General features: G+C 68.8%; 52 protein-coding genes, 1 tRNA gene and 1 other RNA gene (1 of these 54 cut by a window edge). 31 read left to right on the forward strand and 23 right to left on the reverse strand.

Annotation, left to right across the window (positions count from 1 at the left end; genetic code table 11):
* The 4 genes from CQ047_RS05275 to CQ047_RS05290 form a co-directional block, all read right to left on the reverse strand.
* Positions 1-419: prolipoprotein diacylglyceryl transferase family protein (locus tag CQ047_RS05275; protein ID WP_146114271.1), on the reverse strand; the 419-nt coding region annotated here is incomplete at its 3' end.
* Positions 420-422: 3 nt separating this feature from the next.
* The gene (locus CQ047_RS05280) at positions 423-731 is read right to left on the reverse strand and encodes a hypothetical protein (protein ID WP_105673246.1); all 309 of its coding nucleotides are present in this window, start codon (positions 729-731) and stop codon (positions 423-425) included.
* Entirely contained in the window at positions 728-2,329 is a 1,602-nt protein-coding gene (locus CQ047_RS05285; protein WP_258132493.1) for a radical SAM protein, read from the reverse strand. Before CQ047_RS05285 ends, CQ047_RS05280 begins: the two co-directional genes overlap by 4 nt.
* A 43-nt stretch (positions 2,330-2,372) precedes the next feature.
* Complete coding sequence (locus CQ047_RS05290) at positions 2,373-3,026, reverse strand: SIMPL domain-containing protein (protein WP_105673248.1); 654 nt, start codon at positions 3,024-3,026, stop codon at positions 2,373-2,375.
* A 131-nt stretch (positions 3,027-3,157) separates the two neighbouring features.
* Between CQ047_RS05290 and ssrA the strand changes: the two genes are divergently transcribed.
* The 5 genes from ssrA to CQ047_RS05315 all read left to right on the forward strand — a co-directional run bounded on the left by ssrA (position 3,158) and on the right by CQ047_RS05315 (position 8,738).
* Positions 3,158-3,527: a transfer-messenger RNA gene (ssrA, locus tag CQ047_RS05295) on the forward strand.
* Positions 3,528-3,825: 298 nt separating this feature from the next.
* Positions 3,826-4,578 carry an IclR family transcriptional regulator gene (locus tag CQ047_RS05300; RefSeq protein ID WP_105673249.1) on the forward strand — a complete coding sequence of 251 codons (753 nt, stop codon included), beginning with the start codon at positions 3,826-3,828 and terminating at the stop codon, positions 4,576-4,578.
* Between the two features lie 95 nt (positions 4,579-4,673).
* Entirely contained in the window at positions 4,674-6,161 is a 1,488-nt protein-coding gene (locus CQ047_RS05305) for a cytosine permease (protein ID WP_105673250.1), read from the forward strand.
* A 1-nt stretch (position 6,162) separates the two neighbouring features.
* Positions 6,163-7,278: a histidinol-phosphate transaminase gene (locus CQ047_RS05310; protein WP_105673251.1), complete on the forward strand. Its 1,116-nt coding sequence runs from the start codon at positions 6,163-6,165 to the stop codon at positions 7,276-7,278.
* A gap of 11 nt (positions 7,279-7,289) precedes the next feature.
* Positions 7,290-8,738 (forward strand): FAD-binding oxidoreductase, encoded by a 1,449-nt coding sequence (locus CQ047_RS05315; protein WP_105673252.1) that lies wholly within the window; start codon positions 7,290-7,292, stop codon positions 8,736-8,738.
* 6 nt (positions 8,739-8,744) lie between these two features.
* Here CQ047_RS05315 and CQ047_RS05320 read toward each other — a convergent pair whose 3' ends face one another.
* Positions 8,745-9,314 carry a hypothetical protein gene (locus CQ047_RS05320; protein WP_105673253.1) on the reverse strand — a complete coding sequence of 190 codons (570 nt, stop codon included), beginning with the start codon at positions 9,312-9,314 and terminating at the stop codon, positions 8,745-8,747.
* 19 nt (positions 9,315-9,333) lie between these two features.
* A complete protein-coding gene (locus CQ047_RS05325; protein ID WP_105673254.1) occupies positions 9,334-10,131 on the reverse strand; it encodes an inositol monophosphatase family protein in 798 nt (265 codons plus the stop codon).
* Between the two features lie 148 nt (positions 10,132-10,279).
* Between CQ047_RS05325 and CQ047_RS05330 the strand changes: the two genes are divergently transcribed.
* Positions 10,280-10,352 (forward strand) — tRNA-Lys (locus CQ047_RS05330).
* Positions 10,353-10,521: 169 nt separating this feature from the next.
* On the opposite strand, the gene CQ047_RS05335 is transcribed toward CQ047_RS05330, so the two are convergent.
* The 7 genes from CQ047_RS05335 to CQ047_RS05370 all read right to left on the reverse strand — a co-directional run bounded on the left by CQ047_RS05335 (position 10,522) and on the right by CQ047_RS05370 (position 17,735).
* Positions 10,522-11,397, reverse strand: a complete 876-nt coding sequence (locus CQ047_RS05335) for a DUF2510 domain-containing protein (RefSeq protein WP_258132495.1) — start codon at positions 11,395-11,397, stop codon at positions 10,522-10,524.
* A 280-nt stretch (positions 11,398-11,677) separates the two neighbouring features.
* On the reverse strand, positions 11,678-12,472 hold the full coding sequence (locus CQ047_RS05345; protein ID WP_105673255.1) for a tyrosine-protein phosphatase: 795 nt from the start codon (positions 12,470-12,472) through the stop codon (positions 11,678-11,680).
* Positions 12,469-13,869 carry a hypothetical protein gene (locus CQ047_RS05350; RefSeq protein WP_105673256.1) on the reverse strand — a complete coding sequence of 467 codons (1,401 nt, stop codon included), beginning with the start codon at positions 13,867-13,869 and terminating at the stop codon, positions 12,469-12,471. Before CQ047_RS05350 ends, CQ047_RS05345 begins: the two co-directional genes overlap by 4 nt.
* Before the next feature lie 75 nt (positions 13,870-13,944).
* Complete coding sequence (locus CQ047_RS05355; RefSeq protein ID WP_105673257.1) at positions 13,945-14,946, reverse strand: DUF1214 domain-containing protein; 1,002 nt, start codon at positions 14,944-14,946, stop codon at positions 13,945-13,947.
* Complete coding sequence (locus CQ047_RS05360) at positions 14,943-15,317, reverse strand: PLDc N-terminal domain-containing protein (protein WP_105673258.1); 375 nt, start codon at positions 15,315-15,317, stop codon at positions 14,943-14,945. Before CQ047_RS05360 ends, CQ047_RS05355 begins: the two co-directional genes overlap by 4 nt.
* Before the next feature lie 61 nt (positions 15,318-15,378).
* Complete coding sequence (locus CQ047_RS05365) at positions 15,379-16,056, reverse strand: GAP family protein (RefSeq protein WP_105673259.1); 678 nt, start codon at positions 16,054-16,056, stop codon at positions 15,379-15,381.
* Between the two features lie 2 nt (positions 16,057-16,058).
* Complete coding sequence (locus CQ047_RS05370) at positions 16,059-17,735, reverse strand: SulP family inorganic anion transporter (RefSeq protein WP_105673260.1); 1,677 nt, start codon at positions 17,733-17,735, stop codon at positions 16,059-16,061.
* Between the two features lie 104 nt (positions 17,736-17,839).
* Between CQ047_RS05370 and CQ047_RS05375 the strand changes: the two genes are divergently transcribed.
* Both CQ047_RS05375 and CQ047_RS05380 read left to right on the forward strand, forming a co-directional pair.
* A complete protein-coding gene (locus CQ047_RS05375; RefSeq protein ID WP_105673261.1) occupies positions 17,840-19,315 on the forward strand; it encodes a LuxR family transcriptional regulator in 1,476 nt (491 codons plus the stop codon).
* Between the two features lie 201 nt (positions 19,316-19,516).
* The gene (locus CQ047_RS05380; protein WP_105673262.1) at positions 19,517-21,013 is read left to right on the forward strand and encodes an Ig-like domain-containing protein; all 1,497 of its coding nucleotides are present in this window, start codon (positions 19,517-19,519) and stop codon (positions 21,011-21,013) included.
* A 106-nt stretch (positions 21,014-21,119) separates the two neighbouring features.
* Here the strand turns inward: CQ047_RS05380 and CQ047_RS05385 are convergent, their stop codons facing one another.
* From CQ047_RS05385 to CQ047_RS05400, 4 genes are read right to left on the reverse strand one after another with little or no spacing between them, the layout of a single operon-like run.
* Complete coding sequence (locus CQ047_RS05385) at positions 21,120-21,599, reverse strand: YbaK/EbsC family protein (RefSeq protein WP_105673263.1); 480 nt, start codon at positions 21,597-21,599, stop codon at positions 21,120-21,122.
* A gap of 49 nt (positions 21,600-21,648) precedes the next feature.
* On the reverse strand, positions 21,649-22,875 hold the full coding sequence (locus tag CQ047_RS05390) for an MFS transporter (protein WP_105673264.1): 1,227 nt from the start codon (positions 22,873-22,875) through the stop codon (positions 21,649-21,651).
* Positions 22,872-23,309, reverse strand: a complete 438-nt coding sequence (locus CQ047_RS05395) for a MarR family winged helix-turn-helix transcriptional regulator (protein WP_105673265.1) — start codon at positions 23,307-23,309, stop codon at positions 22,872-22,874. The genes CQ047_RS05390 and CQ047_RS05395 overlap by 4 nt, the downstream gene beginning before the upstream one ends.
* A 33-nt stretch (positions 23,310-23,342) precedes the next feature.
* Positions 23,343-24,128, reverse strand: a complete 786-nt coding sequence (locus tag CQ047_RS05400) for an IclR family transcriptional regulator (protein ID WP_105673266.1) — start codon at positions 24,126-24,128, stop codon at positions 23,343-23,345.
* Between the two features lie 104 nt (positions 24,129-24,232).
* Between CQ047_RS05400 and CQ047_RS05405 the strand changes: the two genes are divergently transcribed.
* Genes CQ047_RS05405 through CQ047_RS05415 form a run of 3 tightly spaced genes read left to right on the forward strand, consistent with a single transcriptional unit; the run spans position 24,233 to position 26,829 of the window.
* The gene (locus CQ047_RS05405) at positions 24,233-25,006 is read left to right on the forward strand and encodes a CoA transferase subunit A (RefSeq protein WP_105673267.1); all 774 of its coding nucleotides are present in this window, start codon (positions 24,233-24,235) and stop codon (positions 25,004-25,006) included.
* A 1-nt stretch (position 25,007) separates the two neighbouring features.
* Positions 25,008-25,646 carry a 3-oxoacid CoA-transferase subunit B gene (locus tag CQ047_RS05410; protein WP_181155839.1) on the forward strand — a complete coding sequence of 213 codons (639 nt, stop codon included), beginning with the start codon at positions 25,008-25,010 and terminating at the stop codon, positions 25,644-25,646.
* Positions 25,647-25,650: 4 nt separating this feature from the next.
* A complete protein-coding gene (locus CQ047_RS05415) occupies positions 25,651-26,829 on the forward strand; it encodes an acetyl-CoA C-acetyltransferase (RefSeq protein ID WP_105673268.1) in 1,179 nt (392 codons plus the stop codon).
* A 45-nt stretch (positions 26,830-26,874) separates the two neighbouring features.
* On the opposite strand, the gene CQ047_RS05420 is transcribed toward CQ047_RS05415, so the two are convergent.
* Together CQ047_RS05420 and CQ047_RS05425 are read right to left on the reverse strand one after the other, a co-directional pair.
* Positions 26,875-27,144, reverse strand: coding sequence for a hypothetical protein (locus tag CQ047_RS05420; RefSeq protein WP_105673269.1), 270 nt, complete (start codon positions 27,142-27,144; stop codon positions 26,875-26,877).
* 4 nt (positions 27,145-27,148) lie between these two features.
* A complete protein-coding gene (locus tag CQ047_RS05425) occupies positions 27,149-28,342 on the reverse strand; it encodes a PLP-dependent aminotransferase family protein (RefSeq protein WP_105673270.1) in 1,194 nt (397 codons plus the stop codon).
* Between the two features lie 185 nt (positions 28,343-28,527).
* Here CQ047_RS05425 and CQ047_RS05430 point away from each other — a divergent pair, with 185 nt between their 5' ends.
* The 8 genes from CQ047_RS05430 to CQ047_RS05465 all read left to right on the forward strand — a co-directional run bounded on the left by CQ047_RS05430 (position 28,528) and on the right by CQ047_RS05465 (position 38,645).
* Positions 28,528-29,772, forward strand: coding sequence for an MFS transporter (locus CQ047_RS05430; protein WP_105673271.1), 1,245 nt, complete (start codon positions 28,528-28,530; stop codon positions 29,770-29,772).
* Between the two features lie 51 nt (positions 29,773-29,823).
* A complete protein-coding gene (locus CQ047_RS05435; RefSeq protein ID WP_105673272.1) occupies positions 29,824-31,233 on the forward strand; it encodes a trehalose-6-phosphate synthase in 1,410 nt (469 codons plus the stop codon).
* 49 nt (positions 31,234-31,282) lie between these two features.
* The gene (otsB, locus tag CQ047_RS05440) at positions 31,283-32,083 is read left to right on the forward strand and encodes a trehalose-phosphatase (protein ID WP_181155840.1); all 801 of its coding nucleotides are present in this window, start codon (positions 31,283-31,285) and stop codon (positions 32,081-32,083) included.
* A 9-nt stretch (positions 32,084-32,092) separates the two neighbouring features.
* A complete protein-coding gene (ilvD, locus tag CQ047_RS05445; protein ID WP_105673274.1) occupies positions 32,093-33,811 on the forward strand; it encodes a dihydroxy-acid dehydratase in 1,719 nt (572 codons plus the stop codon).
* 58 nt (positions 33,812-33,869) lie between these two features.
* Complete coding sequence (locus CQ047_RS05450) at positions 33,870-35,672, forward strand: acetolactate synthase large subunit (protein ID WP_105673275.1); 1,803 nt, start codon at positions 33,870-33,872, stop codon at positions 35,670-35,672.
* A gap of 2 nt (positions 35,673-35,674) precedes the next feature.
* Positions 35,675-36,184, forward strand: coding sequence for an acetolactate synthase small subunit (gene ilvN, locus CQ047_RS05455; protein ID WP_105673276.1), 510 nt, complete (start codon positions 35,675-35,677; stop codon positions 36,182-36,184).
* 75 nt (positions 36,185-36,259) lie between these two features.
* On the forward strand, positions 36,260-37,288 hold the full coding sequence (ilvC, locus tag CQ047_RS05460; protein ID WP_105673277.1) for a ketol-acid reductoisomerase: 1,029 nt from the start codon (positions 36,260-36,262) through the stop codon (positions 37,286-37,288).
* A 91-nt stretch (positions 37,289-37,379) separates the two neighbouring features.
* Complete coding sequence (locus tag CQ047_RS05465; RefSeq protein ID WP_105673278.1) at positions 37,380-38,645, forward strand: alpha-L-fucosidase; 1,266 nt, start codon at positions 37,380-37,382, stop codon at positions 38,643-38,645.
* A gap of 6 nt (positions 38,646-38,651) precedes the next feature.
* On the opposite strand, the gene CQ047_RS05470 is transcribed toward CQ047_RS05465, so the two are convergent.
* Positions 38,652-39,800 (reverse strand): ROK family transcriptional regulator, encoded by a 1,149-nt coding sequence (locus CQ047_RS05470; RefSeq protein ID WP_105673279.1) that lies wholly within the window; start codon positions 39,798-39,800, stop codon positions 38,652-38,654.
* Positions 39,801-40,002: 202 nt separating this feature from the next.
* On the opposite strand from CQ047_RS05470, the gene CQ047_RS05475 reads away from it, so the two are divergent.
* The 7 genes from CQ047_RS05475 (at position 40,003) to CQ047_RS05505 (ending at position 47,738) form a co-directional block, all read left to right on the forward strand.
* Positions 40,003-41,262, forward strand: coding sequence for an ABC transporter substrate-binding protein (locus CQ047_RS05475; RefSeq protein ID WP_258132498.1), 1,260 nt, complete (start codon positions 40,003-40,005; stop codon positions 41,260-41,262).
* 20 nt (positions 41,263-41,282) lie between these two features.
* The gene (locus CQ047_RS05480) at positions 41,283-42,188 is read left to right on the forward strand and encodes a carbohydrate ABC transporter permease (protein ID WP_105673280.1); all 906 of its coding nucleotides are present in this window, start codon (positions 41,283-41,285) and stop codon (positions 42,186-42,188) included.
* Positions 42,178-43,095 carry a carbohydrate ABC transporter permease gene (locus CQ047_RS05485; protein ID WP_105673281.1) on the forward strand — a complete coding sequence of 306 codons (918 nt, stop codon included), beginning with the start codon at positions 42,178-42,180 and terminating at the stop codon, positions 43,093-43,095. Before CQ047_RS05480 ends, CQ047_RS05485 begins: the two co-directional genes overlap by 11 nt.
* 2 nt (positions 43,096-43,097) lie before the next feature.
* Positions 43,098-44,060, forward strand: coding sequence for an ROK family protein (locus tag CQ047_RS05490; RefSeq protein WP_258132499.1), 963 nt, complete (start codon positions 43,098-43,100; stop codon positions 44,058-44,060).
* A 62-nt stretch (positions 44,061-44,122) separates the two neighbouring features.
* Positions 44,123-45,658 (forward strand): M81 family metallopeptidase, encoded by a 1,536-nt coding sequence (locus CQ047_RS05495; protein ID WP_308737041.1) that lies wholly within the window; start codon positions 44,123-44,125, stop codon positions 45,656-45,658.
* On the forward strand, positions 45,658-47,007 hold the full coding sequence (locus CQ047_RS05500; protein ID WP_105673283.1) for an alpha-L-fucosidase: 1,350 nt from the start codon (positions 45,658-45,660) through the stop codon (positions 47,005-47,007). The genes CQ047_RS05495 and CQ047_RS05500 overlap by 1 nt, the downstream gene beginning before the upstream one ends.
* Positions 47,004-47,738: a copper homeostasis protein CutC gene (locus CQ047_RS05505; RefSeq protein WP_308737040.1), complete on the forward strand. Its 735-nt coding sequence runs from the start codon at positions 47,004-47,006 to the stop codon at positions 47,736-47,738. The genes CQ047_RS05500 and CQ047_RS05505 overlap by 4 nt, the downstream gene beginning before the upstream one ends.
* A 62-nt stretch (positions 47,739-47,800) precedes the next feature.
* On the opposite strand, the gene CQ047_RS05510 is transcribed toward CQ047_RS05505, so the two are convergent.
* Entirely contained in the window at positions 47,801-50,632 is a 2,832-nt protein-coding gene (locus CQ047_RS05510; protein ID WP_105673285.1) for an FAD-binding and (Fe-S)-binding domain-containing protein, read from the reverse strand.
* Between the two features lie 74 nt (positions 50,633-50,706).
* On the opposite strand from CQ047_RS05510, the gene CQ047_RS05515 reads away from it, so the two are divergent.
* Complete coding sequence (locus CQ047_RS05515) at positions 50,707-51,366, forward strand: GntR family transcriptional regulator (protein ID WP_105673286.1); 660 nt, start codon at positions 50,707-50,709, stop codon at positions 51,364-51,366.
* A gap of 4 nt (positions 51,367-51,370) precedes the next feature.
* Here CQ047_RS05515 and CQ047_RS05520 read toward each other — a convergent pair whose 3' ends face one another.
* Positions 51,371-52,282, reverse strand: a complete 912-nt coding sequence (locus tag CQ047_RS05520) for a hypothetical protein (protein WP_258132500.1) — start codon at positions 52,280-52,282, stop codon at positions 51,371-51,373.
* 88 nt (positions 52,283-52,370) lie between these two features.
* Here CQ047_RS05520 and CQ047_RS05525 point away from each other — a divergent pair, with 88 nt between their 5' ends.
* The 3 genes from CQ047_RS05525 to serA all read left to right on the forward strand — a co-directional run bounded on the left by CQ047_RS05525 (position 52,371) and on the right by serA (position 54,921).
* Positions 52,371-52,850 (forward strand): hypothetical protein, encoded by a 480-nt coding sequence (locus CQ047_RS05525; protein WP_105673287.1) that lies wholly within the window; start codon positions 52,371-52,373, stop codon positions 52,848-52,850.
* Positions 52,847-53,194, forward strand: coding sequence for a hypothetical protein (locus tag CQ047_RS05530; protein WP_105673288.1), 348 nt, complete (start codon positions 52,847-52,849; stop codon positions 53,192-53,194). Before CQ047_RS05525 ends, CQ047_RS05530 begins: the two co-directional genes overlap by 4 nt.
* A 122-nt stretch (positions 53,195-53,316) precedes the next feature.
* A complete protein-coding gene (serA, locus tag CQ047_RS05535) occupies positions 53,317-54,921 on the forward strand; it encodes a phosphoglycerate dehydrogenase (protein ID WP_105673289.1) in 1,605 nt (534 codons plus the stop codon).
* A 114-nt stretch (positions 54,922-55,035) separates the two neighbouring features.
* On the opposite strand, the gene CQ047_RS05540 is transcribed toward serA, so the two are convergent.
* Positions 55,036-55,581, reverse strand: a complete 546-nt coding sequence (locus CQ047_RS05540) for a TetR/AcrR family transcriptional regulator (RefSeq protein WP_105673290.1) — start codon at positions 55,579-55,581, stop codon at positions 55,036-55,038.
* Between the two features lie 64 nt (positions 55,582-55,645).
* Here CQ047_RS05540 and CQ047_RS05545 point away from each other — a divergent pair, with 64 nt between their 5' ends.
* Positions 55,646-56,770: the 5' portion of an MFS transporter gene (locus CQ047_RS05545; protein ID WP_105673291.1), read on the forward strand. 423 nt of this gene lie beyond the right edge of the window; the window shows 1,125 of its 1,548 coding nt (coding positions 1-1,125); the start codon lies at positions 55,646-55,648; the stop codon falls past the right edge of the window.

The raw sequence follows: 56,770 nt of genomic DNA on the forward strand, positions 1-56,770 counted from the left end.
CCGGGCTTCTCGGTGAACAGGCACCCGAAGCGGCCGATGGCGAGTGCGAGCGCGACGGCGGGGGCGAACAGATCACCGCTGCGTTCGCGGTAGCCGACGATCCGCTTCGTCACGTGCACTCCGGCCCACGCGCCGACCAGCGCTGACAGGATCGAGGCGTTGCCCGACAGGAACTGCTCACCCAGGCTGAGGTTCTTCGACGGGTCCAGATGCTGTGCCCAGGTGCCCAGCCGCGCGAAGATCGCGGCTCCGACCAGCGCGCCGAGCACGAGGTAGGGGATCCGCGGATCCTTCGCGCCCCGCCGGCGCGCTTCGATCCAGAAGACGCCGCCGCCGGCGAGCATCCCGATCCCCTCGAAGAAACCGTGGGTCTCGATGGGCGGGCCGAAGCCGAACAGGTCGTTCAGTGTCGGGAACACGCGCTAGCCCAGCATCCGCATCCACAGGAGCACCCAGAACGGGATGGCCACCGCCGCGAGAACCGCGAGCACGATCAGGTAGGCGAGCACGTTGCGTGTATCGCCGAGCTTGCAGCGCGAGCGCAGGAGGCCTGCACGCCGGGCTTGGGCGTAGGCGACGATGGCCATGCCCGCGAAGCCCAGCAGAGCGATCGGCCCGAGGACGCACGTGATCAGCGCGACCGTGGCGTTGACGCACAGCCGCAGCGGATCACGAGCGTTCGGAGGATCTCCGACGCTCGGGTCGCGCTGGTTCAGAGGCCAGTCGGTCATGACGCCGAGGCAGACGCGATCAGCGGCAGCGAGGTGCGGCCTGTGGCGGTCGAGAGCTTCTGATCGGACAGCGGCTTCCACGCCTGCACGGCGCAGAACGGTGCGCACTGGTGGGCGTCGGTCTCGGAGTTGACCGTCGCCACGTGCACGCAGCACTGCGTCAGACGCTCCTCGATCATGGTGTTGATGTCCATGAACGGCTTGACCGTGATGCGCTTCACCCGCTCGCCGAGGAACTGCCGCAGACGCTTGTGCTGCCCCGGCAGCGCTGCCGTGGCGAGCTTCGTGAGCGTGCCGATCCCGAGATCGCAGCCGGCGCAGATGTCCTTCCACAGCGACCCGATCGACGGATGGGAGAGCGACGACTGCTCGCTGAGGAGGTCGAGAAGCGACTGCTTCACGCTGTCCTTGAGCGCCTGGTTGATGTTGCTGTCGGCGATCCGGTTCGCGATCAGATCGGGGTTCAGATCGAGGAACTGCTTCAGCTGCTCGTGACCGACGAGCGAGGTGAGCGAGCGCCAGGAGTCGGAGTCGTCGCGCAGCAGATAGCCGACAGAGCAGCAGTGCGGGTGACTGCAGGGGAGGGCGGTGAGGTCCTGCCAGGTGACCTCGCCCTCGGTCTGCGGTCCGAGACGGGCGAGCACGCCCGTGTGGGTCAGACGCTCCATCACGTCGATCCCACTCGATCGTCCTGATCCGAAGACGGGCTGGATCGTCACGCCTCCGACGTAGGGAGTGACCATGGCTCGGCGGATGACGGTGCCGATCTCATGGTCGTTCACACCGAGGGCCGCGGTCATGGTCAGGGTCGTGAAGATCCCTGCGCCCGACAGTCGGGCGAGCGCCCGCTCCTTGAAGTGGCGGATGTCGGCGCCTCGGTGGAAACGCGACGTCTCCGGCTCCTCGCCGTCGTACTGCAGGTAGATCTCCACGCGCTCGCGGTGGCGCTTCAGCACGGCGAGGAACTCGTCGTCGTTCGCGATGCGCAACCCGTTCGAGTTGATGAGGATGCGGACGATCGGTCGGGCGATGAGCTGTTCGAGCAGCTGTTCGAGCCACGGGTACAGGGTCGGCTCACCACCGGAGAGCATCAGCACGTCGATGCGGTTGTTCTCCCGCGAGAGCTTCGCGTCGACGGACGCGAGCACCTCGTCGAGCGGAGCGACCGCCGTCGCCGCGGGGCTGGACTCCGCGAAGCAGGTCGGGCAGCGCAGGTTGCAGTGGTCGGTGATGTCGGCGAGCAGGATGCAGGTGTGCTGCGTCTGCATCTCGGGGAGCCCGTAGAGGTAGGCCTCGGGCACAGGGGCGAAGTTGCCGGTGAGGTCGGCCTCGTGCACCTTCGTCGGAGCCGTCCACTGTTCCAGATACCGCAGGATCTCCGCGGACTCGTCGTACAGCGTGCGCTGCAGTCCGTGCGTGCGACAACCGCGTTCCAGCCAGATCGTGCCGTCTCGATCGGCAAGCCAACCCGACAGGCGCTTCACTTCGGAGAGCGGGCGGTCAGGGTCTTCCGCATGGCACTCGGGGCAGAACGCGTTGACGTAGCGGTGGATGCGGTAATCGCGCAGCGGCATCCCGCTCGTAGCCGTCGTTGACATGGTCCGACGCTAGCAGCGCCGCCTTCGGGACGGTGTTGCGATCTCAGCGCGCCACGAAGCGCGCCTCCACCGTGGCCGCCACGACGATCTCTTCTGGCTCGTACTGTGCTGCGCCGCCGCTGTCGGCCGCGGCGGCCTTCATCATCATCGGAGCGGACGACACCGGTTGGCCCGCGGAGATCAGCCCGTTGTCGGCGATCGCGGTCGGGACGACATCGCTCAGCCCGAGTGCGCCCGCATACGCCTGAGCACGCGTGACGGCGACGCCGACCGCGGATGCGGCGACCTCCTGTTCGACGCGAGAGCGCGTGTCAGGCGTGAGGTGCCAGTCGACCCAGCCGACCTCGACACCGTCCCAGGGGGAGATGTCGCTCACCCAGATCGACAGCTCGGATGCCTCGGAGAACGTCGCGGCGAGGTCGACGCTCGCGTAGTAGACCGGCGCGAGACGCTTGCCCTCGTTGTTCCACGGGCGCTCGGCACGCACAGAGAGACGAGTGCTCGACCAATCGACGAGCGTGCCTGCGGCTTTTCGCTCCGCGAGCGTGGCGCGAACCGGGTCGGCGAGACGGGTGAGTCGGTCGACGACCTCCGTCCGCTCCGAACCCTCGGCACGGACGGCGACGTGGATGGTGGCGCGTTCGGGGGCGACACGAGCCTCGTGCTCGCCGCGGACGGTGATCGTGACTTCGCTCATGCGCCGACTCTACGCCAGGGGCCGGAATGGCGGACGAGGCGAAATGGTTGTAGTCTGTGATGCTCGGGTGCTGCGGCTCCCGAACTGAAAAGTCAACAGTGCGACAGCGGCTCCTTCGAAAGAAGGACCACGGGGCTGATCGGTTTCGACAGCGCCTGTGAATCCACGAGAAGCGGGCCGAGGATGCAGAGTTATCTCGTAAACGCTCTCTGCAAAAAAATAGTTGCCGAAACCAAGCGCAACGACTTCGCCCTCGCTGCATAAGCGAGCCCGATAGTCCGTCAGGCCGTATGTGATTCCGATACGGATCCTGGCGTCATCTAGGAATCTTGCTGCGTGACGGCGTCTGGACGTCACGTGGGACTCTTCCCAGGCTGGGCTTGTCGACTTAGGTGTCTGTGACAAAGGTCGGAGCCGAGTAGAACGTCTTCACAGACTGCGCCCGGAGAAGGCGTGGAGACTCAGCGTTGGACGGGGGTTCGATTCCCCCCAGCTCCACCAGGTCGCTGTCGCGAGAAGAAGCCCCCGTGGATCCCCGGATCCGCGGGGGCTTCTGTCGTCTCTGGGCGCTGATCCTGTGCCGACGTCCACGGCCCGGGCGATGGGGTGCGCGAGACGCGGTGCTCGTCGACCTTCGTGTCCGAAGAACGAATCGGCGAGGATTCCGTCACTAATGGGGATATGCGAGATGCAAAGAATGCCTTCCTGGATTATGCCTTCTGAAATGCACTCCGATGAATTCTCACTGAGCGCAAATCCCCTTTTTCTGGGAGCATGACGCCCTTGTAGCATCCGACGTATGTCTCAGGTCGCATTGCCCGCGGGGCCGCCCAGCGGCAGCTTCGATCGCGTCGCGCAGGTGCTTCTGGCCATGTCGCGAATGGACGCTCCGCGCGTCGCCCAGATCAGCGAGCACACCGGTCTGCCGTCGAGCGCGGTCTACCGCTGCATCACGTCTCTTCTCGAGGCCGGCCTCATCGAGGAGGGGCCGTCGCGAGGCAGATACCACGCGGGCATCGTCTCGATCTCTCTTGCTGAGCGCTACCGGCGCAGCGTGCTCAGTGGGGATGCGACGTCGCGCGTCCTGCACACGCTCGCCGGTCGGACGCTGGAGTTCGCGGCACTCCTCGTGCGTCGCGGAGATGACATGGTGTGCGTCGACACGGCGGACGGGTCCAGCGTGCTGCGATGCTCCTTCGTCGTCGGCGAGGTCGTGCCGCTCGTGGCGGGCGCCAGCGCGAAAGCGATCCTCGCGCACACGCCGCGGGGAGAGGTCGACGGCATCCTCGCCCGCAATGGAGTCGCGGGGTCGACCGCGTCCGGCGTCCTGTCGCTGCTGCCCGACGTGCGCGAGCGGGGATTCGCGATGAGCGCAGGCGAAGTCGACGAGGGAGTCTGGGGGGTCGCAGCACCGGTGTTCGCGGATGGGGGCGTGGTCGGCGCCGTGGCGACCATGGTACCGGTGCTGCGGGCGGCCCGCCTCATGCGCACCGCCGTCTCCGCGACCGTCTCGGCTGCCCAGGCTCTGTCGAGGCACCAGCTGAACATCTGACAGAGAGGACCCGCCGTGCGTCGGCGCGCGGATTCGCATCCGGATTCGCGCGAATGACGGACGCCCGTTCTCCCCACACGAAAGGAGTTGACCCGATGACGAGTCAACAGACGACCAACACCGGAACCCTCGCCGTCGAGCGCCGCACCATCGACATGGTGCCGAAGGACGAGAGGCACGGCACTCCGCTGAACCAGTTCACGCTCTGGTTCGGCGGGAACATGCAGATCACGGCGATCGTCACCGGCCTGATCGCCGTCGCGATCTTCCACGCCGAACCGCTCACGGCGATCCTGGCCGTCCTCGTGGGCAATGTCATCGGCGGCGTGACCATGGCACTGCATTCAGGCCAGGGGCCTCGTATGGGGCTGCCGCAGATGATCTCCAGCAGAGCGCAGTTCGGCGTCCTCGGCGCGACGCTCCCGCTCGTCCTCGTGATCTGCATGTACCTCGGTTTCGCCTCGACCGGTGCGGCTCTCTCCGGAAGCGCGATCAATCACCTGCTCGGCATCCCGACCGCCGCAGGATCTGCTCCGATCGTCGGCATCCTGATCTTCGGAGTGCTGACGGTCATCGTCTCGATCTTCGGATATCAGCTGATCCACGTGCTGGGCCGGATCGCCACGGCAGCGGGCATCCTCGGGTTCACGTACCTGTTCATCCAGCTCTTCGCGAACTACGACGTCGGCGCGACGCTCGGCACCGGGGCCACGGATCCTGCCACCTTCATGGTCTGCCTCACGCTCGGGGCGAGCTGGCAGATGACCTATGCGCCGTATGTCGCCGACTACTCCCGATACCTCCCGGCCGACACGTCGGTCGCGACGACGTTCTGGTCGACCTTCCTCGGCAGCGTGACCGGAACGCAGATCTCGATGACTCTGGGCATCCTGATCGGCGCCGTGTCGGGTGGCGCGCTGCTGGAGGGGCCGGTCGGCTTCGTCGGGCACCTCGCAGGGCCGGCGTACGCGGCCTTCGCGATCTACCTGGTCATCATCGTCGGCAAGCTCACCGCGAACACACTCAACGCCTACGGAGGCATCATGAGCACGGTGACGGTGATCACGAGCTTCAATGCCGAGACGAGGATCTCGCGTCGAGCCCGATCGATCTACATCATCGTCTTCGTCGCGTTGACGATGGTGATCGCGATCGCCGCCAGCGCCGACTTCCTCAACAACTTCAAGAACTTCGTGCTGCTGCTCCTCGCGGTCTTCATCCCGTGGAGCATCATCAACCTCGTCGACTACTACCTGATCTCGAAGGAGCGCATCGACATCCCCGCCCTCTACGATCGTCGCGGCCGCTACGGCGCCGTGAACCTCACGGCGATCGTCTCCTACGGCATCGGCATCCTCGTGCAGATCCCCTTCCTCACGAGCGACACGTACAGCATGCTCGGCGACTTCCACGGACCGCTCGCGGGAGTCCTCGGCGGAATCGACATCTCCTGGGCGGTCTCGATGGTCGTCACGTTCGCCGTCTACTATCCCTGGGCGAAGAAGACGATGAAACCTCCGGCAGACATGATCTATCCACCGGAGTACACGGCGGCGCAGACCGGCCAGATCGCGGTGAGCTGACGTGTCCGTCTCAGCCGCGAAGGGAGCGGTGCAGCCGCGTCCCGAGATCGAGGAGCTGCCCCGCTATCGCCCGGGAGTGCCGGCGCAGCAGAGAGCAGGGCTCACCGGATTCAAGCTCTCGTCCAATGAGAACCCGTTCGAGCCGCTGCCCGCGGTCGTCGACGCGATTCGTCGCGCCGACCGGCACAACGTCTATCCGGATCCCACGGCGCTTCCGCTCCGCGAGAAGCTCTCCGAGGTCCTCCAGGTGCCGGCGACCTGCATCGTCGCGGGGGCGGGAAGCCTCGCGGTCCTGAACGACATCCTGCGCGTGTTCGCCGGACGGCGACCGGACGGCAGCAGGGATGAGATCGTCTACGCCTGGCGGTCCTTCGAGTCGTACCCGATCTCGATCGGAGAGACGGGAGCGCGGGCCGTGCCCGTGCCGCTGAGGCCGGATCTGACGCACGACCTGGAAGGGATGCTCGCCGCGATCACGGAGCGGACGAAGATCGTGATCCTCTGCACGCCCAACAATCCGACGGGACCGGCGTTGGGCCACGCCGAGGTGCGCGAGTTCCTGTCTCGGGTGCCCGCGCACGTGCTCGTGGTGATCGATGAGGCCTATATCGAGTACGTTCGGACCGCGGACCGGCTCGATTCTCTCGCGCTGCAGCGGGAGTTCCCGAATGCGCTCATCCTGCGCACCTTCTCTAAGGCGCATGGACTCGCCGCGCTGAGGGTGGGGTACTGCGTGGCCCGGGAGGAGATCACCCGCCACCTCACGACGGTCGCCGTCCCCTTTGCCGTGTCTCAGGCAGGACAGATGGCGGCGATCGCCTCACTCGACGAACTGCCGGCGGTGCGGGATCGCGTCGAGTGGACGGTACGGGAGAGAACGCGAGTCAGGGACGAGCTTCTGACTCTCGGCCTGAGTGTCCCCGATGCGCAGGGGAACTTCGTCTGGTTGCCCCTGGGGGCAGGGTCAGAGCAGTTCACGGCTCTGTGCAGCGCTCAGGCGCTCGCCGTCCGGCCTTTTGCCGGAGAGGGGGTCCGCGTGTCCATCGGGCTTCCCGAGGCGCACGACCGCCTGCTCGCGCTCACACGCACGTACCTGCGTTCCCGGGGTGCGCGGTGACGGGGGCGGCGATGGACGCGCACGAACTCCGTGGCGGCGTGCTCGCTGACAAGGATCCCGATACGACGATCAGGGACCTGGAGCTCGCGCTGCCAGGACGCGTGCTGCGGGATCTCTCCGACGTTCGCCCCTACTCGCATGACCGGTCCCGTCACCGTTGGGCGCCCGCGCTGGCCGTCGTCCTGGCGGAGTCGACGGATGACGTCGCCACCGCCGTGCGGATCTGCGGAACGGCGGGCGTAGCGGTGATCGCCAGGGGAGCGGGCACCGGTCTGGAGGGCGGAGCGAACGCCCTCTCCGTGCGCGAGGATATGGGCGATCGCGACGACACGACGAGATCCGCGAGCGTCGTCGTCGACCTGATGCGGATGAATCGGGTCCTGCATGTCGATCCGGATTCGGCCGACGCGACCGTGGAGGCGGGGGTGAGGCGGAGCGAACTCAATCCGGCGCTCGCCGTCCACGGTCTGCAGTTCGTGGCGGGACCGGGGGTCGACGCATCCATCGGCGGCATGGCGGCGACGCGTGCGAGCGGGACGAATGCGGTGAAGCACGGCACGATGGCCGACAACGTGCGCGGTCTCACCGTCGTCATGTCGGACGGCTCGGTCGTCCGTACCGGCAGCCGGGCGCGGAAGTCCGCTGCCGGCTACGATCTGACCCATCTCTTCGTCGGATCGGAGGGGACGCTCGGCATCATCACCGAGCTGACTCTGCGCCTCACGCCCGTGCCGGCGGCGCATGAGCTCGCCGTGTACTCCTTCCCGTCGGTGAGAGCCGCCGCCCTCGTCGTGCAGCGGGCGCTGCATGCGGGGATCGACCTCGGACGCGCTGAACTGCTCGACACGGTGCAGATCGAGGCGCTGAACTCGTACTCGCACACGGACTTCCGGGCCGCGCCGACGCTCTTCGTCGAGCTGAGCGGCGATCCGCACATCATCGCGCATCACGCGGAGCGGCTCGAGGTCATCATGGCCGCGCAGGGCATGCTCGAGCGTCGACGGATCGAGGGCGACGATCCCGAGCGGTTCTGGAAGGTCCGGCATGATGCTCTTCCGGCCGCGCAGGCGCTGAGACCGGATTCATACACCTGGTCGACCGATGTCTGCGTGCCGATCTCTCACCTGGCCGACTGCATCACGGAGACGCAGGCGGACATCGATGCGAGCGGTCTCGTGGCGCCGATCGCTGGTCACGTGGGAGATGGGAACTTCCATCTCGCGTTCGTGCTCAGGAACGGCGATGACGACGAGAGGGAGCGCGCTGCGGCGCTCACCTCGAGGATGATCCGCAGAGCGCTTGCGGTCGGCGGCACCTGCACGGGCGAGCACGGAATCGGCGTGGGCAAGATGCAGGACCTGATCGAGGAGCATCCTTCGGGTATCGGCGTGATGAGGGCCATCAAGGATGCTCTGGATCCGAGGAGGATCCTCAATCCGGGCAAGATGCTGGATGGCTGAAAGCCGTCAGCCCGCCCAGTCGATGAGGATCAGACTCTGCTTCGTGTCGGCGAGCTTCACCCAGCCATCGCCGAAGAGATAGGTCATGCCGTATCCCTCTTCGTCGGTGCCCAGGGAGAACTCGGGGTCTTCCGTGAAGTAGCGGCCCTCGGGTCCGTCTTCGCGCGTCCACCCCTGCGCGAGCAGGGAGGACTGCGCCGTGTTGGCATCGTCGGAGGAGATCGGCGACCATCCGTACAGCTGGCCGTGATCGGTGCCGGTCGAGAAGTCGGCCCAGAAGCAGAGGATGCCGTCGGGGAGCGCCACGTCGCCGATGATGAAGTCCTTGCGCTCGGACGTCCATCCCGCGTCCGTGAGGCCTGCGACCGTTCCCTCTGTCACGATCGTCTCGCACGTGGGATCGGCAACGGGCGTCTCCGGAGCATGGGTCGCCGCGGGCTCGGCCGTCGACTCCGCAGCAGGCTTCGTGCCCTTCGGGGTGGGGGTGGCGTCCGAATCCGGGCCGCCGGAGCACGCGGTCAGCGTCGCCGCGAGAAGGAGCGCTACGGCGGCGGCGATGGGGATGCGTGGGGTCATCTCGTGGCCTCGTCGAGTGTCAGTCGTGCAGGAGTTCCAGGAAGGCGTCGTGAAGGATGCCGTTGGTTGCCAGTGTCGAGCGAGCCGAGATCGTCTCGGCTCCGTCGAAGGCCGTCATGCGTCCACCGGCTTCGCGCACGATCGGCACGGCGGCGGCGATGTCGTACTCCTTGACGTCGAACTCCGCGACCATGTCCAGGCGCCCCTCCGCGAGCAGCATGTACGCGAAGACGTCGCCGTAGGCGCGGTCGCGCCACACGCGATCGGCCAGGGTCAGCAGCGTGTCGAGGTGGCCCGCTTGTGACCACTGCGCGATGCTCTGGAAGCTGACGCTCGCATCGTCGAGGGAGGCCACGGCGGACGTGCGGAGGCGGCGCGGGCCGGCATCCGTCGCCGTCCAGGCTCCGGCTCCCGTCGAGGCCCACCAGCGACGCCCGAGCGCCGGCATGCTGACCACGCCGACCTGCGGCACGCCGTCGACGGCCAGCGCGATCATGGTGCCCCAGAGGGGCACTCCGCGGAGGAAGTTCGCGGTGCCGTCGATCGGGTCGACGATCCACTGGCGGTGCGTGTCGCCCTGGGCGCCGAACTCCTCGCCGAAGATGCCGTCCTCCGGGCGCTCGGTCTCGAGGATCGCGCGGATCGCGCGCTCCGTCGCGAGGTCGGCGTCGGTGACGTGCGAGTTGTCCGCCTTGGTGGAGATCTCGAGGTCGGCGCTGTCGAAGCGTGGCAGCGCCTGCGCATCGGCGGCGTCGGCGAGCCGGAGGGCGAGTTCGAGGTCGGCGGAGAGGCTGTCGGCGCTGGGGGAGGCGGTCACCAGTCCAGGATAGTCGGCGGAGCGAGCGGCCTCCGGCGCGCTGGACGCAGTGCGACACGCGCGGCGGGAGTGAAGGGACGCGCTCGATTTCACATGGAGCTCATCCGCTGGTAATGTAATTCCTCGGCCGGGGGATTCACCGGGCCACGCACCTCTAGCTCAATCGGCAGAGCAACTGACTCTTAATCAGTGGGTTCAGGGTTCAAGTCCCTGGGGGTGCACGGATAAGCCTCGGAGACTCTCGCCAGTCTCCGAGGCTTTTCTGCATTGCGCGACGATCATCGTGCCCTCCACGGAAGATCTGACGCTACGCCGAAGCGCAGGCATAGACGTCCCCGCCGACGGATGGACTGGAGCATCGGTCGGCGGGGTTGGTTAGGCGTCGTGTGGCTAGGGCTGTACGAAGACCTCATCAGCAATGATGCCGGGTCGGACGCGCAGCGTGTACGTCTCACCGTCCGGGATAGCGAACGCGGCCGAGCCTGTGAGGGTGCCTCCGGCGTAGAGCTCATCCAGCCCCATGTCATCGGTGAGAGAGACGAGGGAGTCGTATGAGTTGACTACATTCCCGGAGGAGGTCACTGCGGCGAGTGCGACTTCGGCGGAGTAGCCAGACTCGGCGCCCTTGTACGTGACCGTGTAGTTGATGATCTCGTAGTGAGTGCCGGCGGCAGCGGGTGAGTTGAACTGGTTGGCTTCTGAAACCACCGCGTTGCCGTCGCGATTCACGGAGTTGATGACGACGGTCCAGTCGTTCGTGCTGATCTCGGATCCGACGGGATAGGGGCTTTCTCGGGTGCCCTGTTCGGCGGTTGGAGGAACGCTGGACTGCTCGCCTTCATCGCCGGAAGGCTGATCAGAGGGCGCAGTGACCGTGGTATCGCTGCCACCGAATGCCTCATCGGCAGCGGTCGCGATGACTCCGATGAAGACCATGACGCCGACGATCGTTCCCACGATGGAGAGGATCAGGCCGACGATGCCGAACCACTTCTTGTCGCCCTTAAGGAAGAGGGAGACGATGCTGAGGACGAACGCGATCGGAAGCAGAATCCACCCGACGATCAATGCTCCTGGGATGCACGCGAAGATGAACCCGACCACGGCCACGATCATGCTCACGAGAGCCAAGATGTTGAGCTTCTTCTCGCCCAGCGCCGTGACCTGAGGGGCAGATTCGAGCCATTGCGCGCCGTCCCAATAGCGCTGCTCGTTGTTCGCGTGCGGCGCTGGGTACCATCCGGGGGCAGGGGTCGGATTGGTCATGGGCGTTCCTCTCGGTGCTGTGTCCGGTCGCCTCAGACCGGTGACCGAATGCTATCGGCATATCGGACATTCGATGGAGGAAAGAGCTTCCCGGCGCTCCGCAGGGGCTGCAGATGGGCCCAGCACGTCACGTGCTGGGTGAGATCTTCCTACGTCCAAGTGCCGCGCAGAGCCGAAGAAGTCCGAACATCGGTGCCCCGGGGGAAAGACATGGTCAGCTACATTCTCTGCACCCGCAGCCGCGCACTCTACGGCTTGGATTCGCGCGGGAGCGCGCGGCTCAGGTGAGCAGCACCGAGAGCGCGTGAATCTCCTCGTCGGTCAGCCCCAACCCCTCCGCCGCATAGGTGCGCATGCCGCCGAAGCGCTCATCGACCTCCGCGAAGGCCGCCGCGAGGTAGCTCTCGCGCACACCGAGCACGGGAAGGAGCACCTCGCGCTCCACACCGTGTGCCTCCGCCTGCTGCAGCAGCGGTTCCAGGGCGGGCAGGAGGTCGGTGTTGGTCTGGAGGTAGTCGTCGTACACGTCGTCGATGTCGGCGCCGAGAAGCGAGAGCACTGACGCCGCCGCCCACCCGGTACGGTCCTTGCCGGTGGTGCAGTGGAACAGGGCAGCACCCTGACGGTCGCCGTCGATCAGGCTCAGGAAGAACGAGCGGTAGGCGCTCAGGGCCGACGGCATCCGGACCAGGTCGCGATAGGTCTCCTCGAACAGCTCCTCACCGCGGCCGTTCGCGAGAGTCGACGCGAAGGCTCCCGGATCGGCGGCGAGCTCTGCGAGGCCCGCGGCCACGCTGGTCGGGCTGTCGGCGAGCACGTCCAGGTTGCGGCCCATCGTGCCGGCCGGGAGGTTATCCGGTGATGCGGCGGCCTCGTCCGCTGTGCGCAGGTCGTACACCGTGCGCACGTCGGCCGTGGCGAACCAGTGCTGGTCGATATCGGTCAGCGAGGAGAGCGTCGCCGACCGATACAGGAGACCGCGCTTCACGATCCCGTTCTCGGTGGGGATCCCACCGAGATCGCGCAGGTTCGGCGCGCTGGCGAGGGGGATCGTGCGGTCGTGGGTGTCATTCATGCTCTTATCTCCTTCGAGAGGTCTTCGCTGGTGGACGGTGCTGATCGCGTCGGGACGGGTGCCGGACGCGAGAGGAGCTCGAGGACCGCGAGTGCGCCGACGCCGATGATCGCGGTGCCCACGATCATCCCAGGCGTGAGCGGTCGCATGAGCAGGATGAACGCGGCGCAGGCGGCGCCGATGAGTATCCGAAGCGGCCTCTTGCCGCGCTCCACGCGCTCTCCGACGACTCCTGTGGTGTAGCCGTGCGCTTCCGCGCTGCTCCTGATCGCGGAGATCGCGCGGCGCGCGTGCTGTCGGAGACCGAGAGCCCAGCGCGACGGACCGGCGAGGAGCGCGATCACCAGCACGGCGGCGGAGAGGGTGCCCAGCGCGAGAGTCATGCTCGCGACGAACCCGAGGACCTCGCTGTAGACGGCCAGCGCCGCGTCGTGCGGGACGGCGGAGGCGACGGCCAGCGCGAACACGTTCCGCCCGGCGTCGACGCCGACCCCCAACAGCAGCATCATCACCAGGACGGCTCCGGAGGCCCAGGCCGCCGCGCGCGCCCGGCTGCGAGCCGATAGCACGCCAGCGACGAGGGTGATCAGCATGAGCCAGGGCACCCAGACGCCGATCGCGACGACGAGGTGGTACACGGCGAGGTAGAGGCCTACGGAATCGCCCTCGGCGATCACGATCGACCGGGAGATCGTCGGAATACGGTCGGCGAGCGGGAAGCCATCGGCGATGAGTTCGTCCTTCACCGCCCGGATGATCGGCTCGAGCTGCAGTTCGACCTGACCGGCGCCGATCGTGATCGCCGCGTCCTCCCTGCCCGTGGCCGTGTTCACCAGCTGGCGATGGGTGAACTCGAGCGCGTCGGCCCAGATCGCCGCGAAGGCATCCGACGTGATGAAGCCCGTCACCGTCGTCTCCATCAGGGATCGGATGCCGGACACGGCAGGAGCCTGCAGAAGCGCCAGCGCTTCCTGGGCCCTCGGCCCGACGTCGAGATCCTGGAGACCGGCGAAGAGGTCGTCCGCGATGCGATCGATGTCGATCTGGGATTCGATCGCAGCGATGACCTGGTCGGCGACGAAGCCCTGCACTGCCGGATCCTTCGCCAGCGGTGCGAACGTGTCGACGAAGTAGGCGGTGTCGGTGAGCTGTCTGTGCGCCCAGGTCGAGACCACGGCGACGGGGGACAACAGCACGCCGACTGCGATCAGCGTGGCCGCCAGGAGCGTCCGGCCCCAGCGACGCGGTGGTCTGGTGTGCGGAACAGCCTCGGCAGTCTTCTCCGAATCGGTGGTGCTCCGCTCGCGCTCCTGATCGAGCGCGCGGGTGAGTTCGGCGTTGGCCGCGGTGAGTCGCGCGAGCTCCTCTGCGAGCTCTTCGGCTGTCTTCTGGACCATTCTTCGAGTCCTTACGGGGGATGGGGGAGAAGAGGAGGGAAGACGGGTGGGGGCGCGACCGCCCCCACCCGTCTTCTAGAGAACCTCCGGACGGGGCGCGACCCAGGAGCCGTCGAGGACGGACGGTCGCGGACGATACAGGCGCAGCACGTAGTTCCAGCCGGGCATGATCGGCAGGGCGTTCGCGACGCCGTCCAGTCGCACGCCGAAGCGCACGGTCACGCCGCCGTCGGCATCCGGAATCGCCGTGAGGCTGTTGATGCTGTTGACTCCGAGGGCGTTCTCCTCGAAGAAGCCCGCCGCGTTGTAGAGGGACACCGACCAGAACGCGTCGACGGGGACATCGGCGAGGCGGAGCCGGTACTCGTCGACGGGGAGGTTCTCGTCGACGCTGATGTAGGTGGCCTCGTACTCGGGGAGCCCGCCCCAGCCGGATGCCGTGCCGAGCAGGTGCATGATCGGATCCACCTCTTCCACCGTGCCGAAGGAGTGGTCGTACTTGCTGACGCCGCGCGCGAGGTCGAGGATCGCGGCGCGCGTCGCGGTGTGCGATTCCTGATCGTAGACCGGCATCGGGAACGGTCCGGTGCCGCCTCCGACGATGCGGAGGGCGTCCTGCAGACGGTTCACCGTGGCGAGATCCTCGTCGTCCGCAGGGTCCACGAGGATGCGCACGATGATGCCCGCGTAGTCCGTGCCGACGAGTTCGCGGGTCAGCACGTGCTCACCGGGGTCGCGGAGGATGGCCTGGCCGTAGTGGTCCTGATTGATCACGAACACGGAGATGTACCGACCACGGGTGTTCGGGATCGTGATCGTCACGCCATCGCGGACGTCTACGATCGAACTGCTGTACAGGGTGTCGCGATTCTGGCGGATGATCGGCTGATCGTCGAGCGGCTTCAGCTGGTAGGTGTGGTTCCACACGCCGAGGCCCGAGCCTGCATCCAGCCGCGAGAACATGAGATCGGTCTCCGCCCTGGCGAAGTTCAGGACGTTGACCTCGATGGGGGACGTCTTGCCCGCGGCGGCCGAGGGGCCCGCCGTGCCGGGGCCGACACCGGAGGCCGCGCTCATGCCAGCGCCTTCGACTTCAGCAGAGCGAACTCGTCCTGGGTGATCGTGCCGGCCTGCAGGAGCGCTGAGGCGGCGGCGATCTCGTCGCTGGGGCTCTTTCCGGCGAGCTCTCGGAGTGAGGCCGGTGCCGAGTCCTCGGCGTCCGCTGCCGCCCGCTGTCCGCGCTCGGCCATGCCCCCTCCCCGGGCGATGAGGTAGACCAGGGCGGTGAGGAAGGGCAGGAAGATCAGGAAGACGATCCACACCGCCTTCCACCAGCCGTTGAGCGCGCGGTCCCGGAACAGGTCGGTGATGATCGCGAACAGGGCGAACAGGTAGCTGATGAAGACGACGGCCCAGAGCATCCAGCTGAGGATTTCCCAGAAGTACATGTGTGATTCCCTTTTTCGTTGAGGAGCGGGCGCGCAGGTCGCGGCCCGACGGATGGATGAGTCAGAGCGAGCCGAGGCCCTTGCCGATCATGAGCACGCCGATGACGACGAGCAGAACGGTCGTGATCACCGCGTTCTCCCGCGCGAGCCACTCGCGGAGCGCCTCCATGGGCGCGCGGAGGCGCTCCGCGGCCAGGAGGTAGGCGACGACCGGGATGAGCACCGTGGAGACCGCGCAGAGCACGAATACCGCGGTCGCGATCGCGGCGGATGCCGAGGAGAGGCCGGCGCCGCCGATGAGCATTCCCGCGCTGGCGGCGATCAGCAGGTTCTTCGGACGGGGGATCGAGAGCAGCAGGCCGAGCCCCAGGGCGCGCGCGAAGGTGAAGGAATCGATCGCCGACATCCACGTCGGCAGCGCGGGCTCTGCGCCGGGCTCCGGCCGCCTGCGCCACTGCACGACGGCGAGGAGGAGCAGGAGCGCCGCGAGCACGAACTGGATGATCGCCCGTATCGGGTCCGGTCCATCGGAACCGGTCTTCGGGGGCAGCGCGCCCGCCACCAGCACGAAGACGGTCACGGGCACCACGATGCCGATGCCCCACCCCAGGAGGAAGCCGATCCCCGCGCGTCGAGCATTCGGCGAGAGCAGCATGAGGATGACGGCGACGATCGTGAGCGGACTGATGGCGATGGCGAGAGTGAGGGGCAGTATCTCCCCGATGACGGTGGCGAGCATGGTCAGGACCTTTCCGTGGTGGTGGGGCCATGGTCGACGCCGGTCAGCGCGCTCACCGCCGCACGGTTCGTCGAGTAGACGGGGTCGTCGTCGCCGATGATCCCGAAGCGGCTGAGGCGAGGACGTGCGCCGACGCGGGTGCGACTGAACGCGAGAACGATCTCCCTGTCCCGCAACCACGTGCGGAGCCCGTCGAAGGCGTGCGCCGCCGTCACGTCGACATCGGTGATGCCCTCCATGTCCACGACGAGGCTGTGCACCTGCTCGGAGCCCGCGGCCTCGACGGCTCTCTCGACCGCCTGTGCGAAGACCGTGCCGTTGGCGAAGAACAGGGGAGCGGACATCCGCACGACGATCACCCCGTCTGCGGTGAGAACACCGGTCGGCGCCTCGTCGAGCAGGGACGCACCGGGGTCGTCGTTCTCGGCGAGCACATCGATCGCGGGGTTCGCGGCGCGACGGACGAGGTTCACCAGGGCCAGCACGAAGGCGACCACGATCCCGGCGATGGCACCCACCAGCACGGTGACCAGGAGGCACACGGCCGCGATCCAGAACTCGAAGCGCGACAGACGCCAGAGCCCGCGGAACTCCGAGACGCCGAGCAGCGGGACCACGGCGACGCCGACGATCGCCCCGATCGCGGGCGAGGGGATCTCCGCGAGCAGAGCCGTGCCGAAGAGGAGCAGGAGGACGGTGCCGGCGGCCAGGACGAGAGAGGGGAGCTGGGTCCGCGATCCGGCCTGATCCATCGCCGCCGTCCGGCTCGTGGATGCGCCGACGGAGAAGGAGCCGCTCGCGCCCGCGGCGATGTTCGCCACCCCGAACGCCAGGAGGTCGCGGTTCGGTCGTGTCGGATAGCGGTGCTGCTCCCCGTAGGAGCGGGAGACGAGCAGCCCCTCCGTCGTCGCCACGGCCGTGAGGGCGAGGGCCGAAGGAACGAGAGCGATCCACTGATGCCAGTCGAGCACCGGCCAGGTGATCACCGGCGGCCCTGAGGGCACGGCGCCGAGGACCGCGACACCCGCATCACCGGCGTGCGTGAGAGCGACGACCGCCGTCGCGACCACGAGCACGACCAGCGCCCAGGGGACGATAGGGAGGGTCTTTCGCCCCAGGAGGAGCACGACGACAGCGGTTGCCGAGATCAGGATCGACCAGACGTTCGCGCCGAGGAGACCGGTGACGAGTGCCACGCACTTCTCCGAGAACTCGGCGCCGGAGTCGATGTGGATGCCGAGCATCTTCGCGACCTGGGAGACGAGCACGTCGAGGGCGAGGCCCGCGATGAATCCGACGAGGATGGGCGTGGAGAGGAAGTTCGCGAGAAAGCCCAGCTTGAACGCGGACATCGCGAGGAAGAGCACACCGCAGATGATCGCCTGCGCGAGCGCCATCGTCGCATAGCCCTGTGACCCGGCCGCCGCGAGTCCGCCGATGGAGGATGCGACCAGCGCCGCCGCCGAGGCATCGGGCGAGGCCACGAGCTGACGCGACGAGGTGACGATCGCCCACACGATCGTCGGAAGCACGAGCGCGTACAGGCCAGCGACCGGGGGCAGACCGGCGATCTGCGCGTAGCCGATGTTGATCGGGATGGAGATCGCGATCAGGGTGACTCCGGCGAGCAGCTCTCGGCCGAGGTTCCGGCGACTCAGGCCGGGGAGCAGACGGTTCATCGCTGCCAGCCTGGCGTGCGGATGGCGGCTGCGGCCGGCGTCTCATCCTCAGCGGATGAGACGCCGGCCCGCTCCGATATTCCGGACGCCGCTATCGTGGATGCATGATCGAGGCGATTCGCGAGGAACTGGCGCTCGCGGACCCCGAGGCTGCCCGGAGCATCCTGCGCAAGAACTGGCTGCGGTTGATCATCGAGTCCCACGCCGCAGAGCTCGAGCAGCTCTGCGTGGATCACCAGGACCCGCACGACCCGCACATCCTCCTCATCAGAGCCTGCTGCCGCGACCTCGCCGGCGACTCGTACGGGGCGGAGTACCTGCGCGGTCAGGGCCTGCGCGTCGCTCAGGACGACTTCGTCGCGTGCTTCACCGACCTCCTGCTCGCTCCGGACGCCTCAGCCAAGGCCGCCGTCGCCGATCGCGCCCACGTCGCGCTCGCCGAATGCGGTGCGGACGACGACTATCCGTCGGCGCTGTTCCTGCTCGGGTGGACCGAGGTCAGGCTCCGCAGGGATTTCGCCAGGGCCATCGCGCTCCTGCGCTCCGCCGCCGACGAGGCTCGTCTGCGGAACCGGCCGGAGACCCATCGGCTCGCCCAGTCCAACCTGGCGTTCGCACTGACTCAGGCCGGGCTGTTCTCGGATGCCGAGAGGGTGCTCGATGCGCTCCCGCCGTCGGAGCACCCGTCTGACTGGGATCGCTTCGAAGGGGGTCTCCCCGAAACGAATCGCGGATGCATCGCCTACTGGCGGGGCGACTTCGAACGGGCGATCGCGCTCTTCGAGTCGGTCATCGTCGAGGAGAGCCCCGGCAACAACTTCGAGGCGCTGGCGCGCCTGTACTACGTGATGAGCCTCGTGGCGACGAAGCGCGAGGACCGCTACCACACGGCGACGGGCCTTCTCAGGGGGATCAGCAAGGCCGACAAGCACGGCATCCCCTGGGACACCCTCCGTCGCGTGGTCTCGGCCTGGCTCGCGCACGCAGAGGGGCAGGACGAACGCGCCCGCGCTCTCTCGGCGCCCGTGCTCACGCGGACCGGCGCCGCCGTCGCCCACGCTCTTCTCGCCGAGTTGTATCGGGTGATGGGTGAGCCGGTGATGTCGAGCCAGGCCTTCCGGCTCGCCGCTGCCGCGGGGATGCCCCGGTACGCGAGGGTGAGCACGCTGGTGACCTCCGCCGCACTGCACTCCGTCGCCGGTCGCGGCTCCCATGCCCACGAGCAGCTCGAGAGAGCACTGGAGACCGCCGCGTCCGAGAACGTCTTCGCGCCGTTCCTCGCGGACGACCCGGTGATCGCCGACCTTCTCAGCGCCCATGCCCATTGGGGATCGAGCGAGCAGTCTTTCCTGCTCGCCGTGTTCGAGAGGCGTGGAGCGCACGCGGCAGCGCTCGCCGGGATCCTCACGGACCGCGAGCGGGAGGTGCTGGCGTTCCTGCGCACCACGATGACCGCCGAGGAGATCGCCGCGCGCCTCGGAGTCGCCTACCCCACGGTGAAGTCCCACATCCGCGCGATCTACCGGAAGTTCGGGGTCTCCACGCGACGCGCTGCGGTGCTCGTCTCCGAAGGGCGCTAGCCGCGGTCCGTCCAGGACCCTCCGCGGCGGTTTCAGCGCGCGTCCGTGAAGGGCCGTCCGGCGGGCTTCACCGGCAGAAATGCCTGATCTGCACCAGATGCTGGTATTCCGCGTAACGGATCGCGCCTTCTGCGGTCTACTTACATATGGGGACCTTCGCGTGGGGACGCGAGGGAGCAACGGTGACTGGAGGACAACACCATGCTCAGCAACAGAAAGCGCTTCGGCGTGCGCGCCGCGATCGGCGCTCTCATCGCTCTCGGGGCGACGATCGGGCTCGGAATCGCGCCCGCGTCTGCCGCGGAGTACGACTATCCGGGGGCGATCGACCCTGGGTCGATCACGGTGACCACGGTCGACGGCACCGGCGGGGTCAACGTCGGCGAGCAGATCAGGATCGACGCGGCCTGGTCGGTGCCCGACGGCGCCGCCGCAGGACAGACGTTCGGGTTCACGCTTCCGGAGGAGTTCGCCGGCTTCAACGGCACGTTCTCCATTCCGTCGAAGGATGATCCGAGTCAGACCGTCGCGAACTGCACCGTGTCATCCGACGCGGCGCCCGTCGTGACCTGCACGCTGACCGACTACGTCACCGGGCGCACCGGCATCGAGGGAACGCTCTGGTTCGTCGCGAAGACCGACAAGGCCACGACCGACACCACGGTCGACTTCGTGGTCGACGGCAAGATCACACCCGTCGACATTCCCGGAGGCGGCATCATCCCGGGCAAGCCGCTGCCGGGGACTCCGGCGAAGTGGTCGTCGCTGACCGATGACGGGAAGATCGCGTGGGTGGTCGCGATTCCCGGTTCCGCCTTCGCTGACGCCGGCAAGATCACCGTCGACGACGAGCTCACCCCGGCGGGTGCTGGTACCGCGGAGCACCACAACGTCGACGGCGTGCTCACGGTGTGGGGCACGGACGAGACGAACACCAAGCCCTTCACGGTGCCGGGATGGACGGGGGAGTGGAACGCCACGGGTACGGCGTTCCATCTCGAGATCCCGGGTCCCATCGATGCGACCAAGTACTACATGGTCAAGTACACGACGGAGCCGACCAACCCGGTGGAGGGCGCGACCTACGCGAACACCGCCACGGTCAACGGCATCACCGTGCACGACAACCAGGTGTGGACGACCGCGGGTGGCGGCGCCGGAACGGGCAAGGAGACCGGCGCCTTCACGCTCGTCAAGGCAGTGGCCGGAGACGGCGCCGGAAAGGTGCCCGCAGATGCGGCGTACACGGTGACGTACTCGTACGGCGACCCCGTCGTGACGAAGACGATCACGCTCGTTCCGGGCACCCCGGTGCAGAGCATCGCGCTTCCCCTCGGTACGGTCGTGACGCTCGAGGAGGCGGCTCCTCCTGTCGTGGACGGTGTCGTGTGGAACACGCCCGTGTTCGGCGGCACCGGAGTGCGCGTACTCGACGGTGGGAAGGCGCAGCTCACCATCGGGGAGGGCGCTGTGGCGTCGATCACCCTGACCAACACGGCGACCGCAACGCCGCCGGTGACTCCGCCCACCCCGGCGACGCCGGAGAAGCCCACGCCGCCGAAGGAGCTGCCGCTGACCGGCTCGCTCGCATCGACGGGTTCGGACGTGCCGACTCCGCTTCTCCTGGCAGGCGCTGCGGCCCTGCTGCTCGGTCTTGCGATGACGACGGGTGCGACTCTGCGCCGTCGACGTCGTTGAGGTGCGCGGCCCGTTCCCCATCGCCGAGATCGAGCGGGGAACGGGCCGTCGTGCACCTCGTCACGGGATGCCGGTGGCGGTGGTTCCGACCGCAGCGCCGTTCCGCTCAGACGACGGAGATCACCTTTCCACCGGTGAGAGCCTTCAGCGTGTCGAAGGTGAGGGGCATCACAGTGTGCGGGTGGCCGGCGGCCGCCCAGATCTCGCCGTGATCCTCCAGGTCGGCGTCGATGTAAGTGCGCAGGGGCGCGGGATGTCCGACAGGAGCGACGCCGCCGATGGCCTGCCCGGTGGACTCCCGGACGACAGAGGCGGGAGCCATCACGACCTCCTGCGCTCCGACGTGCCGAGCGAGGGTTGTCGGGTCGACGCGATGACCACCGCTCGTCATGACGAGGATCGGCGCACCGTCGGCGAGGAGCACGAGGCTGTTCGCGATCGCGGCGACGTCGCATCCGATCGCCGCCGCGGCTTCTGCGGCCGTGCGAGCGGAGTCGGGGAGTACACGGATGACGGTGTCGACACCGGCATCCTCGAGGTGACGGAGCACGAGCCTGCTGCGTTCAGGGAGGTCGAGGGCGGTCATCGCCCCACCGTATCGAACGCGGCAGGCTCGTGTGACAGGAGGCGACGTGCTACGCGGCGTCCCCGAGGAGGATCGCCTCCGCGTCCTCGGCGGCACCGCCCTCAGACTCGTCGTCGATGTGCGCGAGAGCCTTTCGACCGAGGAGGATCGTGAGCGCCGCGACGAGCACGGACACGGCGGCGAAGAGGTACGGGACCGTCGCGTTGAACGTGTGCCATAGTGCTGCCGCGATCGGCGGCGCCATGGCTCCACCGAGGAAACGCACCGCCGAGTACGCCGAGGACGCTACGGAGCGCGGCAGGTCGGTCGCCTCCATCACGGCCTCGGTGAGCACGGTGTTCATCACGCCGAGCAGCAGTCCGCCCACGATGATGCACACGACCAGGGCGGTGGCGGAGGATACCAGCAGACCCGCCGCGACCAGATCCAGAGCCAGCAGCGGCAGCACAACGAGGATGATGTGCGTGCGCTTCATGCGGCGCATCAGAAGCGGAGCGACCCAGACGCTCGTGACCGCGAGTGCGACGCCCCACCCGAAGAACGTGAAGCCGATCCCCATGGCGCCGAACCCGAGGGGGAACGGCGAGAACGCCAGGAGCACGAAGAAGCCGATGTTGTAGAAGAGGGCCGCGACGGCGAGGACGGCGAGTGCGGGCTGCCGGAGAGCCGTGAAGGGGGCGGAGAAGGGCACGGGTTCGCGCTTCTCGCTCGGACCGCGCAGCAGCGCGAGGATGGCGACGAAGGCGATGGCCATCAGCACGACGACGCCGAAGAACGGGGCGCGCCAGCTCTGCTCTCCGAGCAGCCCGCCCAGGAGCGGGCCGATCGCGATGCCGAGTCCGAGGGCGGCCTCGTACAGCACGATCGCCGCTCCACTGCCTCCGGAGGCGGCGCCGACGATCGTCGCGAGCGCGGTCGAGATGAAGAGGGCGTTGCCGAGGCCCCAGCCGGCGCGGAAGCCGATCACAGCATCGACACTGCCGCTGAGGGCGCACAGGAGCGCGAACACCACGATGAGCGCGAGGCCGATCAGGAGCGTCTTCTTCGCGCCGATGCGGCTCGAGATCCAGCTCGTGACCAGCATCGCGATGCCCGTGACCGCGAGGTAGCTCGTGAAGAGCAGCTCGGTCTGCACCGGGGTCGCCTCGAGCGATTCGGCGATGGCGGGGAGGATCGGGTCGACGAGGCCGATGCCCATGAAGGCAACGACACACGCGAAGGCGACGGCCCAGACCTGTGCGGGCTGCTTCCACACGGATGGTGCGGCGGTGTTCAACGTAGTGCTCCTGTCGGTTCGGTGGTGGTGTGCGCGGCGAGGATCTCCGCGGCGCGGGTCAGGGCGGCCCAGTCCTCGTCGACGAGATCGGCGAAGCGAGGGGCGAGCGTGTCGCGGAACTCCTCGCGCCAGGCGCTCAGCTCCTGGGAGCCCCGAGGGGTGATGTCGACGACGATCGCTCGGGAATCCTCCGGATCGGGGGAGCGGAGCACGAGTCCTTCTCGCTCCAAGCCTCCGATGAGGCGGGTCATCCCCGGCTGCGTGGTGCGTGACGCCGCCGCGAGCTCCCCGACCCGGCGAGAGCCGTTCTGATCGAGGAGGCTGAGCACGCGCCACTGCGCCGCCGGGGCGTCGTTTCCGGCATCCTGTGCGGCGATTCTGCCCAGGGCGTACCCGGAGAGGACGAGGGAGGGGATGACATCCACGCGTTGCATACCAATGAGTATATACCCGATGGTATGTAAATGTCAGCGGCGACCGTTCGCGATGCGCGCGGAGAGCTGATGGGCGTGCGCCAGCAGCGTGCGTCCGAGGTCTGCGAGGCGCTCAGGACCGAAGCGGAACTCGACCCCCGTGAGGCTCAGCGCCCATTCCGGCCGTCCGCTGCGGTCGAAGACCGCGGCGCCGAGCCCCCAGCTGCCCTCCACGATGAGACCGGGGTTCACCGCGTAGCCGCGCTCCTTCGTGTCGGCGAGCCGTGCCCGCAGCGGGTCGGGAGCGTGCTGCCGCCCCCACTCCTGTGCGAGCTCGGGATGCCGGTCGAGATAGGCATCCACATCGTGGTCAGGAAGGAAGGCCAGGATGGCCAGCCCTGCGCTCGCGACGCCGAGCGGGAATCTGACCCCTTCGCTGAGCACGAAGGAGCGGATCGGGAACGACCCCTCCTCTCTCAGCAGGCACACGGTCTCGTCGGCCCTGCGCACGGAGAAGAACGCGCTCTCCTCCGTCTTCACGGCCAAGGATCGGACGATGTCTCGGGCGAGCGCGGTCACGTCGTAGCGCGCGGCTGCCACGGTTCCCATGAGGAAGAGCTCGGGCCCAGGCATCCATCTCGTGCTCTCACCGTCGCGATCGACGAGTCCTTCGGCTTTGAGTGCGCTGAGCAGCCGGTGGGTCGTGGAGCGCGACAGATCCGCGCTCCGGGCGAGATCCTGCAGGGTCGCGCCGTCGGACCCGCCCGCTGTCACCAGGCGCAGCAGGCGGGCCGCGCGGGCGATCGCCTGCGCGCCCGGAACGCTGCGGGAGGATTCCATAATGTGGACGCTATCGCCGAGTTCGCCCACATCGCAAGAGCCTGCTGTCGCCTCGTGGTCGGCGGGCGGATGCTGGAGAGGTACACGTCTTCGAAGGAGCACGCGTGATCGACAAGAACTGGGCCACAGCCGCCGAGGCCGTCGCCGACATCCCCGACGGGGCCTCGATCGCGGTCGGCGGCTTCGGACTCTCCGGCAACCCGATCGCGCTCATCGAGGCGCTGCTCGCGCAGGGTACGAAGGAGCTCAGCGTCGTGAGCAACAACTGCGGCGTCGACGACTGGGGCCTCGGCGTCCTCCTGGCGGCGCGGCGCATCCGCAAGATGACCTCCTCGTACGTCGGGGAGAACCGGGAGTTCGAACGGCAGTTCCTCTCCGGGGAGCTGGAGCTCGAGCTCACCCCGCAGGGCACGCTCGCCGAGAAGCTGCGCGCGGGCGGTTCGGGCATCGCCGCGTTCTACACGCAGACGGGCGTCGGCACTCAGGTCGCCGAGGGCGGACTGCCCCGCCTCTACGCGTCGGACGGGTCGATCGCCGTCGCTTCGCCGGTCAAGGACGTGCGGACCTTCGAGATCGACGGCGCGCCCCGCGAGTTCGTGCTCGAAGAGGCGATCAGGACCGACTTCTCGCTGGTGCACGCCGCGGCGGGTGACCGTCACGGCAATCTGGTCTTCAACAAGGCCGCCCGCAACTTCAACCCCCTCGCCGCGATGGCGGGGCGGGTGTGCATCGCCCAGGTCGAGCGACTGGTCGAGCCGGGCGAGCTGGACCCCGATCGCATCCATCTCCCCGGGGTGTACGTGCACCGCGTCGTCGAGGTCGGCACCGACATCCCCAAGCGCATCGAGCGACGCACGGTCGCCGCGGAAGGAGCCTGACATGGCACTCAGCAGAGAGCAGATGGCCGCGCGCGCCGCCGCCGAGCTGCAGGACGGCTCCTACGTGAACCTCGGCATCGGCCTGCCGACGCTGGTCCCCAACTTCGTCCCCGAGGGCGTCATCGTCGTCCTGCAGTCCGAGAACGGGATCCTCGGCGTGGGGCCGTATCCGCGCGAGGAGGAGGTCGACCCCGACCTGATCAACGCGGGCAAGGAGACGGTCACCACGCTTCCCGGCGCGGCGTTCTTCGACTCGGCCGCGAGCTTCGGGATGATCCGCGGTGGCAAGATCGATGCGGCGATCCTCGGCGCCATGCAGGTGTCGGCGTCGGGAGATCTCGCGAACTGGATGATCCCGGGCAAGATGGTGAAGGGCCCGGGCGGCGCGATGGACCTGGTGCACGGAGCCGCCCGCGTGATCGTGCTGATGGAGCACGTCGCCAAGGACGGCTCGGCGAAGATCGTGAACGACTGCTCTCTGCCGCTCACCGGCCGCGGCGTCGTCGACCGGATCATCACCGACCTGGCGGTGATCGACGTGACGGATGCGGGCCTGGTCCTGGTCGAGACCGCGCCGGGAGTCACCGCCGCCGACGTCATCGCCGCCACCGAACCCGTTTTGATCCTCACGAAGGAGTGAACCCATGACCGACATCGTCATCGTCGCCGCCGCCCGTACGCCCCAGGGGCGCCTGAAAGGTCAGCTCGCGTCGTTCACGGCTCCGCAGCTCGGATCGTTCGCGATTCGCGGCGCTCTGGAGCAGGCCCGGATCGACCCGGCCGAGGTGGACGCGGTCATCGTCGGCCAGGTCCTCGCGGCCGGGTCAGGGCAGAACGCCGCCCGTCAGGCGGCGATCGGGGCCGGGATCGGCTGGGATGTGCCCGCGCACTCCGTGAACAAGGTCTGTCTCTCGGGGCTGACCGCGATCATCGATGCCGCGAGGATGATCCGCACCGGTGACGCGGAGGTCGTCGTCGCCGCCGGGATGGAGTCCATGACCCGCGCCCCGCACATGCTGATGGGCTCGCGTGACGGCTGGACCTACGGCAGCGTCGAGGTGCTCGATCACATGGCGTTCGACGGACTCACCGATGCCTACGACAGGGAGAGCATGGGCGCCTCCACCGAGCGGCACAACGCGAGGTACGAGCTCACGAGAGAGGCGCAGGACACCGTGGCCGCGCTGTCTCACCAGAGGGCTGCCGCCGCGCAGGGCGCTGGTGTGTTCGACGCGGAGATCGTCGCCGTCGAGGTGCCTCAGCGCCGTGGACCTGCCGTGCAGGTGACTGCGGATGAGGGCATCCGCCCCGACACCACCGTCGAATCCCTCGCGGGTCTTCGCCCCGCCTTCGCCGAGGGCGGCTCGATCACCGCGGGCAACTCGTCGCAGATCTCCGACGGCGCGTCGGCGGTCGTGGTGACCACCCGCGCCAACGCCGAGTCCAAGGGCTGGCCCGTGCTGGTCACCGTCGGGGCGAGCGGTCAGACCGCAGGGCCGGACAACTCGCTGCAGGCACAGCCGGCGCGCGCGATCGAGCGCGCCTGCGAGAAGCAGGGGATCACGCCGTCGGAGCTCGATCTCGTGGAGATCAACGAGGCCTTCGGAGCGGTCGTCGCCCGGTCGCAGCAGGAGCTGGGCCTCGACAGCGACATCGTGAACATTCACGGCGGGGGCATCGCGATCGGTCACCCGATCGGCGCCTCGGGCACACGCCTGGTCGTGCACGCCGCGCATGAACTCGCCCGGCGTGGGCACGGCACGGCCGCGGTCGGGCTGTGCGGAGGCGGGGGACAGGGAGAAGCCCTCATCCTCACGAGGTGAGGGACGTTCCGGCCTCGTCCCGTCGGTCGGGGGCCGTGCGGTGGATCAGCGCTTGAGCGCCTTCGCCGCGGCCTTCTCCGCCTTCTTGGCGCGCTTCGCCTGCGTCGACGCCAGCGGCGAGTCGGGGGCGACGATGTCGCCGCGCTCGTCGCGTCTGGTGTCGATCACGGCGCCGATGGCCAGGGCCAGGGTGATGCCCCAGCTCACCCACGCGAGCACCGCGCGCCAGGTGATCGGCGCCTCTCGAGTGCCGCGGAGCAGCGAGATCCCCGCGGAGATCGCGGCGAACAGTCCCGTGCTGAACAGGTAGCGCATACCTCTACGCTACCCCCGCGAGACCCATGCCGAGGCGAGCGATGCCCTCGCGTATGCGATCGGGAGCATACGTCGTGAACGACAGCCGCATCGCCCGGGCGTCGGCAGGCCCGGCGTAGAACGGCGCTCCGGGGACGAAAGCCACGTCATGACGGAGGGCGTGCGGGAGGGCTGCGGTGGCGTCCATTCCCTCGGGGAGTCGCGCCCACACGAACATGCCCCCGTCTGGGCTGTTCCAGGAACTGCCCGCCGGGAGCGCTGTCGCGAGAGCGTCGAGCATCGCGTCCCGTCGATCGGCGTAGGCCGCGCGGATCCGCGCGAGGGCGGCATCGCTTCGACCCGACGCCAGGTAGTGCGCCGCGGCGGCCTGATCGATGGTCGACGTGTGCAGATCCGCGGCCTGCTTCGCGATCGTCACGGTGGGGCGGATGTCAGCGGTCGTGCGAACCCAGCCGATGCGCAGTCCGGGTGCGATGACCTTCGAGAAGCTGCCGAGGCTCAGCACATGATCGGGTGCGAAGGTCGCGAGCGAGGGGAGCGGGTCTCCGGAGTACCGCAGCTGCCGGTACGGCTCGTCCTCGATGATGCGGAATCCGTGGCGGATCGCGGCATCCGCGATCCGCTGTCTGGCGGCGAGGCCGTGGGTCCGCCCCGTGGGGTTCTGGAACGTCGGCACCGTGTAGAAGAACTTCGGGGCATGCGCCGAGGCGAGGGCGTCGAGCGCGTCGAGGTCGAGCTCGTCTCCGAGATAGGGGACGCCGACCACGCGTGCTCCCGCGAGGGCGAAAGTCTGCAGCGCGGCGAGATAGCAGGGCTCCTCGACGAGGATCACGTCGCCCGGGTCGAGCAGAGCCGTGGAGAGGAGTCCGAGGCCCTGCTGGGAACCGGTCGTGATGATCAGGTCACCGGCATCCGTCGGGAGACCGTCGGCCGTGTACTGCCCGGCGACGATCTCGCGCAGAGCGTGATTGCCCTCCGACGTCGAGTACTGCAGCACAGTCGGTGCGCCGAGGGCCTCGTCGAAGGACGCGCGGATGCCGTCGAGGTCGAAGAGCTCCGGTGCGGGCAGCCCCCCGGCGAAGGAGATGACCTCGGGGCGTTCGGTGAGCGCGAGCAGATCCCGGACAGGGGAGGTCTTCGCGGATCCGGCGCGCTCGGAGCGGCGGGGCAGCGCGACGAGCGTCTCTGGACGGGGCATGGGACCTCCTGGGTGCGCGGGTGACGACCACCCTACTGCGCCGCGGGATCTGCCGGATTCTCCATGACGCGGTATCCTGGAGGGGCTGCGGTCCGCCGCAGTCGCACCCGTGTATCTACCGGCCGTCGGCTCTCCGACGGACAGCGGCGGCACCCCACCCCGCGTCCTCTGGGCGCGCGAGAGCCATGACACACACGCACTCCTCCGCAGAGCCCACCCTGCTCCGCATCGCCGGTCTTCCCTACTTCCTCATCGCGTTCATCGCGCGTCTCCCGTTCGCGATGATGGTGGTCGGCGTCCTGACCGTCGTCGTCTCCGCGCGCGGATCGCTGTCGCTCGGCGGCCTCACCTCCGCGGCCGTCGGCCTCGGCACCGCGTGCTTCGGCCCGCTCCTGGGCGCCGCGGCCGACCGATTCGGTCAGCGCGCGGTGCTCACGCTGCTCGCGGTCGCGAACGCGGCGATGCTGGTGCTGTTCACCGTCGTCGTCTACGGGGCCGCCGCCGACCCGTTCGTGCTCCTGAGCGCCTTCGGCATCGGCGCGACGGCACCGCAGGTCGCGCCGCTGTCGCGCTCGCGTCTCGTCACCATGATCACCGATCGGATGCCGGAGGTCGGCCGCTCCCGCACGATCTCAGGGACGATGGCATACGAGTCCGCCGCTGACGAGACCGTGTTCGTGTTCGGTCCCTTCCTCGTCGGCATCCTGGCCTCCGCCATCGCCCCGTGGGCGCCTCTGGTCGTCGCCGCCGGACTCACCGTGCTCTTCGTCGGCGCGTTCGCCCTGCATCCGAGCGCACGCGCGGTCTCCCTGCACCGCGACGCCGACGGCAGAGCGCCGTCTGCCGTGTCCGAGCTCTTCCGGCCGCAGCTCCTCATCGTCGTGCTGGGCATCCTCGGCGTCGGCATCTTCTTCGGCACCATGCTGACCGCGCTCACGTCGTTCATGGCCGACCGCGACGCGCCGGAGCAGGCCGGTCTGCTCTACGGCGTCATGGGCGTCGGCTCCGCCGTGCTCGCGCTCGGCGTCGCCTGGCTGCCCCCGCGCTTCTCGATGCGCGCGCGGTGGCTGGTCTTCGCCGGCATCCTGCTGGCTGGGACCCTGCTGCTGCCGTTCGTCGACTCGCCGGCGACGATGATGGTCGCACTCGCGATCATGGGCGTCGGCATCGGCCCCACGCTCGTGACGCAATACAGCTTCGGCGCGGCACGCAGCCCGCTCGGCCGTTCGGCCACCGTCATGACGATGCTCGGCTCCGGCGTGGTGGTCGGACAGTCGATCGGCGCGGCGGTCGCCGGGGAGCTCGCGGAGAGCGTCGGCACGTCCGCGGCGCTGGTGCTGCCGATCATCGCCGCTCTCATCACGTTCGCGGCGGGCCTGCTCAACTGGCGGCTCAGCGCGATCCGACCCGCCGCTGCCGCCACGGCGTAGTCGACCTCGATAGCCTGGGGACACCGAACCGCTCGTGTGAGGAGACCCATCATGGCCGTCGCAGATTTCGTCGTCGTCGCCAACCGCCTTCCGGTCGACCGGATCGAGGGACCCGACGGCGAGGAGGAGTGGCGGACCTCGCCCGGCGGCCTCGTCGCCGCTCTGGAGCCGATGATGCGCAGCGCCCACGGAGCGTGGGTGGGGTGGCCGGGACAGGCCGACCTCGAGCTCGCACCCTTCGAGATCGGCGGCATCGACCTGATCCCCGTCACGCTGAGCGCCCAGGAGGTCGCCGAGTACTACGAGGGGTTCTCGAACGACACGATCTGGCCGCTGTACCACGACGTGATCGCCCCGCCCCAGTACCACCGCGAGTGGTGGGACGCCTACGTCACGGTGAATCGCCGCTTCGCCGAGGCCGCGGCATCCGCCGTGTCGGAGAACGGGACGGTCTGGGTGCACGACTACCAGCTGCAGCTCGTCCCGCAGTTTGTGCGTGAACTGCGCCCCGATGTGACCATCGGCTACTTCCATCACATCCCGTTCCCGGCTCACGGGCTGTACGCGCAGCTGCCGTGGCGGGACCAGGTGCTCCGCGGGCTGCTGGGCGCCGATGTGATCGGGTTCCAGCGCGCGCAGGATGCGACGTACTTCCTCACCGCCGTGCGGCGCCGCCTGCGGTACGAGGTCAAGGGCTCCGCCGTGGCCGTGCCCAGTGCGCCGGGGGAGACGCGCACAGCGGTCGCGAAGGCGTTCCCCATCTCGATCGACACGACGCCCTACCTCGAGCTCGCCGCGCGTCCTGACGTGCAGGCGCGGGCCGCCGAGATCAGGGAGAGCCTCGGCAATCCGGCGCGCATCTTCCTCGGGGTGGACCGTCTCGACTACACCAAGGGCATCAGACACCGGATCAAGGCGTACGGCGAGCTCCTCGCCGAGGGACGGCTGCACGTCGAGGACGTGACGCTGGTCCAGGTCGCGAGCCCCAGCCGCGAGCGCGTGGACGCCTACGTGCACCTCAGGGACGAGATCGAGCTCGCGGTGAGCCGCATCAACGGCGACACCGACACGATGGGCCACACGGCGATCCGCTACCTCCACCAGGGCTACCCCAGGGAGGAGATGGTCGCGCTGTACCTCGCCGCCGACGTCATGCTGGTCACGGCGCTGCGAGACGGGATGAACCTCGTGGCGAAGGAGTACATCGCGACGAGGGCCGACAACCGGGGCGTGCTCGTGCTGAGCGAGTTCACCGGCGCTGCCGACGAGCTTCGCCAGGCGGTGCGGGTGAACCCCCACGACATCGAGGGGCTGAAGGACGCGATCATGCAGGCGGTGGAGATGACGCCGCGCGAACAGGGGAGACGGATGCGGGCGCTGCGTCGCCGTGTTCTGGAGAACGACGTGAACGCGTGGTCGTCGTCGTTCCTCCGGGCCCTCGCCGAGGTGCATGGGCGCTGAGACCGGCGGCCATACTGGAAGGGCACCCTTCCCCCCGATCGGAGATCTCGTGACCCGCAGCTGGACGCCAGGAACGACGGATGCCGCGCTCAGCGCGATCGCAGCCACCCCTCGACTCGTGGTCGCCCTCGACTTCGACGGCACGGCGTCGCCGTTCGTGCTCGACCCGATGGCCGCGCGCGCGATTCCGGAGGTCGCCGCGCAGATGGAGCGTCTGAGCGCGATGCCCGACACGGTGGTGGCGTACGTCTCCGGGCGCAGCATGCACGATCTCCGCGAGATCACCGAGCACACCGACGAGTCCCCGTTCGCCCTCGCCGGGTCGCACGGCGCCCAGTACTGGTACCCCGGCTCGGGCGAGTCCGATGTCGAGTCCGCGGCCGCGGAGGAGGACGGCACGAAGGAGGAGCTGTGGGAGGCCGCGCGTCCGATCATCGATCGGTTCGACGGCGCCGAGCTCGAGCCCAAGACCTTCGGGATGGGCGTGCACACCAGAGCCGCGACGCCCGAGGTGGAGCGCGAGCTGTTCGCCGAGATCGACGCTCTCGTCGCGGAGCGGTTCCCGCACTGGAGGCGCCGCAAGGGCCACCACGTGCTCGAGTTCTCGTCGCGCCTCGAGGGCAAGGACGCCGCGATGACTGCTCTGCGCGAGCGCTACGACGCCACCGGCATCCTCTTCGCCGGCGATGACGTCACCGACGAGGACGCCATGCGCGTGCTCGTCGACGGCGATCTCGGCGTGCGAGTGGGCGAGGGTGAGACAGCAGCCGGGCTCCGTGTGCGCAACCCACAAGAGATCGCCCAGCTTCTGGAGGCACTGGCGGACGAACGCGCGGCGCGACGGGAATAGACTTCCGTCATGACCTCGCTTGATCCCGAGTCTCCCGCGCCCATCGACATCAAACCCCGCAGCCGTGTCGTCACCGACGGCATCGAGGCCACGACCTCCCGAGGCATGCTCCGTGCCGTCGGCATGGGCGACGCCGACTGGGACAAGCCGCAGATCGGCATCGCGTCGAGCTGGAACGAGATCACCCCCTGCAACCTGAGCCTCGACCGCCTGGCGCAGGGCGCCAAGGAGGGCGTGCACTCCGGGGGCGGCTACCCGCTCCAGTTCGGCACGATCTCGGTGTCCGACGGCATCTCGATGGGGCACGAGGGCATGCACTTCTCGCTCGTGTCGCGTGAGGTCATCGCCGATTCGGTCGAGACCGTCATGATGGCGGAGCGCCTCGACGGCTCCGTGCTGCTCGCGGGCTGCGACAAGTCGATCCCCGGCATGCTGATGGCCAGTGCCCGACTCGACCTCTCCAGCGTCTTCCTCTACGCCGGCTCCATCGCTCCGGGCTGGGTGAAGCTGTCGGACGGCACCGAGAAGGACGTCACGATCATCGACTCGTTCGAGGCCGTCGGCGCGTGCCGTGCGGGGCTCATGAGCGAAGAGGACCTCAAGCGCATCGAGTGCGCGATCGCCCCCGGTGAGGGCGCGTGCGGCGGCATGTACACCGCGAACACGATGGCGTCGGTCGCCGAGGCCCTCGGTCTCAGCCTTCCCGGTTCGGCCGCTCCGCCCGCGGCTGACCGCCGCCGCGACTACTTCGCCCACCGCTCGGGGGAGGCCGTCGTGAATCTGCTCCGTCAGGGCATCACGACCCGCGACATCCTCACCAAGGAGGCGTTCGAGAACGCGATCGCGCTGGCGATGGCCCTCGGCGGCTCGACCAACGTGGTGCTGCACCTGCTCGCCATCGCGCGCGAGGCGGAGGTCGAGCTGAGCCTGCACGACTTCAACCGCATCGGCGACCGCGTCCCGCACGTGGCCGACATGAAGCCCTTCGGCAAGTACGTCATGAACGACGTCGACCGGCACGGCGGCATCCCCGTGATCATGAAGGCGATGCTCGACGAGGGGCTGCTGCACGGCGACGCGCTCACCGTGACCGGCAAGACGCTGGCCGAGAACCTCGCGGAGCTCGATCCCATGCCGATCGACGGCGAGGTCATCCACACCTTCGACAACCCGATCCACGCGACCGGCGGCCTGACGATCCTGCACGGATCGCTCGCACCCGAGGGCGCCGTCGTGAAGACGGCCGGCTTCGACGCCGCAGTCTTCGAGGGCACCGCGCGCGTCTTCGAACGTGAGCGGGCGGCGATGGATGCCGTGGCGAACGGCGAGATCGAGAAGAACACCGTCATCGTGATCCGCTACGAAGGCCCCAAGGGCGGACCCGGGATGCGCGAGATGCTCGCGATCACCGCGGCCATCAAGGGCGCGGGGCTCGGAAAAGATGTACTACTCTTGACGGACGGACGATTCTCAGGCGGCACAACCGGCCTGTGCATCGGCCACATAGCACCCGAAGCGGTGGACGCAGGTCCCATCGCCTTCGTGCGCGATGGTGATCTGATACGGGTCGATATCGCAGCTCGCTCTCTCGACCTACTCGTCGACGAGGCGGAGCTCGCCTCCCGCCGCTCTGGCTGGGAGCCGCTTCCCCCGCGCTATACCCGTGGCGTACTTGCCAAGTATTCGCGTCTCGTGCGGTCCGCCGCCGAGGGCGCGACGACCGGCTGAATCGCGTCGGCAGCCCCAGGCCTCCGACGTCGCCCACAGACCACCAGAAGGAAGTCCCATGACCACTGACTCCGTCTCGGCCGTGCCGAGGCCTCCGGCCCAGAACACTGCGGCTCCCGTGCTCACCGGAGCGCAGGCGCTCGTCCGCTCGCTCGAGCTCATCGGCGTGACCGATGTGTTCGGCATCCCCGGCGGGGCGATCATGGAGGTCTACGACCCCCTGCTCGACTCCACCGAGCTGCGCCACATCCTCGTGCGTCACGAGCAGGGTGGCGGGCACGCCGCCGAGGGCTACGCGACTGCGTCGGGGCGCGTCGGCGTCACGATCGCCACCTCCGGCCCCGGAGCGACGAACCTCGTCACCGCGATCGCCGACGCCTACATGGACTCGATCCCGATCGTCGCGATCACGGGACAGGTGTTCTCCACTCTCATGGGCACCGACGCCTTCCAGGAGGCCGACATCGTCGGCATCACGATGCCGGTGACCAAGCACTCGATCCTCGTGAAGGACGTCGCCGAGATCCCCGGCGCGGTCGCCGCCGCGTTCGAGATCGCCTCGACCGGTCGCCCCGGCCCCGTGCTGGTCGACATCACCAAGGACGCTCAGCAGGCCAAGGCGCCGTTCATCTGGCCGCCGAAGATCGACCTGCCCGGATACCGCCCGGTGACGAAGGCCCACGGCAAGCAGATCCAGGCCGCGGCCGCGATGCTGGCAGAGTCCAAGAAGCCCGTGCTGTACGTGGGCGGCGGCGTCATCCGCGGCCGCGCCTCGGCGGAGCTGAAGAGTCTCGCCGAGCTCACGGGCGCCCCCGTCGTGACCACGCTGATGGCACGAGGGGCGTTCCCCGACTCGCACCCGCAGCACCTCGGCATGCCCGGTATGCACGGCACCGTGCCGGCGGTGCTCGCGCTGCAGGAGTCCGACCTCATCGTCGCACTCGGCGCGCGCTTCGACGACCGCGTGACCGGCAAGGCCGCGCTCTTCGCTCCTAACGCGAAGGTCGTGCACGTCGACATCGACCCCGCCGAGATCTCGAAGATCCGCACGGCCGACGTGCCGATCGTCGGCGACGTGCGCGACGTGCTCGTCGACCTCGAGACCGCGTTCCGGGGTGCGACGGCGCAGACCACGCCCGACATCGAGGAGTGGTGGTCCTACCTCGACGGCCTCCGCAAGGAGTTCCCGCTCGGGTTCCAGCCGACGACCGACGGACACCTCTCGCCGCAGCACGTGATCCAGCGGATCGGCGAGCTCACCGGCCCCGAGGCCGTGTACGCGGCCGGCGTCGGCCAGCACCAGATGTGGGCGGCGCAGTTCATCAAGTACGAGCGTCCGAACTCCTGGCTGAACTCGGGAGGCGCAGGCACCATGGGCTACTCGGTGCCCGCCGCGATGGGCGCGAAGGTCGCCGAGCCGCACCGGGTGGTGTGGTCGATCGACGGCGACGGATGCTTCCAGATGACGAACCAGGAGCTCGCCACCTGCGCGATCAACAACATCCCGATCAAGGTCGCGATCATCAACAACTCCTCGCTCGGCATGGTGCGCCAGTGGCAGACGCTGTTCTACGACGGACGCCACTCCAACACCGACCTGAACACGGGCCACGGCACCGTCCGCATCCCCGACTTCGTCAAGCTCGCCGAGGCGTACGGCTGCCTCGGCATCCGAGTGGAGAAGGAGGAGGACGTGGATGCCGCCATCCAGCTCGCGCTCGACACGAACGACCGCCCCGTGGTGATCGACTTCGTGGTGTCGGCTGACGCGATGGTGTGGCCGATGGTTCCGCAGGGCGTGAGCAACAGCTACGTCCAGTACGCCCGCGAACACGCGCCTTCCTTCGACGAGGAGATCTGACCATGTCGACTCACGTGCTGAGCCTGCTGGTGGAGAACACCCCCGGCCTGCTGACCCGTGTCGCGGGGCTCTTCGCCCGACGCGGCTTCAACATCGACTCGCTCGCGGTGGGGGTGACCGAGGTGCCGGGGATCTCCCGCATCACGGTCGTCGTCGACGTGGACGAGCTCCCGCTCGAGCAGGTCACCAAGCAGCTCAACAAGCTGATCAACGTGATCAAGATCGTCGAGCTCGATTTCGCCACCTCCGTGCAGCGCGAGCACATGCTCGTGAAGGTGCGCACGGACAACACCACCCGATCGAACGTGATCGAGGTCGTGAACCTCTTCCGCGCCTCGGTCGTCGACTACGCCGCCGACGCGCTGGTGATCGAGGTCACGGGCGACAAGGGCAAGGTCGATGCGATGCTGCGGGCGCTCGAGCCCTTCGGCATCAAGGAGATCGCGCAGTCCGGTCTCCTCGCCATCGGCCGGGGCGGCAAGAGCATCACCGAGCGCGTCCTGCGCGGCTGAGCACCTACAAGACCTTCGCCGTTCGTTGAGCGAGCGAAGCGAGACGAAACGCAACTATCAAGGAGAAAGAAACAAGTGAGCACCGAGATCTTCTACGACGCAGACGCCGACCTGTCCATCATCCAGGGCAAGAAGGTCGCGATCGTCGGCTACGGCTCGCAGGGTCACGCCCATGCGCAGAACCTGCGCGACTCGGGTGTCGAGGTCGCGATCGCCCTCAAGGAGGGCTCGAAGTCCGCGCCCAAGGCTGAGGAGGCCGGCTTCGCGGTCAAGTCCGTTGCTGAGGCGACCCAGTGGGCCGACCTGATCATGATCCTCGCTCCCGACCAGCACCAGCGCGGCATCTACAGCGAGTCGATCGCGCCGAACCTCGCCGCGGGCAAGACCCTCGCCTTCGCGCACGGCTTCAACATCCGCTTCGGCTACATCGAGGCGCCCGAGGGCGTCGATGTGATCCTGGTCGCCCCGAAGGCGCCCGGTCACACGGTCCGTCGCGAGTTCGTCGCCGGCCGCGGCATCCCGGACATCATCGCCGTCGAGCGCGACGCCTCCGGCACCGCGTGGGCCACGGCTCTCTCGTACGCGAAGGCGATCGGAGGCACCCGCGCCGGTGTCATCAAGACGACCTTCACCGAGGAGACCGAGACCGACCTGTTCGGCGAGCAGGCCGTGCTCTGCGGTGGCGTCAGCCACCTCGTGCAGGCCGGCTTCGAGACCCTCACCGAGGCGGGCTACCAGCCGCAGATCGCCTACTTCGAGGTGCTCCACGAGCTGAAGCTGATCGTCGACCTCATGTGGGAGGGCGGCATCGCCAAGCAGCGCTGGTCGGTCTCCGACACGGCGGAGTACGGCGACTACGTCTCCGGCCCGCGCATCGTGACCCCCGAGGTCAAGGAGTCGATGAAGGCCGTGCTCGCGGACATCCAGTCGGGTGCCTTCGCGAAGCGCTTCATCGACGACCAGGACAACGGCGGTCAGGAGTTCCTTGCGCTTCGCGCCAAGGAGGAGACGCACCCCATCGAGGCGACCGGCAAGGAGCTTCGCGCTCTCTTCGCCTGGAAGCAGCAGGACGAGGACTACGTCGACGGCAGCGCTGCGCGCTGACGACGAGCACCGTGAGAGGGCGCCCCTTCGGGGGCGCCCTTTTTCGTGCACGGAGGCTTAGACATCCGATGTCTGACGCTAAGATGAGGGTATGCGACAGGACTGGTTCGACCACGCCCGTTTCGGGATGTTCGTGCATTTCGGCCTCTACAGCGCCGCCGCGCGACACGAATGGGTGCAGAATCGCGAGCGGCTGACGGATGCCGAGTACCGGACCTACTTCGACCACTTCGACCCCGATCTCTTCGACGCGCGCGCTATCGCCCGGCGGGCGAAGGAGACGGGGATGGGGTACGTCGTTCTGACCACCAAGCACCACGACGGATTCTGCCTGTGGGACTCGGCGCTGACCGACTTCACCTCGGCCACCGCCGTCTCGCGCGATCTCGTGCGGGAGTTCGTCGACGCCATGCGGGGCGAGGGGCTCAAGGTCGGGCTCTACCACTCGCTGATCGACTGGCATCACCCCGACTTCACGATCGACTGGAACCATCCCCGTCGGGACGACCCCGATGCAGCGGCCCTCAACGCGGGCCGCGACATGTCGAGGTACCGCGACCATCTGCATGGGCAGATCCGCGAGCTGCTCACCGGCTACGGCGACATCGACTACCTGTTCTTCGACTTCACGTATCCGGAGGAGAAGCAGGGGGGGCTGGGCAAGGGTCCTCAGGACTGGGACGCCGAGGCGCTGCTCGCGATGTGCCGCGAGCTCCAGCCGGGGATGCTGGTGAACGACCGGCTCGGCATCCCGGCGGACTTCGTCACGCCCGAGCAGTACCAGCCCACCTCACCCCTCATGAGGGACGGCCGGCCCGTGGTGTGGGAGGCGTGTCAGACCCTGAACGGCTCATGGGGCTACGACCGCGACAACACCGATCAGAAGTCTGCGCAGCTGCTCGTGCAGATGCTCGTCGACTCGGTGTCGATGGACGGAAACATGCTCCTCAACATCGGTCCCGACGGCCGCGGCGCCGTCGTACCGCGGGATGCGGCGACCCTGTCGGAGATCGGGGAGTGGATGCGCCTGCACCGCGGCTCCGTGGTCGGCGCCGGGCACGCCCCGTTCACCCCGCCCCGTGAGGGCGTGTACACGCAGCGGGGGGACCGCCTGTATCTGCATCTGCTCGCCTGGCCGCTCGGCTTCGTGCATCTCCCCGGACTCGCAGGGAAGGTCTCCTATGCGCGCCTGCTGAGCGACGGATCCTGGCTGCGCACGTCCGTCTCGGATCCCGACCAGCGCGCCTCGCACATGACTCCGGCGGGGGAGGCGGAGGGAACGCTCACCGTGCACCTCCCGGTCCGCAGGCCGGACGTGGTGCTCCCCGTGATCGAGTTGGTTCTGACGGGGGAATAGCGCCGCTCAGGCGACCGGCAGCTCGAGGTCGTCGAGGGCGAGCCTGGCCGCTCCGTGCAGGATCGCGTCGGCGCCGGTCGCGGCTGCCTCGATGCGCAGGCGCTGCGTCGCGAGCGGGTGGCAGGCCTCGTAGACGCGGCTGCGCACGGCGGCGATGAACGGCTCCGATGCGCTCATGCTCCCGGTGAGGAACACCGCGTTCGGGTTGAAGAAGTTGACGACGCCGGACAGAGCCTGCCCGAGGTGCGTGCCCGCCGTCCGCACCAGCATGGTCGCCTCCGGGTCGGAGTCGCGCGCCAGCGCGAGCACGTCGGCCGTCGTGGTCACCTCGGTGCGTCCGCGCTCTCGCATCTGCCTGACCAGGCTGGCGCCGCTCGCCACCGTCTCGAGGCACCCCGTGTTCCCGCACGAGCAGGGGATGTCCCCGCTCCCGTCGATGCGCGTGTGGGTGATGTCTCCTGCCGCGCCGGTGGCGCCGCGGTGCACGTGCCCCTCGACGATCACCCCGCTGCCGATCGCGGTGCCCGCCTTCACGGTGATGCTGTGCTGCGTGTAGCCGAGCTGCAGGCGATGCTCGCCGAGCGCCGCCAGATTGGCGTCGTTGTCGACGGCGACCGGCACGCCGAAGGCCTCCCGCAGATGCTCGCCGACCCGGAACCCCGGCCATCCCGGCATCCGGGACGGCTGTTCGACGGATCCAGACTCGATGTCGACCGGACCGGGAAGGCTCACCCCGATCGCGCGGAGGGTCGAGCCGTCCGCAAGCTCCCGGAAGACCGCGGCTACCGTCGCGAGCGTCGCCTGCGGTCCGTCCGTCAGGTCGATGCGTGTCGTCCGCACCTCCTGCAGGTGGCCGTCGAGACCGTGGCGCCCGATGCGCGCGTGCCCGCCGCCGAGGTCGGCGGACAGCACGATCCCGCCCTCTTCGGCCACACGGAGCACACGAGGTCGTCGGCCGCCGCGGGAGACGCCGTCTCCCGCCTCCTCGAGCATCCCGGCATCCAGCAGCGCCTGGACGCGGAGGCCGATGGTGGAGGCGGCGATGCCGAGTCGAGCGGCGAGCTCGCTGCGGGAGCGGGCCTCCCCGCGGGCGACGAGGTCGAGAATGCGTCGCGAGTGGAGATCCTCGGCAGAGCGATCGGCGGTACGGGGCATGTCGTTCCTTCGTCGGCGAATCTCGTCAGGCTACCGGTGTCGGGTCGTGATCTCGGTCATGACGCGGAAGGTCAAGGATCTATAAACATCGGATGTTCCGCTTGCGGCGGCCCGTGAAGTATGACACGGTAACTTCATACGAAATCCTACTAGGTTGCTTCGACCCGCGAAGCAACCTTCCCGATCCGCTAGGAGTCATTCAATGAAGAAGATGCGTATGGGAGCCGTCGTCGCCGTCGCCGGCGTCGCAGTCGCCATGACGGGCTGCGCCGGAACGACCGGCTCGACCGGCTCCGGTTCGGGCGACACGATCGTCGTCGACATGTGGGCAGGTTCCGCCGATGACACCAAGGCGCTCGAGGCGCAGATCAAGGTCGCGCAGGAGCAGAACCCCGACCTCAAGATCGAGCTGCGCACGGCGCCCTGGGGTGACTTCTTCACGAAGCTCACCACCAACATGGCGTCCGGCAACATGGCCTGCATCACCGGCATGAACAGCGGGATGCTCTCCAGCTACACCGACGGCTTCGCCACGCTCACCGCCGCCGACCTCAAGGCGGCCGGCCTCGCCGAGAGCGACTTCGCACCCGGTGCGACCGAGATCCTGAAGAACAAGGGCGAGCTCTACGGCCTGCCGTTCGACGTCGCGACGATGCTCGTCTACTACAACGCCGATCAGCTGACCGCCGCCGGCGCTGAGACCCCCGCCGCAGGCTGGACCTTCGAGGACTTCGAGAAGACGGCCAAGGCGGCGACCACCGGGGGCAAGTCCGGGTTCGCCGTGGGCATGGGCGACTTCCAGTGGCAGGCGCTGCCGATCGCCAAGTCCGGCCTGCAGCCGGTGACGGAGGACGGCACCCTGCAGCTCACCGACAAGAAGTTCGTCGAGGCGTCGACCTGGTACGCCGGCCTCGTCACCGATCAGAAGGTCGCTCTCCCGGTCGCATCGGCATCCGACACCGGCTGGGGCGAGAACCAGTACTCCAGCGGCAACGCGGCCATGGCCGTCGACGGCACCTGGAACGCGGTCAGCTACCTCAACAACGAGTCCGGCTTCACGGCGGGCATGGCCCCGCTCCCGTCCGAGGGCGGCACCTCGCTGAGCCTCATCCTCGGCTCGGGCTTCGGCATCTCCAAGACCTGCGACAACAAGGACGCCGCGCTCAAGGTGCTCGGCTCCCTGCTGAGCAAGGACGCGCAGGACTACATCGCCTCCTCCGGCCGCAGCTACCCGGCACGCGCCGAGAGCCAGCCGCTCTACTTCGACTCGATCGACGAGAAGTACCGCGAGCAGGTGAAGGAGGTCTTCACCGCGGCCTTCGAGAACGTCCAGGGCCAGTACGTCAGCGACAACTGGGCGAAGGTCGGCACGTACGTCCAGCCGCAGTTGGTCAGCGTGTACAACGGGCAGGAGACGATGGCGAACGTCCTCGACTCCGCTCAGCAGCAGTTCGGCAAGTAAGCAATCCAGGAAGACGAGTGATGACCACCAACGCGCGACGTCGGGGGTCTCTCGCCAAGGCTGAGGGCCGTCAGGCGCTGGGGTTCGCAACCCCGGCCCTGGCGGGCCTCGCCGTGTTCACCGTCGTGCCCGTCGTGCTCTCCATCGTGATGAGCTTCTTCGACTGGCCGACGTTCGGCGAGAAGACCTTCATCGGTATCGACAACTACATCCGACTGTTCACCTCCAGCCCGGACTTCTGGCCGGCGCTGCGGAACACCGCGGTGTTCACGATCCTCTACGTCCCGCTGAACGTGGCCCTCTCGCTCGTCCTCGCGATGGCGCTCGGTCCGCGCATCCGCGGACGCGGGGCGCTCCGGGTGCTCTTCTTCATCCCGGTCGTGACCCCCATGGTCGCGAACGTGCTGGTGTGGAAGATGCTCCTGCAGCCGCAGGGTCTCTTCAACGGCGTCTCCGAGACCTGGTTCGGCGTGACGCTCCCGAACTTCCTCGCCGACCCGCAGTGGGCCATGATCATGGTCGTCGTGATGAGCGTGTGGCAGGGAGTCGGCTACAACATGCTGATCTTCTCGGCCGCGCTCGAGCAGCTCCCCGAGTCCGTCATGGAGGCGGCCCGGATCGACGGAGCGAGCGGACTGCGCATGCAGCTCAGCGTGGTCATCCCGATGATCTCCCCGGCGATCTTCTTCGCGACCATCATGACCATGATCACCGCACTCCAGGTCTTCGTGCAGCCGCAGCTGCTCACCGGCGGCGGCCCGGGCAACGCGACCCAGCCGCTCGTGCAGTTCATCTACAACCAGGGCTTCAAGTTCCAGGAGCTGGGACTCGCCGCAGCCGGCGCCTGGATCCTCTTCGCCCTCATCATCGTGATCACTGCGCTCCAGTTCGGCGCGCAGAAGAAGTGGGTGCACTATGAGCACTGACCTGTCGACGGCATCCGTCGTCCTCGACGACGACCACGTCGAGACCGAGCGCACCGGACGCACCAAGGCGCCGCTGAGCGGACCGGAGCGCGTGCGCCTGGTCATCGCGCACGTGCTCGTGTATCTGGCCGCCGCGATCTTCGTGTCGCCCATCGTGTACGCGTTCTTCTCGGCGCTCAAGCCCAACTCCGAGATGTTCACGATGCCTCCGTCGCTCATCGCGTCCGAGGTGCGGTGGACGAACTTCCTCGACGTGTTCGCCTATGGACCGTTCCTCACCTACATCGGGAACTCGTTCTTCGTGGCGATCGCCGGCACCCTGGTGGTGCTGTTCGTCTCGACGACGGCCGGGTACGCGTTCGGGCGCCTGCGCTGGAAGGGGCGGGACGCCGTGTTCGTGCTCTTCCTCGCCACCCTCATGGTGCCGGCGGAGGTCCTCGTCATCCCGATGTTCCAGGTCATGCAGTGGTTCAACTGGGTCGACACCTATCAGGCGCTGATCTTCCCGTTCGCCTTCACCGCGTTCGGCACCTTCCTCATGCGGCAGTTCTTCCGCGGCATCCCCTACGAGCTGGAGGAGGCCGCACGCGTCGACGGTGCGGGTCCGGTCCGCACCTTCGTGCAGATCATCCTTCCGCTGGCGAAGTCCGCCGTGGCCGTGCTGTCGGTGTTCACGTTCCTGTCGTTCTGGAACAGCTACCTGTGGCCGCTGATCGTGACCGTGGACTACAACGCCCACGGCACGCTGCCGGTCGGGCTCGCGAGCTTCTCGGGACTCACCGGCACGCGGTGGGACCTCCAGATGGCCGCGGCGATCATCTCGATGGTCCCAACGACCGTGCTCGTGATCGTGCTGCAGAAGCACCTGGTCAAGGGCATCGCCATGGCCGGGCTCGGCGGCCGTTGACCGTGGGCGTGCAGGTAGAGGGGACATCCCGGCCCATCGCGTCGGCCGACGGCGTGATCGGCATCGACATCGGCGGCACGAAGATCGCCGGCATCGCCGTGGCCGCGGACGGCTCCGTGCTGGCGCGGGGCAGCGTGCCTGCGCCGGCGAGTGTCGGCGGGGCGGCGATGGCGGATGCCGCCGCCGCCGTCGTCCGCGACATCGCCGCCCGCTCCGGCTCTCCGCTGACCGCGGTCGGCGTGGGCGCGGCGGGAGTCATCGATCACGAGACAGGTGTCGTGCGCGCCGCCTCCGCGACCTTCGTCGACTGGGCCGGGTTCCCGCTCGGAGACGAGCTCTCCGCGCGACTCTCCGTGCCGGTGCGCGTCGAGAACGACGTCAACGCGTTCCTCCTCGGTGAAGCGGCGCGCACGGCCCCGGGTGAACGCGATGTGCTCGGCGTGATGCTCGGCACCGGCGTGGGCGGAGCGGTCATCATCGACGGCGCGCTGCGCCACGGACCGCACGGCGCCGCGGGGGAGATCGGACACACGCCCGGGTACAGCGATCTGATGTGCACGTGCGGCCAGATCGGCCATCTCGAGACCCTCGCGTCTGGAACGTCGATCGGGCGGCGCTACGCCGAGCGGATCGGCGCGACGCCGCTGGACGCCCGCCAGGTCGCCGACCGTGCGCGCGGCGGTGATCCCGACGCCATCGCGGTGTTCCGGGCGGCGGGCCGCGCCCTCGCCCTCGCCTGCGCGAGCGCGGCGACCCTTCTCGACCTCCCGTGCGCGATCGTCGGCGGGGGAGTCGCAGAAGCCTGGGACCTCCTGGCGCCGACGATCGCGGAGACCCTGCGGACCGACGCCCCCGTGTCCGGGCTGCCGCTGCGCGTCGTCCCCGCGACGCTGGGCGGGGATGCCGTGGCACTCGGTGCGATCGAGGCCGTGCGTCGCGCCCTCGTCCCCGCCGACGCACACTGAAGACGACGACACAGACCAAGGAGCAGCACGTGACCGAACGCCCCGAAGCCAGCGACATCTGGATGGGCGCCCTCGCGCCCGTCGCCGACGGAGGTCTCGCGACGCCGCGCATCGGCATCGGCGGGATCTCGATCGAATCGAGCACCTTCTCCCCGCACGTCTCCGGCGACGAGGCGTTCACGATCCGCACGGGCGAGAATCTGCGCGCGTACTACCCGTTCCTCGATGCGGGGCGCGAGCTCGCGGAGGCCGCGGAGTGGATCCCCCTCACCCACGGGCGCTCACTGCCAGGAGGCGCGGTCGATGCGGCGACGTATCGGCGTATGAAGGAGGCGATCGTCGCGGGCATCCGCGAGCAGGGGCCGTTCGACGGCTTCTTCTTCGACATCCACGGCGCGATGAGCGTCGTGGGCATGGACGACGCCGAGGGCGACCTGGCCCTGGCCGTGCGCGAGGCCCTCGGACCCGACACGCTCGTGTCCACCTCGATGGATCTCCACGGGAACGTGTCCGAGACGCTCCGCGATGCGGTCGACCTCCTCACCTGCTACCGCATGGCCCCCCACGAGGACTGGCTGAACACGAAGGAGCGCGCGGTCTGGAATCTGCTGGCGCGACTCCGCGGCGAGCACGGCGCCGACCCGCTGCGTCGTCGCCCGTTCAGCGCCTGGGTCCCCGTTCCGGTCCTGCTCCCCGGCGAGAAGACGAGCACACGCCTCGAGCCCGCCCGCGGCATCTACGCGGAGCTGCCCGGCATCGAGGCCCTCGACGGCGTCGTGGACGCCTCGGTGTGGATCGGCTACGCCTGGGCTGATGAGCCGCGCTGCCAGGCCTACGTGGTGGTCACGGGCGACGACCGGGACCTCATCGCGCGCGAGGCCGAGCGCGTCGCGCGGTTGTTCTGGGATGCACGCGAGGACTTCGTCTTCGTCGCGGAGACCGGTTCGCTCGACGAGGCCCTCGCGAAGGCGCTCGCGCCGGAGGCCCGGCATCCCTATCTGATCTCCGACTCCGGAGACAACCCGACGGCAGGGGGAGCGGGCGACGTGACCTGGACGCTCGCGCAGCTGCTCAGCCGTGCAGAGCTGACCGACGGTTCTCGCACGACCCTCGTGGCCTCGATCTTCGACAGGGACGCGGTCGCGCAAGCCGTCGCGGCGGGAGTCGGCGCCACCGTCACCCTCTCGGCGGGTGCGCGGGTGGATGACGGCCCCCACGGCCCCGTCGAGATCACCGGCTCCGTCTTCTCGATCACCGAGGACGACCACGATGCGGGGACGCAGGTCGTGATCGCGGTCGGCGGACTCCACGCGATCATCACGGAGCGCCGCAAGCCGTTCCATCACCTCGACGACTTCCGCATGCTTGGTCTGGAGCCGACCACGGCGGACATCGTCGTCGTGAAGATCGGCTACCTGGAGCCAGAGCTGTACGACCTCGCCGCCGACTGGACTCTCGCGCTGACCCCCGGCGGCGTGGACCAGGACCTGCTGCGCCTCGGCCACCACCGACTCGCGCCGGGGGTCTTCCCCTTCGACACGTCGGGAGCCCCCGACCTGACCGCCGTCGTCGTGCGACGCGGCGAGGAGATCCGCTGATGATGAACTTCGAGAAGCGCACCGGACCCGACTTCGGTGCCGAGGCCCCCGTCTACCCGACCAACGGCGTTCCCGACTGGTATCGCGACGCGAAGCTCGGCTTCTTCGTGCACTGGGGTCTGTACTCGGTGCCCGCATGGGCCGTGCAGCACGGCGAGGGAGTGAACATCCCCACCGAGGACGCCTACGCCTGGCACCAGTACGCGGAGTGGTACGGCAACACCGTGCGCATCGCGGGCAGCCCGACCTGGGAGCGGCATCAGCGGCTCTACGGACCGGGCACGTCTTACGAGGACCTGGCCGACCTGTGGGACGCCTCCGCCTTCGACGCGGATGCGTTCGTCGGCGAGCTCGTCGACGCGGGGGCGAAGTACGTCGTCCCGACCACCAAGCACCACGAGGGGTTCTGCCTCTGGGGGACAGGGACGACGGGATTCAACGCGGTCGCACGCGGGCCCCGCCGCGACCTGATCGCGGAGTTCCACGACGCGACCCGCAGGGCGGGGGCGAAGTTCGGCGTGTACTACTCGGGGGCGCTGGACTGGCACGTGAGCGACTTCCCGGCCATCGAGTCCGACACCGACCTCTTCCGCTACCGTCGCAACGACGAGCACTTCGCCCGCTACGCCACCGCGCAGCTGGACGAGCTCGTCGAGCGCTTCTCGCCCGACCTCCTGTGGAACGACATCGAGTGGCCGGACGGCGGCAAAGGCCGTGAGGACTACGGGGTCGCCGAGACGCTGTCGCGGTACTTCGCCGCGGTCCCCGGCGGCGTCGTCAACGACCGGTGGGGCGTCCCTTACCACGGCTTCCTCACCCGCGAGTACACCCACATCGACGAGATCATCCCGCAGCCGTGGGAGTCGACCAGGGGACTCGGCTACTCCTTCGGCTACAACAGCGCGGAGGACACGCGCCACACGCTGTCGGGTCCCGACCTCATCCGGATGCTCGTCGACGTGGTGTCGAAGAACGGCAACCTCCTCATCAACGTCGGACCCGACGCGGCAGGACGGATCCCCGAGCTGCAGCGCCAGACCATGCAGCAGCTCGGCGCCTGGCTCCGGGTCAACGGCTCGGCGATCTACGGCACGCGTCCGTGGGTGCGCTTCGGCGAGGCCGCAGGCGCGCCCGTCCGTTACACGCGGTCGGATGCGGGTGTCCATGTGCACGCGCTCGATCCGAGCGCCGGCGAGCTGCCGCTCCCGTCCGAGCTGTCCGCGGGCAAGGCGCGGTGGGCCGACGGGCCCCACGCGGAGGTGATCCGTGCGGCGGACGGCTCCACGAGCGTGCGCATCCCCGACGCCCTGCGCGAGTCCCCGGTGGCCACGGTCACCGTGACGCCATGATGTCCGTTCCCGCCCTCGAGATCGCCGTGCAGGATGCCGCGGGCGCACGGGTCGCGCGGGCGGCGGGCGCCGATCGCGTCGAGCTGTGCCAGGCGCTGAGCGCGACGGGCGGGCTGACGCCGTCGCCCGCGACCGTGGACGCCGTCCTCGCCGCCGTCGGTCGCTCTGATCGGCTCGCGGTGCTCGTCCGTCCGCGCACCGGAGGGTTCGTCTACGACGACGAGGACGTGGCGCTCGTCGCGGCGGATGTCGCCGAGGTCGTGCGCCGGGGTGCGGGTGCCGTGGTCGTCGGCGCGCTGACCCGCGACGGCGGCGTGGACCGTCGCGCGCTCGATCTCTGGAAGAGCGCGGCGGGCACTGCCGAGTTCGTGTTCCATCGGGCGATCGACACCCTGAGCGACCCGAGATCCGTGATCGGAGAGCTCGTCGACTGCGGCGTGGATCGCATCCTCACCAGCGGGGGAGCCGCACGCAGCATCGACGGCGCCGGAGTCCTCTCCGGTCTCGTCGACGAGGCTGCCGGACGTCTGCAGATCATGGCGGGCGGGGGAGTGCGCGTGGAGGACATCGTCGCCCTGCGCGCGTGCGGTGTGCACGCGGTCCACCTCTCCGCCAAGACGTCGTCCGGAGACCTCGCCCCCAGCGGACCCGGCGGCGGAGACACCGGCTTCGACATCACGGACGGCGGGATCGTCGCGCGCGCTGCGGCCGCCCTCCACGCGGAACGCTGATCTCGCGGTCGGCGCCGGCCGAACTGCCCGTGTCGGGCGGGGCCGGCGCCGATCGTCGCGTCTCAGGGGCGCGTGAGCTCCTCGAGCACCTCGACCACGTGTCGATACCCGCGGCCGGTGGCACGGGTCATCCCGATCTCGCACGTGCGGTTCGCCGACACGAAGGCGTCGAACCCGCGCTCCCTCTCGGCGTCGCGCAGCTCAGCGGCCTCGACCGCCGTGGCGCTGGCGGTGAGCTCGGGATGGAGCATGCCGCGGTCGCCGGCGAACGCGCAGCATCCCCAGCCGTCGGGAACGTAGACGTCCTCGGCGACAGCGGATGCGAGCGCGGTCAGCGCCCCCGTCGCACCGAGCGCGGTGGTGGAGCAGGTCGGATGCACCGCGATCCGGTCGAGCTTCCTCCGCACGTCCAGGCGGGGCAGCACCTCGCGGGCGACGAAGGTCGTCGCGTCCTCGATGACGAGTCCGGCGTACTCGGGGTGCGCGTCCACGCCCTTCGCGAGCATGACGTGCAGGCCCTCCGTGCAGGAGGCGGCGTCGCACACGACGGGAAGGGCGCCCTGCCGGCTCGCGGCCCACAGCGATGCGAGCACGCGCTCGGTCATGCGGTCGTATCCGGCGAGATGCCCCTTCGACTTCCACGGCGTTCCGCAGCACAGGCCCCCGGCGTCGTCGGGGATCACGACGGGGATGCCCGCACGGTCGAGCAGCGCCGATACGGCATCCCTCGATCCTTCCCCGTGCCCCTCGGCGCCGAACATCGTGCCGATGCACGCCCCGAAGAAGACCGCCCTGGCATCGGCGGGCGAGTCCGGACGCGGAGGCGTCGAGCCGCCTCGGGGGAGCCCGGCGTCGTACAGCGGCACGGTGTCGGCGCCGAGCACCGCGCGGCCGACCCGTGTCGCGGCCGTCACGAGAGGCGCGGGCAGGGCATCGGCCACCGTGAGGGCGACGGCGCCGACCTTCGTGACCGTGCCCCAGCTCTTCGCGGCGACGTCCCACAGGCCGTCCTCGATCGTCGAGGCCTGCTCGGCGCGCAGGCGCCGCACGAGATCGCCCGTGTTGATGTCGACGGGGCAGGCGACGCCGCACATGCCGTCGACCGCGCACGTCTGCACGCCCTCGTAGTCGTAGTCGGCGCGCAGCTCGGCCAGGAGCACGTCATCGCCGCGCTCCTCCGCCCAGGCCATGTCGCGGCGGAGGACGATGCGCTGCCGCGGTGTGAGCGTGATGCTCTTGCTCGGGCATGACGGCTCGCAGTACCCGCACTCCACGCAGCGGTCGACCTCCTTCTCCACCGTCGGCACGCGCTTCAGATCGTGCAGGTAGGAATCGGGGTCGTCGGAGAGCACGACACCGGGATTGAGGATGCCGGAGGGGTCGAGCAGCCGCTTGACGTCCCACATGATGTCGGTGAGCTCGTCGCCGTACTGGCGGCGCACGAAGGGCGCCATGATGCGACCGGTGCCGTGCTCCGCCTTCAGGGAGCCCTGCTGCTCCAGCACCAGCTCGACGAGATCGTCGGTGAAGCGGCGGTAGCGGGCGAGGCTCTCCGGATCGTCGAAGCGCTCGTTGAGCAGGAAGTGCACGTTGCCGTCCTTGGCGTGCCCGAAGATGACGGAGTCCTCGTAGCCGTGCGCGGCGAAGAGCTCGATGAGCCGCTCGCAGGTGACGAGGAGACGCTCCACGGGGACGACGATGTCTTCGAGCAGGGCGGTCGTGCCCGAAGGGCGGGCCCCGGCGATCGCGGTGTAGAGGCCCTTGCGCACGTGCCACAGGGCGGCGCGCTCGGCCGCGTCGGTGGTGAGGGTCGCGTCGATCGCGAGCGGGAGCGCGGCGAAGCGTCCGAGGGCCGTCGTCGTGTCCACGGCCAGCGCCTCCGCGTCCTGCGCGTGCACCTCGACGAGGAGGGCGGCGTGGTCGCGCACCTCGATCGACGCGATCGCGGGCGGCACATCGCTGAGCCCCTGTGCGACGCGGAGGGACGCGGCATCCAGCAGCTCGATCGTGGCGAGGCCGAGCGCGGTGAGCCCGGGCAGGGCGGCCATCGCGTCGGAGAGCGTGTCGAAGACGAGGAGTCCCGTCGCGATCGCCGGCTTGATCTCGATCGTCCGGAACCGTGCTTCGGCGACGAAGGCGAGCGTGCCCTCCGAGCCGATGACCAGGTGCTCGAGGATCCGCACGGGGTCGTCGAAGTCGAGCAGCGCGTTGAGCCCGTAGCCCATCGTGTTCTTCATGGAGAACTGCCGACGCACGATCTCGACGTTCTCCCGCGAGTCGAGGAGTCGTCGACGCAGGGCGAGAAGACCGTCGGCGATCTCGGGCTCGGCCGCGCGCAGCCGGTCCTCGGCATCGGGGGCGGCGGTGTCGAGGATCGTGCCGCTGGGCAGGACCAGCAGCAGGGACTCGATCGTCCGGTACGAGTTCTCGACGATGCCGCAGGCCATGCCGCTGGAGTTGTTCGCGACGACTCCGCCGATGGTGCAGGCGATCTCGCTCGCGGGGTCGGGGCCGAGCTTGCGGCCGTACCGTGCCAGTCGGGTGTTGACCTGGCGCACGGTCGCCCCTGGTTCGACCCGGACCGAGCGCCCCTCGTCCTCGATCGCGATGGTGCGGAAGCCGCTGCGCGTGTCGACGAGGATGTCGCCGCTCACGCCCTGGCCCGACAGGCTCGTGCCGCCGGAGCGGAACGTGAGCGTCCGCCCGGCCGCTCGTACGGCATCGAAGGCGCGAGCGACCCCGGCGGCATCGACGGGGGACAGGACCGCATCCGGCACCAGCAGGTAGTGGGAGGCGTCGTGCGCGCGGGCGAAGCGGTCGATCGAGCGGAGGTGCACCGCCGTCGACGGGCCGAGCAGTTCCGGATTCAGGGGTTCGGCGAGCGTGGTGGGCACGGTGCTCCTCGACAGTGCGGGACGGATTGTCTGACAAGTGTACCGAGAGGCGCAGGTCTCGATAGCATGGCCGCATGACGACGACGGATGCCGACCTCGGAGTGATCGGCGTAGTGGATGCCGTGACGGCGCGACTGCGCTCCCGCATCCTCAGCGGAGACATCCGCCCGGGGGCGCCGCTCACCGAGGCCGCGGTGTCGATGGCCTACGGGGTCGCGCGTCCGAGCGCGAAGGCCGCGATCGAGCAGCTCGTGGCCTCCGGCCTCCTCGCCAGGACTGCGCATCGCAGCGCCCGGGTCGTCGGCATCGACCCGGAGACCGTGCGCGACGTCTACCGCACCAGGGCGAGATTGGAGAGCGCCGCGCTTCGGGAGCTCGCGCTCTCCCGGACGGTCCCCGCGTCTGCGGTCGCCGCGAACGAGGAGATCGCGGCGATGCCGCCGGGACCGGACGCAGCGACCGTCGATCCCGATCTGCGATTCCACACGGCGTTGATCGACGCGCTGGAGAGCGAACGCACAGGGCGCATGTACCGCAGCGTGATCGACGAGGTCCGGCTGTGCATGGCGCAGGTGCAGGGGAGGCAGCTGCTGGACGCCTCGGCGATCGCCGAGCAGCACGCGGGAATTCTCGACGCCGTCGCCGAGGGAGACGGAGAACGGGCCGCCGAGCTGCTCCACGCCCATCTCTCCGCCGCGGAGCAGCGGCTCGTGGAGGCGCTCGGCGCCCGGTGAGCGCTCAGTTCGCGGGCGCGGCGTCCTCGATCTCGATGGGGGCGTCGGTCGGGTCGGCCCAGACCGGGGCCGGCAGCGGCGTGTCGACCTGGCCGGCCTGGATGGACCGCAGCGCCTCGGTGATCGCGTCGGCGTTGTCGGGCACGGCGAGGCCGCAGGTCTTCAGCTCGGAGGCGAACTTCAGGGTGAGGCGGATCTTGCCTGCCTCGATCGCCTGAGCGGTGGTGCCGGTGCGCTTCTCGCTGCCGGTCTGGATGTCGGAGACCTGGTCGCACACGTGGTACACAGAGCCGCCGTCGACCCACACGACCTCGTCCTTGCCGAGCAGCTGGATGACGGCCGACTGATCGGCCGTGTACTGCTCGACGGACGGCGGGTTGAAGTCGACGCCGATCACGGTCGCCAGGACCGCGAGCGCGATGCCCACGATGCCGGCGGTGGCCTTCTGGCCCTTGTTCATGTCCTTGTTCAGGAAGATGAGGATGATCAGCGGGAGGAAGGCGACGATCGCGATGATCGCGCCGAGCTGGTTCTGCACGAAGAAGCGGAGGGTCTCCGACTTGCGCGCGGGGTCGAGGCGGTTCGCCTTCTTCCAGAGGAGGGAACCAGTGATCGACAGCGCGGCGATGACGACGAGCATTACGAGGAGGGTGATGAAGGCCCACTGCGGGAACTGCGCCGTCACGCCAGGGTCGGAGAGGAGCCCCGTGTCGGGATCACGGACGAGCACGCCGTCTTCGCCGACGTAGTCGCGCTGGCGCAGCAGCCAGAAGATCGCGACGGCCTCGCTCGCGATGGCGACGGCCCAGAGCACGGCGGCGATCCAGCGGAAGGTGGTCGCCTTGGACTTGGCTTCGGCCGTCGGCTTCCAGTTCGTCGCCGGTTCGACGGACTCGCCGCTCTTGCTCTCTGCCACGATCAACACCCTTTCCCCCTGTGCACCCGCGTGCACAGCCGATTTGCACCCCTGAGCCTAGTGGACGCGGTGTCCTACGCTGGAGGACATGAGCACCGATCCCGATGACGCCCTGACATGGGAGGGCGACGACGGCACGTCGCCGAAGGAACCCGCGCTGCCCGCGGGCTGGAACGCCGTCGGCAAGGGCAGCGACAGGGTCGTCGAGGAGGGTGGGGAGTCGGATGCCGCGGCATCCGACGATCCGACCGAGGCTGACGAGGCGCCCGCCGCGCTGGGCACCGGGATGCTCCTCACCCTGGGAGTGGTCGGCGGGGTCTACCTGCTCTACACCGTGGGCTGGGTCGTCGGCGGGCTCCGTCTCAAGCCGCTGGCGAACCTGATCGTCGCCGACAGCATGTACGTGCCCTGGTTCGTGCTGGCCGTCGCGGCCCCCGCCCTGTGGTTCCTCGCGACGTGGGTGCTGACGCGCGGCAGGGCCGCGTGGATCCGCGTGCTCGTTCTCCTCCTGGGCGTGGTGCTCCTCGTTCCCTGGCCCTTCGTCACCGTGGGGGTGATCGGATCATGACCGCATCCACGACGACGCCCTCGATCTCGGCGGGTTCTCCGCGGTGGATCGTCTGGCTGGTCATCGGTCTCAGTGGCCTCTTCTACGCCTATGCGGTGTGGAACGCCGTGGCGCACCTGGTGTCCATGGCGCAGAGCGGCCTGACGGCGACGGGGTGGACGACGCTGCTCTTCGGGGTCGTGTTCCCTGCCCTCGTCTTCGTGTTCGCCCTCGTGATCGGCCGTCGGCGCCGCGTGGGTGAGCTCAGCCTCGTGCTGCTCGCCGGTCTGGGCGTCGTGGCGGTGTTCTGGCTGAGCCTGCTCGGCTACAGCATCCTCAACATGTCTCAGCTGGTGGCTGCCTGATCCTGCCGTCACACGGCACGGGGCAGCGATCCTGCTCCGGTACAGTTGACGTGATCGCGCCCCCGATGGTGTGCGGCGCATCGGCCCTCTCCCGCATGTCGCGCTGCCCCGAAGGATCCACTGTGCCGAAGCCTGTTGTGCTCATCGCCGAAGAACTCTCTCCCGCCACGATCGAGGCTCTGGGCCCCGACTTCGACGTCCGCAACGTCGACGGCACCGACCGCGAGGCTCTTTTCGCCTCGCTCGCGGAGGCGGACGCCGTTCTCATCCGCTCGGCGACCCGCATCGACGAGGAGGCGCTGTCGCACGCGCCGCAGCTCAAGGTGGTCGCCCGCGCGGGCGTCGGCCTCGACAACGTCGACATCAAGGCGGCGACGGCCGCGGGCGTGATGGTCGTCAACGCGCCGACGTCGAACATCGTCTCCGCCGCCGAGCTCACGATCGGGCACATCCTCAGCCTCGCCCGTCGCATCCCCGCGGCGCACGCCTCGCTCTCCGCGGGGCAGTGGAAGCGCAGCTCCTACACCGGCGCAGAGCTCTTCGAGAAGACGGTCGGCATCATCGGCCTCGGGCGCATCGGGGCTCTCGTCGCCGCGCGTCTCGCGGCCTTCGACATGCGCGTGGTCGCCTACGACCCCTATGTCACGTCGGCGCGCGCCCAGCAGCTGGGCGTGCAGCTCCTGTCGCTCGACGAGCTGATCGCCGAGTCCGACTTCATCACGATCCACATGCCCAAGACGCCCGAGACCACGGGCATGCTCAGCACCGAGCAGTTCCAGGCCATGAAGAAGACCGCCTACGTCGTCAACGTCGCCCGCGGCGGCCTGATCGACGAGGCGGCGCTCATCGAGGCGCTCAACGCCGGCGAGATCGCCGGCGCCGGACTCGACGTCTTCACCTCGGAGCCCCCGGCGGAGGGCAGCTCCGCGCGCGCCCTCACCGCGCTGCCGAACGTCGTCGTCACCCCGCACCTCGGAGCCAGCACCGACGAGGCGCAGGAGAAGGCGGGCGTCTCGGTCGCCCGCTCCGTGCGCCTGGCCCTCGGCGGCGACCTCGTCCCCGACGCCGTGAACGTCGCCGGCGGCGTGATCGATCCCTATGTGCGCCCCGGCATCTCCCTGGTCGAGAAGCTCGGCCAGATCTTCTCGGCGCTCGCGACCTCGCCCCTCACCAGCCTCGACGTCGAGGTGCACGGCGAGCTGAACGACTACGACGTGAGCGTGCTGAAGCTCGCCGCGCTCAAGGGCGTCTTCACCAACATCGTCAGCGAGACCGTGTCGTACGTGAACGCTCCGCTGCTCGCCGACCAGCGCGGCATCGCGGTGCGCCTGCTGAAGGATGACGTCAGTGACGAGTACCGCAACGTCATCACGCTGCGCGGTGCGCTCTCCGACGGGACGCAGCTCTCGGTCTCCGGCACGCTGACCGGCCCGAAGCAGACCGAGAAGCTGGTCGGGATCAACGACCACGCGCTCGAGCTCCCGATCGAGAAGCACCACGTCGTGATGCTCTACACCGACCGCCCCGGCATCGTCGCGGTCTACGGACAGAAGTTCGGCGAGGCCGGTATCAACATCGCCGGTATGCAGATCGGCCGCCTCGCGGCGGGCGACCAGGCGCTCAGCGTGCTGACCCTCGACTCGCCCGTGTCCGAGGAGCTCCTCGACGACGTCCGCACGGCGATCGACGCCGACCTGTTCCGTCAGATCGAGCTCACCGAGGTCTGACCCGGGCCCACGAGAGGCGGGGGAGGCGCGATGCCTCTCCCGCCTCTTGCGTGTGCGGATCGCTGACCCGGTGGTGCGGCGTCACCTGGAGAGGCGCATCGCGTCTCTGGGGGACTAGCGTGACGTGGCGCTCAGCACGAGCGCGATCAGCTCCGCGAGCTCCTCGCTGCGCGGCACCAGGCGCTCGGGCCCGTGCACGTCGAGGGAGTTGTTGAAGTAGAGCCCGTCGCTGAGCAGCATGACGAGGTCGAGGCTCGCCCTGTCGCGGACGTGAGGGCGGATCGTGTCCTCCCAGCGGTGACGGGTGTGGCGCAGCATGTCCGCTGCCGCTGCTGATCCGCCCTGGGCCAGGCGCGTGGCGGCGATGAGAGCGCGGTCCAGCGCATCGTCCTCCATGACCGAGGTGCGGACGTAGTAGGCCACCGGACCCTCCTCCGCCGCCGTCATCCGCTCCAGATCCGCCGTCGTGAGCGCATCGAGCCGCTCGAGGAGTCCCGCCGCGAGCTCTTCCTTCGAGCCGAAGTGGTAGAGCAGGCCGCCCTTCGACACTCCAGCCGCTTTCGCTGTCGCATCGAGGGTCGCCGCCCGCTCTCCGTCGGCGATGAGGATCGACTCGAACGCGTCCAGGACGCGTTCTCGGGCGAGAGGAGGTCGGGGCATATCTGTTACTATACCATCTGGACGGTTCAGTAACTGAGCCGCAGAAGATCCTGAGAGGTGCCTCATGACGCGCACAGCGTCGATCCCCACTGTCGTCGACAACGCCGAGACCGATGCTCCCCGTGTAGGGGCGCGAGGCTGGGCCGCGCTCGTCGTGCTCATGCTGCCAGTGCTGCTGGTGTCGGTGGACAACACCGTGCTGAGCTTCGCGCTGCCCGAGATCTCGATGGCGCTCTCGCCGTCGGGCGCCGAGCAGCTGTGGATCATCGACGTCTATCCGCTCGTCCTCGCCGGACTCCTCGTCACGATGGGGACCATGGGCGACCGCTTCGGTCGCCGCAAGCTCCTGCTCATCGGCGCGACCGGCTTCGCGGCCGTCTCGGCGCTGGCCGCCTTCGTCCCGACGGCGGGCCTGTTGATCGGTGCGCGTGCACTGCTCGGCTTCTTCGGCGCGATGCTGATGCCGTCGACGCTGTCGCTGCTGCGCTCCATCTTCCGCAATCGCGAGCAGCGCCGCATGGCCATCGCCGTCTGGGCGGCCGGTTTCTCGGCGGGCGCCGCACTCGGACCGATCGTCGGAGGCTTCCTCCTCGAGCACTTCGCCTGGGGCTCCGTGTTCCTCGTCGCGGTCCCGGTTCTGATCCCTCTGCTGATCCTCGCGCCGCTGCTGGTGCCGGAGAGCCGTGACCCGAACCCCGGTCGCATCGATCCCGTCAGCATCGTGCTGTCGATGGCCGCGATGATCCCGGTCGTCTACGCGATCAAGACGCTGGCCGTGGACGGCCCCTCGTGGAAGGCGGGCGCCTTCGCGGCGTTCGGCCTCCTCATGGGATACCTGTTCGTGCGTCGGCAGAACCGCGCCGAGATCCCGATGCTCGACATGGGCCTGTTCCGCCGCGGATCCTTCTCCGGGGCGATCATGGTGAATCTCCTGAGCGTCGTCGCCCTCGTCGGCTTCCTCTACTTCGTCTCCCAGCACGTGCAGCTCGTGCTCGGACTCTCTCCGATGGAGGCCGGTTTCGCGCTGGTCCCCGGCATGGCGGCGATGATCATCGCCGGTCTCCTCGTCGTCCCGATCTCGAGACGGGTGCGTCCGCGGGTGCTGATCCCCGCCGCGCTGCTGTTCTCGGTGACCGGGTACCTGCTGGTGGCGTTCACGACCTCCGATCACGGCGTCCTGCCGCTCGTC

The organism is Microbacterium sp. MYb72, from assembly GCF_002979415.1.
Classification (GTDB): domain Bacteria; phylum Actinomycetota; class Actinomycetes; order Actinomycetales; family Microbacteriaceae; genus Microbacterium; species Microbacterium natoriense.

Excerpts from the sequence above, each read along its gene's own strand:
- CQ047_RS05300 (WP_105673249.1), top strand. The coding sequence starts at position 3,826 with ATGTCTCAGGTCGCATTGCCCGCGGGGCCGCCCAGCGGCAGCTTCGAT.
- CQ047_RS05540 (WP_105673290.1), bottom strand. The coding sequence starts at position 55,581 with ATGCCCCGACCTCCTCTCGCCCGAGAACGCGTCCTGGACGCGTTCGAG.
- CQ047_RS05285 (WP_258132493.1), bottom strand. The coding sequence starts at position 2,329 with ATGTCAACGACGGCTACGAGCGGGATGCCGCTGCGCGATTACCGCATC.
- CQ047_RS05430 (WP_105673271.1), top strand. The coding sequence starts at position 28,528 with ATGACACACACGCACTCCTCCGCAGAGCCCACCCTGCTCCGCATCGCC.
- CQ047_RS05375 (WP_105673261.1), top strand. The coding sequence starts at position 17,840 with ATGATCGAGGCGATTCGCGAGGAACTGGCGCTCGCGGACCCCGAGGCT.
- CQ047_RS05365 (WP_105673259.1), bottom strand. The coding sequence starts at position 16,056 with ATGCTCGCCACCGTCATCGGGGAGATACTGCCCCTCACTCTCGCCATC.
- CQ047_RS05465 (WP_105673278.1), top strand. The coding sequence starts at position 37,380 with ATGCGACAGGACTGGTTCGACCACGCCCGTTTCGGGATGTTCGTGCAT.
- CQ047_RS05425 (WP_105673270.1), bottom strand. The coding sequence starts at position 28,342 with ATGCCCCGTCCAGAGACGCTCGTCGCGCTGCCCCGCCGCTCCGAGCGC.
- CQ047_RS05420 (WP_105673269.1), bottom strand. The coding sequence starts at position 27,144 with ATGCGCTACCTGTTCAGCACGGGACTGTTCGCCGCGATCTCCGCGGGG.
- CQ047_RS05395 (WP_105673265.1), bottom strand. The coding sequence starts at position 23,309 with ATGCAACGCGTGGATGTCATCCCCTCCCTCGTCCTCTCCGGGTACGCC.
- ilvD (WP_105673274.1), top strand. The coding sequence starts at position 32,093 with ATGACCTCGCTTGATCCCGAGTCTCCCGCGCCCATCGACATCAAACCC.
- CQ047_RS05315 (WP_105673252.1), top strand. The coding sequence starts at position 7,290 with ATGGACGCGCACGAACTCCGTGGCGGCGTGCTCGCTGACAAGGATCCC.
- CQ047_RS05515 (WP_105673286.1), top strand. The coding sequence starts at position 50,707 with ATGACGACGACGGATGCCGACCTCGGAGTGATCGGCGTAGTGGATGCC.
- CQ047_RS05370 (WP_105673260.1), bottom strand. The coding sequence starts at position 17,735 with ATGAACCGTCTGCTCCCCGGCCTGAGTCGCCGGAACCTCGGCCGAGAG.
- CQ047_RS05500 (WP_105673283.1), top strand. The coding sequence starts at position 45,658 with ATGATGAACTTCGAGAAGCGCACCGGACCCGACTTCGGTGCCGAGGCC.
- CQ047_RS05435 (WP_105673272.1), top strand. The coding sequence starts at position 29,824 with ATGGCCGTCGCAGATTTCGTCGTCGTCGCCAACCGCCTTCCGGTCGAC.
- CQ047_RS05410 (WP_181155839.1), top strand. The coding sequence starts at position 25,008 with ATGGCACTCAGCAGAGAGCAGATGGCCGCGCGCGCCGCCGCCGAGCTG.
- CQ047_RS05290 (WP_105673248.1), bottom strand. The coding sequence starts at position 3,026 with ATGAGCGAAGTCACGATCACCGTCCGCGGCGAGCACGAGGCTCGTGTC.
- CQ047_RS05475 (WP_258132498.1), top strand. The coding sequence starts at position 40,003 with ATGAAGAAGATGCGTATGGGAGCCGTCGTCGCCGTCGCCGGCGTCGCA.
- CQ047_RS05345 (WP_105673255.1), bottom strand. The coding sequence starts at position 12,472 with ATGAATGACACCCACGACCGCACGATCCCCCTCGCCAGCGCGCCGAAC.
- CQ047_RS05415 (WP_105673268.1), top strand. The coding sequence starts at position 25,651 with ATGACCGACATCGTCATCGTCGCCGCCGCCCGTACGCCCCAGGGGCGC.
- CQ047_RS05350 (WP_105673256.1), bottom strand. The coding sequence starts at position 13,869 with ATGGTCCAGAAGACAGCCGAAGAGCTCGCAGAGGAGCTCGCGCGACTC.
- CQ047_RS05525 (WP_105673287.1), top strand. The coding sequence starts at position 52,371 with ATGAGCACCGATCCCGATGACGCCCTGACATGGGAGGGCGACGACGGC.
- CQ047_RS05400 (WP_105673266.1), bottom strand. The coding sequence starts at position 24,128 with ATGGAATCCTCCCGCAGCGTTCCGGGCGCGCAGGCGATCGCCCGCGCG.
- CQ047_RS05305 (WP_105673250.1), top strand. The coding sequence starts at position 4,674 with ATGACGAGTCAACAGACGACCAACACCGGAACCCTCGCCGTCGAGCGC.
- CQ047_RS05470 (WP_105673279.1), bottom strand. The coding sequence starts at position 39,800 with ATGCCCCGTACCGCCGATCGCTCTGCCGAGGATCTCCACTCGCGACGC.
- CQ047_RS05485 (WP_105673281.1), top strand. The coding sequence starts at position 42,178 with ATGAGCACTGACCTGTCGACGGCATCCGTCGTCCTCGACGACGACCAC.
- CQ047_RS05450 (WP_105673275.1), top strand. The coding sequence starts at position 33,870 with ATGACCACTGACTCCGTCTCGGCCGTGCCGAGGCCTCCGGCCCAGAAC.
- CQ047_RS05320 (WP_105673253.1), bottom strand. The coding sequence starts at position 9,314 with ATGACCCCACGCATCCCCATCGCCGCCGCCGTAGCGCTCCTTCTCGCG.
- CQ047_RS05380 (WP_105673262.1), top strand. The coding sequence starts at position 19,517 with ATGCTCAGCAACAGAAAGCGCTTCGGCGTGCGCGCCGCGATCGGCGCT.
- CQ047_RS05495 (WP_308737041.1), top strand. The coding sequence starts at position 44,123 with ATGGGCGCCCTCGCGCCCGTCGCCGACGGAGGTCTCGCGACGCCGCGC.
- CQ047_RS05335 (WP_258132495.1), bottom strand. The coding sequence starts at position 11,397 with ATGACCAATCCGACCCCTGCCCCCGGATGGTACCCAGCGCCGCACGCG.
- CQ047_RS05355 (WP_105673257.1), bottom strand. The coding sequence starts at position 14,946 with ATGAGCGCGGCCTCCGGTGTCGGCCCCGGCACGGCGGGCCCCTCGGCC.
- CQ047_RS05280 (WP_105673246.1), bottom strand. The coding sequence starts at position 731 with ATGACCGACTGGCCTCTGAACCAGCGCGACCCGAGCGTCGGAGATCCT.
- CQ047_RS05360 (WP_105673258.1), bottom strand. The coding sequence starts at position 15,317 with ATGTACTTCTGGGAAATCCTCAGCTGGATGCTCTGGGCCGTCGTCTTC.
- CQ047_RS05505 (WP_308737040.1), top strand. The coding sequence starts at position 47,004 with ATGATGTCCGTTCCCGCCCTCGAGATCGCCGTGCAGGATGCCGCGGGC.
- ilvN (WP_105673276.1), top strand. The coding sequence starts at position 35,675 with ATGTCGACTCACGTGCTGAGCCTGCTGGTGGAGAACACCCCCGGCCTG.
- CQ047_RS05530 (WP_105673288.1), top strand. The coding sequence starts at position 52,847 with ATGACCGCATCCACGACGACGCCCTCGATCTCGGCGGGTTCTCCGCGG.
- CQ047_RS05385 (WP_105673263.1), bottom strand. The coding sequence starts at position 21,599 with ATGACCGCCCTCGACCTCCCTGAACGCAGCAGGCTCGTGCTCCGTCAC.
- CQ047_RS05480 (WP_105673280.1), top strand. The coding sequence starts at position 41,283 with ATGACCACCAACGCGCGACGTCGGGGGTCTCTCGCCAAGGCTGAGGGC.